Below are 55,481 nucleotides of genomic sequence, written 5' to 3'. Positions count from 1 at the left end.
CGACCCGGCCACCGCGGCCGACCCGGTCGCCGAGGCCCGCGCTCTGCTGGCGCGCGGCGCGATCGTCGCGGTCAAGGGACTCGGCGGCTACCACCTCGCCTGCGACGCCACCGACCCCGGCGCGGTCGCCCTGCTGCGCGACCGGAAGTCCAGGGGCGACAAGCCGTTCGCCGTCATGGCCCGGAGCCTCGACGACATCGCGCACCTCGTGCGCCTCGACTCCGAGGAGCGCGCTCTGCTCACCGGCGCCTGCCGCCCGATCGTCCTGCTGCGCCGCCGCGCACATACCGATCCCGCGGGGCCCCGGCCGGCCAAGTCCGTCGCCCCCGGCAGCCCCGACCTCGGCATCATGCTGCCGTACACCCCGCTGCACCACCTCCTGTTCGGCCTGCCCGGCGACCCCGAGGGCACCCGGCTGCTCGTCATGACCAGCGGCAATGTCTCCGGCGAGCCGATCGTCACCGACGACGCGGAGGCGCTGGAGCGATTGGCCCCGCTCGCCGACGCCTGGCTCACCCACGACCGGCCGATCCATGTGCCGTGCGACGACTCCGTGGTGCGCGTGTGCGACGGCAAGCCCCTGGTCGTGCGCCGCGCCCGCGGCTACGCGCCCCTGCCCCTCGACCTCCCCGTCCCCGTGCGGCCGGCCCTCGCGGTCGGCGGCGACCTGAAGAACACCCTCTGTCTCGGCGAGGGACGCCGGGCCTGGCTGTCGGCGCACATCGGTGACATGGACGACCTGGCCACCCAGCGGGCCTTCGAACGCGCCGTGGGGCAGTTGCAGTCGATCACCCCGGTACGGCCCGCCCTGCTGGTCGCCGACCGGCACCCCGGCTACCGCTCCGCCCGGTGGGCGTCCAGGAACGCCGACGGCCGGCCCGTCGTCCGCGTCCAGCACCACCACGCCCATGTGGCCTCCGCGATGGCCGAACACGGACTGGACGGCAGCCGGCCGGTGCTGGGTGTCGCCTTCGACGGCACCGGCTACGGCGACGACGGGGCGGTGTGGGGCGGGGAGTTCCTGCTCGCGGACTACGACGGCTTCACCCGCTTCGGACACCTGGCCTACGTACCGCTGCCCGGCGGAGACGCCGCGGTCCACCGGCCCTACCGCATGGCCCTCGCGCACCTTCGCGCCGCCGGGATCGACTGGTCCGCCGACCTGGCCTGCGTGGCGCACTGCCCTCCTGGCGAACTATCCGTTCTGGCACGGCAGTTGGAGCGGAACCTGAACTGCGTTCCCACCTCCAGCATGGGCCGGCTCTTCGACGCCGTGTCGTCGCTCGCGGGGGTGTGCCAACTGGCCGGGTACGAGGCCCGGGCGGCCGTCGAGCTGGAGGCCGCGGCCCTTCAGGCGTCCCGCGAGGACGCCGCCGCCTACGCCTTCGCCCTGCTGGACGGCGAACCGGTGCGGGCCGACCCGGCGCCCGTCCTCTCGGCGGTCGTGGCCGATCTGCGCGCGGGTGTCGATCCGGCGAGCGTGGCGGCCCGCTTCCACCGGGCCGTCGCCGATCTCGTCCACCGCGTCTGCCTACGGGCCCGGGAGCGGTACGGAGTGGACACGGTCGCCCTGACCGGCGGAGTGTTCCTCAACTCCCCGCTCTCCTCGGCCTGTACGAGGGCACTGGACGCGGACGGCTTCACGGTGCTGCGCCACCACCTGGTCCCGCCGGGCGACGGCGGTCTGGCCCTCGGCCAGTTGATGGTGGCCGCGCGCACCCCGGTCCCCGACTGACGAACCCCCCACAGCGAGGAGAGGCCCATGTGCCTGGCGGTACCCGGCAGAGTCCTGGACATCGAGGAGCGCGACGGCACCCGGTTGGCCACCGTCGACTTCGGCGGTGTGGTCAAGGAGGTGTGCCTGGAGTACCTGCCCGACCTGCAGGTCGGCGAGTACGCCATCGTGCACGTCGGGTTCGCGCTGCAGCGGCTCGACGAGGAGTCGGCCCGGCAGACGCTCGAACTCTTTGCCGAACTCGGCATGCTCCAGGAGGAGTTCGGCGATCCCTGGGAAGCTGCCGCAGGCGCGGGAGCGACGCACGTCGCCGAGGAGGCGCGCAAGTGAAGTACATCGACGAGTTCCAGGACCCGGCGCTGGCACGGCGGCTCCTCGACGAGATCCATGCCACCGTGACCAGGCCCTGGGCGCTGATGGAGGTCTGCGGCGGGCAGACGCACTCCATCATCCGTCATGGCATCGACCAACTCCTCCCCGAACAGGTCGAGTTGATCCACGGTCCGGGCTGTCCCGTGTGCGTGACCCCGCTCGAGGTCATCGACAAGGCCCTGGAGATCGCCTCCCGGCCGGGGGTGATCTTCTGCTCCTTCGGCGACATGCTCCGGGTGCCCGGCACCGGACGGGACCTGTTCCAGGTGCGCGGCGAGGGCGGCGACGTACGGGTCGTCTACTCTCCGCTCGACGCCCTGCGGATCGCCCAGCAGAACCCGGACCGCCAGGTGGTGTTCTTCGGCATCGGCTTCGAGACGACCGCACCGCCCAACGCCATGACGGTCCACCAGGCCCGCAAGTTGGGCATCCGCAACTTCAGCCTGCTGGTCTCGCACGTGCGCGTGCCTCCCGCCATCGAGGCGATCATGCGCTCCCCGAGCTGCCGGGTGCAGGGCTTCCTGGCCGCCGGGCATGTGTGCACCGTGATGGGTATGGACGAGTATCCGGAGCTGGCGGAGCGCCACCGCGTCCCGATCGTCGTGACCGGCTTCGAACCGCTCGACATCCTGGAGGGCGTGCGCCGGACCGTGGCGCAGCTCGAGCGCGGTGAGCACACCGTCGACAACGCCTACCCCCGTGCCGTCCGCGCCGAGGGGAACCCGGCCGCGCGGGCCATGCTGGAGGACGTCTTCGAGGTCACCGACCGCGCCTGGCGGGGCATCGGCGTGATCCCCGACAGCGGGTGGCGGCTGTCCGCCAAGTACCGGGAGTACGACGCCGAGTCGCGCTTCGCCGTCGACGGCATCCGCACCTGCGAGCCGGCCGAGTGCCGCAGTGGTGAGGTCCTGCAGGGACTGCTCAAGCCGAACGAGTGCGAGGCGTTCGGCACCCGCTGCACCCCCCGCACCCCGCTCGGAGCCACCATGGTCTCCAGCGAGGGTGCCTGTGCCGCGTACTACCTCTACCGCCGTCTGGACATCACCACCGCGGCCCGGGAGGCGAGCCCCGTTGCCTGACAGCAGCTCCGACACCCTGGACCTGACCGGATGGACCTGCCCGGCCCCGCTGCGCGACCAGCCCCGGATCGTCATGGGCCACGGCGGTGGCGGCACGCTCTCCGCCGAACTGGTCCAGCACGTGTTCGCGCCCGCCTTCGGGGGCGAGGTCCTCGCTCAGCTGGGCGACGCGGCCGCGCTCTCCCTCGGCGGTGTGCGGCTGGCCTTCTCCACCGACTCCTTCGTCGTACGGCCCCTGTTCTTCCCCGGCGGCAGCATCGGCGACCTCGCCGTCAACGGCACGGTCAACGATCTCGCGATGAGCGGGGCCCGGGCCGCCTATCTCTCCTGCGGATTCATCCTGGAGGAGGGCGTGGAGCTGGAGACCGTCTCACGGGTCGCCGAGGCGCTCGGCGCGGCCGCGCGGACCGCGGGCGTCGAGGTGGCGACCGGAGACACCAAGGTGGTGGAGGCCGGCCACGGCGACGGGATCTACCTCAACACCGCCGGCATCGGCCTTGTCCCGGCGGGCGTCGACCTGCGGCCGCAGCGGGTCGTCCCCGGCGACGTCGTGATCGTCAGCGGTGCGATCGGGGTGCACGGCGTGGCCATCATGAGCGTGCGCGAAGGTCTGGAGTTCGGGGTGGAGATCGAGAGCGACTGCGCCGCGCTCGGCGGTCTCGTCGAGACCATGCTCGCCGTCACCCCGGATCTGCATGTGCTGCGCGACCCCACCCGCGGCGGACTCGCGGCCTCACTCAACGAGATCGCGGCCGCCTCGGGGACGGGCGTGGTCCTCACCGAGCGGGACGTCCCGGTCCCGCCGGAGGTGGCCAACGCCTGTGCGGTGCTGGGCCTCGACCCCTTCTACGTCGCCAACGAGGGCAAGCTCGTGGCCTTCGTGCCGCGCGAGCATGCCGACGCCGTCCTGGACGCGATGCGCGCACATCCGCTGGGCAAGGAGGCGAGGATCATCGGCGAGGCGGTGCGCGAGCACCCCGGGATGGTGGTGGCCCGCACCGGACTCGGGGGCACCCGGGTCGTCGACATGCCCCTGGGGGAGCAACTGCCGAGGATCTGCTGACCGGACCGGGGCACCCGTCGTTCCGGATGCTTGTCGTACCGGCGGGTGCCCCGATCGGGCGGCGCACTCACCCCACCCGGTGAGCGCCCGGGTGCGCGCGTACCACCGGCGCACAGAGCGCGTTGCTCCGGCACGGACCGAACCTCCGTCGCCTTCCGACACTCACAGAACCCGGAGCCTGCCGCGCCCCGCCCCGCACGGCCGACCGCCGCACTGCGGACCCGTGAGCCGATCTACGCGCAACTCGTCGCGGAGTGGCGCGCCGAGGGCCGGTCCGTGCCGGCCGACCCGGATCTGAAGTGGACCTTCCTCGCCGGACTTCCGGTGCGCATCCGGCCCGGGGTGGAGCGTCTGTGAGGCGCTATCCATCGGTTTGTGGCCCGAGGACCGCAAGGGTGCCGTTGGCCTGGCGCAGGGCCATTTCCAGGGTGCCGGGACCGTGCAGCGCGCCGGTTCCGTCGGGCGGGATCAGCCACTCCAGTGAGCGGGCCGACCGGTACGGCGGCGGTACGGCGACCCAGGAGCCCTTGGTCGCGTAGCGCAGCCCGGCGCCGACCCACTGTCCCGCCGGGTCGGGCGGCAGGAAGAAGCCGACCCGGTGCGCCGTGGTGTCCACCAGAGTCGGCCCGGGCACGGGCAGCGAGGGTCGCCACAGCAGGTCCAGGGTGAGCAGACCGAGCCGGTCGGGAACGCTCAGCACGTCCCAGAAGCGGCCGGCCTCCAGCAGCGCGATGCCCTCACCGTGGTCCCATTCCCATTTGCATGCCCGGGGGTTCGCCGCCGCCGCGGCCAGCCATTCCACGCCCTGCATCCACATCGGGTTCATCATGCACCGCTCCGGGTGATCTCCGCTCGCCTGACACGGGCGTGGGCGCGGCGTCTGTCACCGGGTAGTTCGTGCGACTTCACGCCAACACCGGATAGGCATGCTGGTAGATAGATGCACTTGGCGGAAGGGGTGGCGCGCCCTGGCGTTTCATGGCTGACGTTCGAAGATTGAGCACGGATTCGGGATGTCGGGAGAGTAATCGTTACTTCCAGTGACGATGTGAGCGCTCGATTCCAGCGCTCGGACAATCGAATCGAGCGTCAAATCTTGATGACCCAGCTGCTTCGGTCGTACGCTCCGAATGTTCCGTCGTCACTGCCGTCGCCACTGGGGAATTCCATGGACCGCACCCGTCTCCACCACCTCCTGGCCCGCGAGAGCGCCGAGGCCGAGCGCCGCAACCCGCGCTCGAAGACGGCCTACGCGCGGGCCGATCACCTCTTCGGCCGGGTGCCGATGACCTGGATGAACAAGACCGCCGGCGCCTTTCCGCGCTATCTGGCAACCGCCCGGGGAGCCCGGGTCAGCGACATCGACGGGCACGAGTACATCGACTTCTGCCTCGGTGACACGGGTGCCATGGCCGGTCACTCGCCCGCCGTGGTGGCCGAGGCGGTGCACCGCCGGTTCGCCGAGCAGGGCGGGGCCACCGCGATGCTCCCCACGGAGGACGCCGAGTGGGTCGGCGCGGAGCTGACCCGCCGCTTCGGGCTCGCGCGCTGGAGCTTCTCGCTGACCGCGACCGACGCCAACCGCTGGGCGATCCGGCTCGCCCGGGCCGTCACCGGCCGGTCCAAGATCCTCGTGAACAGCTACAGCTATCACGGCAGCGTCGACGAGTCGCTGATCGTCGTGGGCCCGGACGGCCGCGGCACCGCCCGCCCCGGCAACGTCGGCGCCCCCTGCGACGTCACCCTGACCAGCAGGGTCGCCGAGTTCAACGACCTCGCGCAGCTGGAGCGCGAGCTCGCCCATGGAGATGTCGCCGCCGTCCTCATGGAACCCGCGCTCACCAACATCGGCATCGTGCTGCCCGAACCCGGCTATCTGGCCGGCGTACGCGCTCTCACCCGGCAGTACGGCACCCTCCTCATCAACGACGAGACGCACACCTTCTCCGCCGGGCCGGGCGGCTGCACCGCCGCCTGGGACCTGGAACCCGACCTGCTGACCATCGGCAAGGCCATCGGCGGCGGTATCCCGGCCGGCGCCTACGGCCTCTCGGCCGACCTGGCCGAGCGGCTGCTCGCCCGCGACGACCTGGACCTGGTGGACATGGGCGGGGTCGGCGGCACCCTGGCGGGCAACGCGCTCTCCGTCGCCGCGATGCGAGCCACCCTGGAACACGTCCTCACCGACCAGGCGTTCGACCACATGGCCAAGCTCTCCGAACGCTTCGAGGCCGGCGTCCGCGCGGGCATCGCCGTCCACGCACTGCCCTGGTCGGTCAGCCGCCTCGGCGCCCGCACCGAGTACCGGTTCGCCGACCCGGCGCCGCGCACCGGAACCGAGTCCGAGGCCGCCGCGGACCCGGAGCTGGAGGACTTCCTCCACCTCTACCTGGCCAACCGGGGCATCCTGCTGACCCCGTTCCACAACATGGCGCTGATGTGCCCCGACACCACCGAGCAGGACGTGGACACGCACACCGAGGTCTTCGCCGCCGCCCTCGCCGAACTGAACGGCTGAGCCACGCCACTAGGGTTGACCCGAGCAGGCCAGGGGCGGAGAGGAAGCACGTGGACGAGATCGACCGGGCCATCCTGCGTGAACTGCAGACCGACGGGCGCATCGCGTACGCCGACCTCGGTCCGAAGGTCGGCCTGTCGGCCTCGGCGGCCCGGCAGCGGCTGCAGCGGCTGCTGGACGCCAAGGCCGTCCAGGTTGTCGGCGTCACCGACCCGATGGCCATGGGCGGGCAGGCCATGGCGCTGCTCGGCATCGGCGTGGACGGCGACCCGCGCGCCGTCGCCGACGCCCTGGCCGACCGCCCCGAGGTCGTCTACTCGGTGCTCACCTCGGGCGGCTTCGACCTGTTCGCCGAGGTGGTCACCCCCGGCCCGAAGGACCTGCTGGACTTCGTCAACGACGTGGTCCGGCAGATCGAGGGCGTACGGCAGGTCCAGTCCTTCCCGTACTTCGCCATCCACACCCACCGCTTCCTGTGGGACGTGGGCTGACCCGGTCAGCGCAGGTCGGGGGCGAGGACGAGCATCGTCGTGTCGTCCCGGACGGTGCCGCAGTGCCGTACGAGATCCGACCAGACCAGCTTCGTCAGCGCGGTCGAGCGGTCGCCGGCCAGCTCCGCGAGCCGCTCGGGCAGCGGATAGAAGTCGCCGGAGTCGTCCCGTGCCTCCCACACCCCGTCGGAGGCCAGGAACAGCCGGTCGCCCGGCGCGAGCGCCACCGTGACCTCCTTCGGCGGATCGACACCGACGAGACCGAGCCCCAGGGGAGTGCCCGACTCGACGCCGACCTCGCGGACCCGCCCGTCGTGCAGCAGCAGCGGAGGCGGATGACCGCAGGCCACGATCCGTACCGAGCGGGCGTCGCCGGAGAACTCCAGCAGCATGGCGGTGGCGAACAGCTCGGCATGCCGCACCCCCGCCGAGTCCACCGTCAGTCTGCGGTCCATACGGGCCGCCACCGACTCCAGATCGGGCTGGTCGAGCACCGCCTCCCGGAAGGCTCCGAGCAGTGACACCACCGTCGCCACGGCCGACAGCCCGTGCCCCTGCACATCGCCCATCACCGCCCGGACACCGTACGGCCCGTCACGCACGTCGAAGAAGTCCCCGCCGACCAGCGTCCCGTGCTGGGCGGCCCGGTACAGCCCCGTGCACCTGATCCTCCCGACCCGCTCCGGCAGCGGCGGCGCGACGGCACGCTGCACCACCTCGGCGACCGTCCGCTCCGTGACCAGCTGGGCGTCCCGGTGACTTCGCACATAGGACACGAACACACTCAGTACGGCCACGAAGCTGATGGTGAGCAGATCGGCGTCGCCCGGCCGGTTCAGATGGGTGGCCGGTATGTGCAGCACCACGATGACCAGGGCCCCGAGCAGCGCGGTGGCCAGCGGGCCGTACGACAGGACGGCCAGCGGCGGGATCGCGCCCAGCAGGAACCCCAGGTCGAGGTAGTTGTGACTGCTGACAGTGATCACGACGACGGCCACGAGCAGGGCCACGGGCAGCACCCGCACCCACAGCGGCGGCGGAGCGCCCCGCAGCCAGCTGCGCTCGTCCCGGTACTGGCGCGACCAGTGCCCGCCCACCGTCCTCACAAGCCCAAGCTACGCCCCCGCACGGTTCCGGGCCCGCCCGCGAGAAAGCGATGGACGTGTGCGTACGCGCCCGCTCACCGTGTGACACCACGCCCGACGACCGGACGGAAGGAGGCGAGTGCCATGAGGTTCACGACCGACCAGCGCTCCCTTCCCGTTGCCCGGGCGTGCCACATCTGACCTGACCGGGAGCGCTCCACGACGTACGCATCCCGGAGGAATCCATGACCGGTCCGGTCATCCACACGCTCGACGAGAGCACCGGCCATGTCTTCGACACCATGCCCGACCCGCTGCGCACGCGTGACGCGTCCCGGTCGGCCCGGCACCGCCCCGACTGGATGCGTGTCGCCCTGCGCGACGAGATCCGGCGCCGGGTGTCCCTGTCCTCGCCGGACGGGCCCGTCCCCGAGTTCCTGCTGCATAGAGGGGGACCGGGCCTGGTTCCGGTGGAGTGACGAACCGTTCGACGAGGGCTGAGACGAGGACTGAGACGCAGCGTGAACGGACGCGGCCTATGCCGTCTTGCCGTTGAGGCGGGCCTCGGCCGTCGTGAGTATCTCGGTGACCCGCAGGCCGAACGCCGCGTCGCAGGAGTGCGGGCGGCCCGTGCGGGCGGCCGTGAGGAGGGCGTCGGCGGCTCGGGTGAGGGCCGGGACCGCCCCTTCCGAGCTGCGTGGCAGGAGGGTCACTCCCGCCTCGCCCCGGAGTTCGACCACCGCCCCGGCCGCCGCGGGCGGGGCGGTGAGGCTCAGGGTCAGGGTGCTCGACGTGCCGGTGACATGGTCGAGGACGAGGTGGACGGTGTCTCCGGGACCGTGGGCCGCGGCCGTCACCTCGCGGACGTCGCCGAGGACCGGCAGGAGCACGGACAGCGCGTGCGGGCCCACGTCCCACAGCGCGCCCTTCGCCCGGCGCCAGGGCGAGGCGGCGAACGGGCTGTCGCTGGTGAACACCGCGCCGAGCCATTCCGCCCGGGCGGTGAACCAACCCGCGACGGCGGCCTGTTCGTCGATCCAGGCCTGCGGCTCCTGCTGGAACCGTGTGGTGAAGAACACCACGGACGCGACACCGGCCCGCTCGGCCGCCTCGACCACCGCCCGTCCGTCGGCGACGTCCAGGGCGAGCGGTTTGTCCAGCAGCAGATGACAGCGCGCCCGGGCTGCGCGCACCGCCAGGTCCGCCTGCACGGTGGGCGGCAGCGCCACGGCCACCGCGTCCACATCGTCGAGCAGAGCGTCCACGTCGTCGTACGCACGCGTGCCGTACTGCTCGGCCAGCGCCGAGGCGGCCTGCGGGCGGCGGCCCCACACCCCGGTGAAGTCCAGTTCACCGTGGCCGCTCAGCGCGGGGGCGTACGCCGCCTGCGCCCACGGTCCGGTCCCGAGCAGTCCCACGCGCATGCGGTGGCCCCTTCCCGATGTCGTTGCCAGTTCGGTCAAGGAGCCATTCTCCCGCCGCCGTTGAGGTACGGACGTGCGGGTTCGGCGTCCTGCGCCAGCCACTGCGCGATGGAGCGGGCGATCGGCTGCCCGGTGTCCATCTCCACGAAGCCGAACTGGCCGGACTGGTTGCACTCCAGGAACCACCAGATCCCGTCGGCGTCCTCCGCGAAGTCGAAGGCCCCGTAGGCGATTTCGGCCTGCTTCATATAGGTGTGGACGGCTTCCGCGGTACGTGGGGGCACGTCCACGGGAACCCAGGGGGCGGCGGACGGGGCGAAGCGCACGTCCACGTCGTCGGGGTCGGCGTCCGGGGCGACCGGCTTGCGCGCGGCGAGCAGCCGGTCGCCGACGACGGTGAGCCGTATGTCGGCGCGCTTTCCGACCCGTCGCTGCAGCAGGGTCGGCCCGAAGGCGACGGCCGAGAAGTCGGTGTCCGGCGCGACCCGGCTGGTCGGCACCGCCCGGGGCGGCTCCTGCGGATGCGCGCCGGAGACCGGCTTGACCACCAGGTCCGGGAAGCGCTCCGCGAACTCCCGGGCCGCCTGCGGAAAGGTCGTGATGAGGGTGGCCGGCACCGGCAGTCCGCTGCGCTGGGCCAGCTTCAGCTGCCAGGGCTTGTGCCGGGCCCGGCGAGCGGCGTCGGGATGGTTCATCCAGCGGGCGTCGGTGGAGCGCAGCAGGCCGTACAGCGCCTGGGAGGACTCCTCGGTCAGCCAGGCGGTCGGGTGGGCGGCCCGGGAGGCCGCGACTCCCGGTCTGCGCACCCAGATGGAGCGCAGACCGTTCATGCTCACCAGGCGGCCCGCGATGGACAGGTGTCCACGGCTGACGCCCTGCACATACTCGCCCGAGAGGGCGACCCGGCTGGTGAGATCGGCGGGATCGAGTCGGACCACGGGCACACCGGCCTCGTTGAGCCGGAGGACCACCATGTCCGCCGTCACGTCCTCGTCGGAAGTCAGGATGAGCACGGTCATCGGAGGGATCCGCGGTCAGTCGTCGAAGTGCGTCTTGGAACCGGCCGTGGAGGTCGTGGTCCCCAGCGCTCTTAGCGTTGCGTGATCGGTCGCAGCGATCCGGCCATCGGGGAACACGTTCAACTGCAGTCCGGAGTCGTACGCGTACGGAGCGGTGACTTCCAACTGCACTGCGGGGCGCGCGTAGTTGAGCGTGAACGGTTGCATGGTCTCTCCCTGTTCAAAGCTTCCATGCACTTATACGAATCGAACGCCTGGTTGGTTTCCTTACTCTGAGTAATCTCAGCCCGATTTAAGCTGCCGTTAAGGAACCAACAGAACGTTGTTTCGTTGGATGGCTGGGATAGCATGCCCGCATGGCACATGACGCCCAGGACGACGAGGCCCGCAGGCGGCTGTCCGCCCTGGGGGACCGTCCCGTCGACGACGGTGCCCCGGCACACCGGCTCGCCCGGGACGCGGCACTGCTCGGACGGCTGCTGACGGCCGCCGACACCCCGGTGCCGGAGGTGACGGTGGACGACGTCGGCGCGGCACTGAGCCTCTTCGACGATCTGCGCCATCAACTGGACCGGCTGGAGAGTCAGGTGGTCATGGAGGCGCGGCGGCGCGGCATGGACTGGCGGCAGATCGCCGGGTACCAGGGACTGAACTCCTCCCAGGCCGCCTCGCAGCGCCATCAGCGGCTGACGACCCGGCTCGAAGAGATCCGCCAGGGCGTCAGGTAGAAAGACGGATGTGGAAATGACGGACCAGCCCGATGAGCTGTTCGCGGCTGTCGACTCCCTGCTCGCCGCCGTCGACGGCGGCACCGTGCTTCCCGCTCCCGCGGAGCGGGTGAGGCTGCGTGAGACGGCCGGGCTGACGCAGGCCGCCGTGGCCCAGGCGCTCGGGGTACGGGTGCCGAGCATCGAGGCCTGGGAGGCGGGCCGCGCCGAGCCCAGGGGCGAACGCCTGGAGGCCTACCGCCGGCTCCTCGACGGCCTGGCCCACCGCTATCCGGCCGCGCCGCCTCCCGCACCGGCGACGGGCGCGGGTCCCGGATCCCCGCACGCGCCCGCGGCGGACCCGGCCTTGAGCGGACCGCCGTCGCACGCGCGAGGACTGACCGCCTCGGGCACGAGCCCGGAGCGCGGGCGGGCCGCCGTCGAGGACGGGGCGCCGCCATGCGACTCGGGCGACCGCGGAGAGGCGGCCGTCGGGCATCAGGCGTCGGCCATGGGCGGTGGGCAGCCGTCCGCCGGGCAGAGTCCGGCCGGTGGCGCGAGTGCCGGGCAGCGGCCCGCCGGGGACGAGGCCGAGACGGGACGGTCCGGCGTGGAGTCGTCAGGCGGGGAGTCGTCCGGCGCGCGCCCGGCATCGGGAGCGGCCGGGCGCGGACCGGCTCCGGCGTCGCGCCGTCCGGCCGCTAGGAAGGGCGCGGCCAAGGCCCCCCGGAACACCCCACGGAACACCCCTAAGTCCGCCCCCGCCGAGACCGCCGACCCCCGCTTCGCGCACGGCCCCCTCGCCGTGGTCGACGCGGCCGACGGTGAGGTCAACGCGTACTGCGTCGGCGGGCTGGTCCTCGACGTGCCCGCGAAGTCGCTCCCGGCGCTGGTGGAGTGGACGCTGGCCGAGGCGATGCTCGGGCAGCCGCGGCTGCATCGCTCGGGCAAGGACGCGGACCCCCTCGTCGTACTGACCGCGGCGGCCTGCGAGCGCTACGGGCTGCCCGCCGAACTGAGCGACGAGGAGCGCCTGGCGGGCCGTATCCCGGAGTCCCACAGGGCGGTCCGGCAGCTGAAGAAGGCCGACTGGCAGCTCACCAAGCGCGGATTCGGCCCATGGGCCCGTATCTACCGGCCCGCCCAGGGCGGCCGGCGCAACTGCGTCCAGCTCTGCATTCCCGCCTGGCACGCCCTGGACGCCCGGCACTGGGGCGACGCCGCCGAACTGCCGCCCGTCGAACTCGCCCGTATCCTCGGCACCTATGCAGACAGGGTCCTCACCCCACGCGGCTCCACCGCCGTCACCGGCCTGGAGCTGATGACCGCGCTGCACCCGCCCACCCGCGCGGTGAAGGACGACCACGACCAGTGGGTGTCCGCCCCGAACCCGGGCGCGCTGACCCGGGCGGTGGACTGCGCCCCGTGCGAGGCCCCCGACGGCCATCCGCTCCTCGCCCATCTGCCGCGCTTCCACCAGCGCACCCCGGCCGAGATCCTGCGCGAGGAGGCCTACGACTGGGCCCGGCCGCTGACCGACGAGGAGTGCATGCAGCCGTACCTCGTCGGGATCGACGTCAACATGGCCTTCGCGGCGGCCGCCAACCGCACCGTCGTCGGCCTCGGCGCGCCGGTCCATGCGCACAACCCCGCCTTCGACGCGTCGCTGCCCGGTTCCTGGCTGGTCGACCTCTCCCACATCCGGCTCGACCCGCGCCTGCCGAGCCCGTTCACCCCGGACGGCGACGCGCCGCTCGGCCCGGCCTGGTACGCGACGCCGACCGTGGCGTACGCGCAGGAACTCGGCTATGAGGTCGCCCCGTTGGAGGCGTACGTCCGTCCCGAGCACGGCCCGTACCTGGACGCCTGGTACACCCGTCTGCGTGACGCGTACGTCGCGACCATGGCCGACCTCGGCGTGACCACCGGCATGACGCCCGAGGAGTTCCTGGCCGCGATGGACGGCCACAAGGACCGGGATCCGCAGCTGGCCCTGGTGCTGGCGGCGATCAAGGCCACGGTCAAGGGCGGCATCGGAAAGCTGCGCGAGCGGGCCCGCACCGGATGGCGCCCGGGGGAGCGCTGGCCGGCGCTGGAACGGCCGACGTGGCGGCCCGACATCCGTGCCGCCGTCATCTCCAAGGCCCGCATCAACATGCACCGCAAGATGCTCGCCACCGCCCGGACGACCGGGCAGTACCCGGTGGCGGTGCTGTCCGACTGCGCGGTGTACGCCTCCGACGGGCCCGGGCCACTCGACTTCCTGCCCTACAAGGACGGCAAGCCCCTGCCCGGCGGCTTCCGGATCGGGGTGAGTCCGGGCATGGTCAAGCACGAGGGCACCCAGAGCGTGCTGTGGGCGGAGGGGCTGCGCGAGGAGCACGGCGACCACCTCAACCTGGCCCGCTACATCAAGTCCGGCCAGATCCAGCTCCCGGACGCGGGGGAGTAGTCCGGCCGTCCCTCGGTCCGGTCAGGCCGCCGCGGCCCGGCGGGCGACCGCGAGGGCCTGTTTTGCGTATCCCCGGCCGAACAGCACCGCGTGCACCAGCAGCGGGAACAGTTGATGCACGCCGATGCGGTCCGCCCAGCCCTCGGCCAGGGGCGCGGTCTCCCGGTAGCCCTCCAGTACGCGGTCCAGGTGGGGGCAGCCGAAGAGGTGCAGCATCGCCAGGTCGGTCTCGCGGTGTCCGCCGTGCGCGGCCGGGTCGATGAGCCAGACATGACCGTCGGCTCCCCACAGCACATTGCCGTGCCACAGGTCGCCGTGCAGCCGGGCGGGCGGCTCGGCGGGGCCCGCGAGCTCCGGCAACCGCTCGCAGACGCGCTCGACGACGGTGGCCTCGCCGGGGCGGACCGTGCCGTTGTCGACGGCGTCGCGCAGATAGGGCAGCACGCGGTACTCGGCGTACCAGCGCGGCCAGTCGGCGCCGGGGACGTTGCGCATGGGGGCCAGACCGATGTACGCCTCCACCGGGCCGTCGGGCGGCGGGGCGCCGAACGCCGGTGCCCCGGCGGTGTGCAGGGCGGCCAGCTCACGGCCGAAACGCAGCGCCGCTTCGGCGCCGGGACGTCCGTCCGGGATGCGGTCGATCACCATCCACCGCTCGTCGTGACCGTGCACATGCGCCACACGGACCGCTTCGGCGGCGGCCAGCCACCGCAGCCCGGCCACCTCGGCCCGTACGGCGCCCGGGCCGTGATCACCACGCTTGGCGATCACGGCCCGGCCTCCATCGAGCATTACCTCGGCAAGGTTCCCCGACAACGCCCGCACACTGGTGACCGGACGACCGGTGAGCCGGGACACCGCGGTGCCCGGCCCCTCGCCCGCTGTTTCGCCGCGCTCGACCACGGCCACCAGCGTACGGTCCGAGGGGATCAGCTGCCCCAGGTCCCCTGGTCCGAGGCGCAGTTCCAGCCCGTGCCCTTCAGGGTGAATTTCACCTTGTAGGTGTGGGTGTTGAGCAGGTGCGTCGGCACCTTGACGCCGAGGCTGGCCTTCTTCTTCAGCGTCAGGGTGTACACCGACACGACCTTGGTCGTGTTCTTGGTGATCTTGCCACCCGTGGGCTTGGCCGTGCCGAAGCGGATGTTCTTCACGTCGGTGACCGTGAAGGTGACCTTCGAGAAGCTCTTGGTCGTGCTCTTGTTCTTGAGCCCGAAGTACAGGCCGCCGTTGGTGACCCAGCCGTGCGAGTCGACGTAGAAGCGGCTCGGATACACGAGGTTGATCGGGCAGCCGGAGCTCGTCGACGCCGAGGTCTGCGCGGACGCGGCTCCCGCGAGGCCGAGCTGAGCGGCGGTGACGATTCCGACCGCGGCCAGGACCGTGGTGGACGTGCGCATGCGATTCACTGTGGTGTTACCTCCCCCTGTGGCCCGGACGGGCCCGGACGGCACAATCTCATCTCCGGCATCCCGAAGACGTCTGAATTACACGGCACTTCGACGGTTCCTACGACTGTTTTCCGCCAATCCCCCGTCCGTCACCCTGATGCGGTGTCGAAGGCCGATCCCGACGGGAAACGGCCGCGCCGGCTGCGGCGTGTGCGCACCATAGCCGGCGACGAGGCCTGGCCGGTTTCCTCCCGTCGCCTGCGCCAACAGGTCCTGACGGATGACCGGTTCTCGCTCAAGGACACCTCGGCGCCGGGCCAGGCCGGGGCACGCCGACCGGGTTGCCGGAAGGCAGCACCCCGGAGTCCCAGACGGTCCGGGCCAGTGGTTCGAGGAGGTCGGCGAGGCGCTCGGTGCGGTCCGCGCCCAGAGCGGTCCACGGTCGCTCGGCGGCTGCGTCGGTCTGCGCCTCGACGGCCGCGCGCCCGGCGGTGCCTGCCGGGGTCAGAGCCCCGTCCTCCCCGAGCCACCCGCGTTCGCGCAGTGCGCTCTCGGCCGCCTGCCATGCCGAGGCCTCCCACTTGCGGGTGTCCCGCAGTATGTCCCGGTCCCCTTCACTTGCGGCCGCCTTCAGCGCCATCGCCTCGACCGGGCCCAGCCCCTGACCCACCAGAACCGCGAAGTGCCCGTCGCCCCGGTGCTCCCGGAGCGTGGTCAGGGCCTGCCAGAGCCGTACATGCGCCGGCGCGGGACGGTCCAGGGCCTGGTTGGCGGCGGCGAGTACGCGACCGGCCGTGTCCGCGGCCGTGGCCGCCTCCCAGGCCAGATCGGCGGCCTCGGTCATCTCCGACGAGTTGACGACGTCCGCGCCGAACAGCCGGGTCATCGCGGCGTCCATCGCCTGCTGCCGCGCCGCGAGGGCGTCGGCCGGGCCGGCGTATCCCCATGCGTCGGGCAGCGCCCGCGCCACGCGGTCGGGATGGAAGACATAGAAGGATCCGGTCACGACGCAGGCGGGCACCGCACCGAGCGGCGCCGCGCGCAGCGCGAAGTACCCCATCCAGAAGCCGCGCATCCCGAGCCCGTCCGCGGCTTCACGTGCCTCCGGAGTGAAGTAGACGAGGTCGTGCACCGGCTCGTACCGCTCCCACATCGCCCGCGACATCCCGTCGCCCATGGCTTCCTCCCCGTTCCTCGGCCTGCACCGTCCGGTCCGCACGATCATGACTCGTGCCCGGAACAGCGTGCGCCATGACCACGACCACAACAAGTCCCGGCCCGGACGCGTGAGTCCGGCTCAGCAGGTCTCCCGGGTGTCCCCGGGTGTCATTGACATCAGGAGTCAGTCCTCTACCGTAGAGCCCTGCACAGCATGTCGCACAGTCTTCGATATTTCGAACAAGCGCCAGTGGGGCGGGGACGGGACTCTCCGCCCCATGTCATCGACATGCGGAGGATTTCGTGATCCCACCTCTTGGCAGACGGACCTTCCTCGCCGCTGCCGGTGCGGCCGCCGCCCTGAACCTGACGGGCGGCCCCGCGGCCCACGCGGCACAACGCCCCACCGCCGCGCGCCCGGTGAACGCCCCACAGGTGCAGCCCTTCCCCCTCGGCGCGGTCTCCCTGCTGGCCGGGCCGTTCAAGGACAACCAGAGCCGCAACACCGCCTATCTGCGCTTCGTCGACATCGACCGCCTGCTGCACACCTTCCGTCGCAACGTCGGTCTGCCCAGTACCGCCCGGCCCTGCGGCGGCTGGGAGGGGCCCTCGGTCGAGCTGCGCGGACACTCCACCGGCCATCTGCTCTCCGGTCTCGCCCTCACCCACGCCAACACCGGGGACACCGCGTTGCGCGACAAGGGCCGTCAACTGGTCGCCGAGCTGGCCGTGTGCCAGACCGCGTCGCAGTCGGCGGGCCTCGGCAAGGGCTACTTGTCCGCCTTTCCGGAGAGCTTCTTCGACCGGCTGGAGGCCGGAACGGGCGTCTGGGCCCCGTACTACACCCTGCACAAGATCATGGCGGGACTCGTCGACCAGTACCGGCTGGCGGGAAACGGCCAGGCCCTGGACGTGGTCCTCGGCATGGGCGCATGGGTCGACCGGCGCACCGCCAAGCTGAGCCACGATCAGATGCAGCGCGTGCTGGAGACCGAGTTCGGCGGCATGAACGACGTACTCGCCGATCTGCACACGATCACCGGCGACTCCGTCTGGCTGGACGTCGCCGAGCGCTTCACACACGCGCGGGTCTTCGACCCGCTGGCCGCGAACGAGGACCGGCTGGCCGGGCTGCACGCCAACACACAGATCCCGAAGATGGTCGGGGCGATGCGGCTGTGGCAGGAGGGCCTGCCCGAGCGCTACCGCACCATCGCCGAGAACTTCTGGCGGATCGTCACCGATCATCACACCTATGTCATCGGCGGCAACAGCAACGGCGAGGCCTTCCACGAACCGGACGTCATCGCGGGCCAGTTGTCCAACGGCACCTGCGAGAACTGCAACAGCTACAACATGCTCAAGCTGACCAGGCTGCTGCACCTCCACGCCCCGGACCGCACCGACCTCCTCGACTACTACGAGCGCACCCTGTTCAACCAGATGCTCGGCGAGCAGGACCCCGAATCCGCGCACGGCTTCAACATCTACTACACCGGTCTCGCTCCCGGCGCGTTCAAGCAGCAGCCCTCGTTCATGGGCACGGACCCCGACGCCTACTCCACCGACTACGACAACTTCTCCTGCGACCACGGCACCGGCATGGAGACCCAGGCCAAGTTCGCCGACACGATCTACACGCACGACGAACAGCGGCTGCTGGTCAACCTGTTCATCCCGTCCCAGGTCGACTGGCGGGAGAAGGGCATCACCTGGCGGCAGACCACGAACCTGCCCGACGCCTCCTCGACCGTGCTCACCGTCGCCGCCGGAGGTGCCGCACACCAGTTGGTGGTCCGCGTCCCCGCCTGGGCCTTGGGTGCCCGGGTGAGGCTCAACGGACGCACCCTCTCCGACCGCCCGGCGGCGGGCAGTCGGCTGACCCTGGACCGCACCTGGCGCACCGGCGACCGCGTCGAGGTCGCGCTGCCCATGCGGACGACCGTGGAGGCGACACCCGACGACCCCGACGTCCGGGCCGTCCTGTACGGACCCGTGGTCCTGGCCGGCGCCTACGGAGACACCGCCAACCCCTGGCTGCCGCGGCTCGACATCGCCTCGATCCGCCGGACATCGGCCGACCCGCTGCGCCTGACGGCGACCGCCGACGGCAGGACCGTCCCCCTGTTGCCGATCGCCCGCGTCCATCACCAGCACTACAACGTCTACTGGCTGACCGGCCGACCACCCGCCGCGCCCCCCGAGTTCGCGGCCTGGCACCCCTTCGACGAGACCTCCGGCACGACGGCCGCCGACGCCACCGGCAACGGAGGGGCCGCGTCGCTCGCCGGGGGCGCGTCCTGGACGCAGGGCCACATTGCCGGTGCCGTGGCCCTGGACGGCGACGACGGCCATGTCGCCCTCGCCGAGGACCTGTTGGCCGGAGCGTCCGCATACTCGGTCGCGACCTGGGTCAGCCTGACCGGGCAGCCGGCGACCTGGAGCCGGGTGTTCGACTTCGGCACCGGTGTGAGCGCCAACATGTTCCTGACCCCGCGCAGCGACGCCGGCACCTTCCGGTACGCCATCACCGCCGGAGGCGGAGGAGCCGAGCAGCGCATCGACGCCGACCCACTGCCCACCGACCGCTGGGTGCACGTGGCCGTGACGTACGGCGCGGGAACCGCCGTGCTCTACGTGGACGGCCGGGAAGTGGGCCGGAACGCGGCGGTCACGGTCGAACCGCGCTACTTCGGCAACCACATCCGGAACGGCTACATCGGCAGGTCCCAGTATCCCGACCCGTATCTGAAGGCGGCGGTGGACGACTTCCGGGTGTACGGCAGGACACTGACGGCCGCCGAGGTCACGGCACTGGCCCAGGGGGCAAGTGGCACACAGGCTTGACTTCCGTGTGGCAGAAGGATTGACGCGCCACATCTGCCCCTCTAGTTTCTGATCGGTTCACCGAACCTTGTTCGGCATCTCGAACCTCTCCCTGAACTCCTCGAACTCCTCGAACTCCTCGAACATTTCGAACGGCTCTACACGTCCCCCCTGGAGAGCAGATGTGCGCTGACCCCCACCCCGCCATGCCGTCGCGACGGCTCTTCCTCGGCATGGCGGCGGCCGTGCCCCTGGCCGCGGCAACCGATCTGACACTCGGGGCGCGCCCCGCGCACGCCGCCGACTCGGCCTACGTCATGGGGTACTTCACCGAGTCACCGAACGGCACCGGCACCGACTACGGCCTCCATCTGGCCGTCAGCACGGACTCGCTGCGCTGGATGCCGCTGAACCAGAACAACCCCGTGGTCACGCCCACCGAGGGGGCGCTCGGACTGCGCGACCCGTTCATCCTGCGCAAGCAGAACGGCGCCTTCGTCGTGCTCGCGACCGACCTCAAGGGCACCGACTGGAGCTATGTCAGCCAGTACATCCACGTCTGGGACTCGGCCGACCTGCGCACCTTCACCGGCTACCGCCGGCTGAAGCTCCACGACATGAACACCCACAGCTGGGCCCCGGAGGCGTTCTGGGACGCGGGACGCGGACAGTACGCGATCATCTACTCGGCCGTGAACTCCAGCGGCCACAACGTGATCATGGTGAACCACACCACCGACTTCCGGACCGTCACAACCCCGCAGGTCTTCTTCGACCCCGGCTACGACGTCATCGACGGCGACATGGCGGTGGACATCAACGGCGTCAACTACCTCTACTTCAAGAGCAGTTCCGCCCAGGCGCTGGTGGGTGCCAAGTCCTCCTCGCTCGACCCCGGCAGCTTCACCGCCTTCAGCACACCGGTCGCCCACGGCGGCACCGAGGCCCCGATCCTCGTCAAGTCCCAGACGTCGGGCGCCTGGTACCTGTGGGGAGACACCTACACCCCCAACGGCGTTTTCTACGCCTGGCAGAGCACCGACCTCGCCGCGGGTACCTGGACCGCCCTGGACCAGCGTGCCTACACCCAGCCGGTCAACTCCAAGCACGGTTCCATCCAGCCGATCACCACCACCGAGTACACCGACCTCGTGGCCAAGTGGGGTGCCCCCGCCTGGAACCGGCTCAAGTCCTACAACTACCCGGACCGTTACGTCCGCCACTCCAACTACATCGGCCGGATCGACGCCTACCCCTTCGATCCGTACACCGACTCCCAGTGGAAGCTCGTGCCCGGTCTGGCCGACAGCGCGGGTGTCTCCTTCCAGTCGGCCAACTACCCGACCCGCTATCTGCGGCACTACAACTACCAACTGCAACTCGACACCGACGACGGCACCTCGACGTTCGCCCAGGACGCCACGTTCTACAAGACCGCGGGCCTCGCCGACGCCACCTGGACGTCGTTCCGCTCGTACAACTTCCCCACCCGCTACATCAGGCACTCCAACTACGTCCTGCGCATCGACCCCGTCTCCACGGCCACCGAGAAGGCAGACGCCACCTTCTCCATCGGCTACTGAGCCCAGGCACCGGGCCCTACGGCGACGTCCGTGACCGACACCGACACCGACATCGACGAGGGCCCGGTGCGATCTCTGTGACGGGTCCTTCGGCCGGGTGGGGGAGGGGCCGTTCGGGAGCCGGGGCCGCTGCCGGGGGTGTGTCCGCCCGCGGCGACAACTCCGCCCAGACGATCCGACCGGACCTGTCATGGGCGGCGGTGACTCCCCAGCCGCTGCTCAGGGCATCGACCAGGAAGAGGCCGCGCCCGCTCTGGTCCTCGGGGCCCGGACGGCGGGGCGTCGGGAGCGTGGGGCCGCGGCTCTGGTCCTCGACCTCGATGCGGATCCGGTGCGCCGTGGTGTGCAGCCGGCACACGATCCGCTCACTGGCGGAGTGCGTGACCGCGTTGGTGACGAGCTCGGAGGTGATAAAGAAGCTCGCCGACGGGCGGGTCGCCGTGCGCCAGTCGACCGATCCCGACGGGCCCGCGCTGGTTTTCACACCGCGCGAGATGACGAGTTTCCTGACGGGAGTGAAGGCGGGTGACGCCGACTTCCTCCTCTGAACCCCCCTGCTGTCAATGAGAGTTGGACTTGACCTCGTTGCCCCCGCAGCCCCCGACCGAATGGGAGACATGGCGTTGCCCGACAACGGATGGCCGGCCGACCGCATCGACACCGAGAACGCCCACTCCGCGCGGATCTACGACTACATCCTCGGCGGAAAGGACTACTACCCCGCCGACAAGGAGGCGGGCGACGCCATGTCCCGGGAGTGGCCCGCGCTCCCCATCCATATGCGCGCCAACCGGGACTGGATGAACCGTGCCGTGCGCCGGCTCGCCGAGAAGGCGGGGATGCGCCAGTTCCTGGACATCGGCACCGGCATCCCCACCTCGCCGAACCTCCATGAGATCGTCCAGTCGGTGGCGCCCGGGTCACGGGTCGTCTACGTCGACAACGACCCCATCGTCCTCACCCTCTCCCAGGGGCTGCTCGCCAGCGCGCCCGAGAGAAGACGTCGTACATCGAGGCCGACTTCCGCGACCCGGCCGCCATCCTGGACGCACCCGAACTGCGCGAGACCCTCGACCTCACACAGCCGGTGGCCCTCACCGTCATCGCCATCGTCCACTTCATGCTCGACGAGGACGACGCGGTCGGCGTCGTACGCCGCCTCCTGGAGCCGCTCTGCTCGGGTAGCTACCTGGCGATGTCCATCGGCACCGCCGAGTTCGCGCCACAGGAGGTGGGCCGGGTCGCCCGTGAGTACGCCGCCCGCAACATGCCGATGCGGCTGCGCACCATCGACGAGGCCCATGAATTCTTCGAGGGCCTGGAGCTGACCGAACCGGGGATCGTCCAGGTCCACAAGTGGCACCCGGACGGCACGGGCGAGCAGAACATCCGGGACGAGGACATCGCGATGTACGGGGCGGTCGCCCGCAAGCCGTGACCGCGCCGGGGCCGGGGAGAGCCTCCCTGGCCCCGGGCCTCAGCCGGAACCCGGATGCGCGTCGGAACCGTGGCGGAACGCGTCGGAATGGATCAGTCGTCCGTGGTGCCGGCGATGGACGGCCGCGGTGCGGTGGAGGGCGATGAGGGCCGCGTCGTCGTCGAGGCGTCCGCCGCAGTGGCCCAGCAGGTCCCGCCGGATGTGGTGCATGAGCGCCTCCGGGCTGACCTCGGTCCACTGCGCGACGCGCTCCGCGAGCGGGTAGAAGTGGCCGTCCGCGTCGCGGGCCTCGATGACACCGTCGGTGTACAGCAGCAGGGTGTCGCCGGGCTCGAAGGAGAACACGTCCAGCGTGTAGTCCCCGGGCTTCGACGTGTGGACCCCCAAGGGGGGTGCCGGATGCAGGCTCGGCACGGAGACCGCGTGACCGGGGCTGAGCAGCAGCGGCGGAGGGTGGCCGCAACTGGTCATCCGGGTGACCGCGTCGTCCTCGGGGATCTCCACCAGCAGGGCGGTGGCGAAGCGCTCCCCGGCCTCCTCGGGCGGTTCGAAGTCGGCCGTGTAGCGGGTCACGCTCTGCTCCAGCGTGACGGCGAGGTCCGGCAGGGACGTGTGCCGGTGGGCGCCCTCGCGGAAGGCGCCGAGCAGCAGCGCGGCCTCGCCGATGGCGGACAGCCCCTTGCCGCGCACATCACCGATCAGCACGCGCACGGTGTTGTCGACCCGGGTGGTCGCATACAGGTCCCCGCCGATCTGGGCCTCGTCCTCGGCGGCCAGATACAGCGAGGCGATCCGCAGATGGCCGATCTGTTCCGGCAGCGGCCACATCAGCACGTGCTGGGCGGCCTCGGCCACCGACCGGACCTGGGCCAGCTGGGCACGGTGCCGGTCGCGGACCGCGCAGTAGACCACGATGAGCGCCGAGAGTACGGCCAGGGTGATGATCTGCACGATGTGGTTCGTGGTGGTCAGCCCGCCGTGGAAGACGGCGATGAGGGTCTGGGCCGCGACCGCGAGCGCCCCCACCAGCGCGGTGGCCCAGGGCCCGGCGAAGGACGGGGTCAGCGCCGGCGCGATGACCAGTGTGGGTCCCAGATGGATGTCCTCGGGGGAGCGGATGTCCACCACGGCGATGACCACGATGAGCGCGATCGGAAGCAGCAGCAGCGCGTGACTCGATTGCCAGGACTGCCGCAGACCCACGAGGCCCTGCCGCGCACCCACCTCTCCAGCGTGCCCCACGCCCGGTGGACCGGCCATCTCATGGCCGACGGACGCCTTCCGGCACGGGCCCGATCTCCCGCTTCCTCGCCCGGATGGACGCCGTCGGCGTGCCCCGGTGCCGACACGCTGACGGAATGGGTGGACAGGCACGCACCCGGCCGGAGGTCCCATGAGCGATGCGCACGACCCCGGCTCCTCTCCCGGTCAAGGTCAAGGCCCGGAAGGCACCCCGTCGGCCCCGGGCGGTCCGGGTACGGCCCACGGAACCGCGGCCGGCCGGGTGGCCCGCAAGGTCGCCTCGGCCGTGCTCATCGTGCTCACCTGCATCCTGGTCCCCGTCGCCCTGCTGACGACCTGGGTGCACGACATCGTGCTCGACACCGACCGGTACGTCTCCACCGTCGCCCCCCTCGCCACCGAACCGGCGGTCCAGGACGCGGCGGTGCAGCGGATCACCGAGGCCGTGGCCGTGCATGTCGACGGGCAGCAGGTCGCCGGGGACATCGCCACCTGGCTGGAGTCCCAGGGACTGCCGCCCCGCGCCGGCGACGCCCTGAAGAACCTGGGACCGCAGCTGAACTCCGCGGTCGACCAGGCCGTGACCAAGGTGGCCACCCGGGTGGTGCAGAGCGACGTCTTCGCCAAGGTGTGGACGGACGCCAACCGGGCCGCCCACAACGCCGTCGTGCACGCGCTCACCGGCAAGGGCCGCGGCTCGGTCGGCGTCTCCGGCGGCACCGTCACCCTCGATGTGGGCGAGGCCGTCGAACAGGTCAAGAAGCAGCTGGTCGACGCCGGACTCTCCCCGGCGAAGTACATCCCCACGGTCGACAAGCAGCTGGTGCTCTTCCACTCCGACGAGCTCGCCAAGGCCCGCAAGGGCGCCCGGCTGCTGGACGCGCTCGGCAACTGGTTCCCCGTCATCGTCGTGCTCATCGGCGTCGGCGGTGTGCTGCTGGCCCGCGGGCGACGGCGGGCCCTGGCCCGCACCGCACTGGGCGCGGCCTTCGCCTGTCTGGTCGTGGCCATCGCGCTGATCGTCGCCCGCGACTACTACCTGGACCACCTCCCGCCCGAGGTGCAGTCGAAGGCGGCGGCCTCCGCGATCTTCGACACACTCGTGCGCTTTCTGCGCGTCAGCCTGCGCACGGCGATCGTCCTGGGCGTCGTCATCGCGCTCGGCACCTACTTCATCGGCCCGGGAAGGCTGCCGGTTGCCGTGCGCGGCAGGTCCGAGAGCACCGCGGACACCACGGCCCGCTGGGCGGCGGACCACAACATCCGTACGGGCCGGGCGGGGCAGTGGGCACAGTCGTACCGCCGGGCGATCACACTCGCCGCGCTGCTGATCGTGGCGCTGGTCTTCGCCCTGTGGAACCATCCGACGGTTCTGACGGTCCTGCTCCTGGTGCTCGTGCTGCTCGCCGTGCTGGCCCTGCTGGCTCTGCTGGCCGCGAGCGGCCGGGCGGAGGCCGAGGGACAGCCGGCGCCGCCGGGCCCGCCAGGACAAGAAAGAGCCTGATCAGCGGGGGTCCTTCCGCGACGCGAAGGACTGTTCCGTCCAGATCGTCTTGCCTTCGTCCCCGTACCGCGTGCCCCATGCGTGGGCCAGCTGCGAGGCGATGAACAGACCCCGTCCGCCCTCGTCGACCGTGCGGGCGTGACGCAGATGCGGCGCCGCGGCACCGCCGTCGCGGACCTCGCACGTCAGGCTGCGGTCATGGATCAGCCGCAGCTCCAGGGGCGGGTCCCCGTACCGGATGGCGTTCGTGACCAGCTCGCTGACGATGAGCTCGGTGTTGAAGGCGGTTTCGTCGTCCACCTTCCAGGCGGTGAGCTGTACGCGGACGCGGTGCCGGGCCTCGGCCACCGCCGCGGGATCGGCGTCCAGGTACCAGGAGGCGACACGGTCGGCGGGCAGGGAGCGGACCCGCGCGACGATCACCGCGGCGTCGCCGGCCCCGAGGCCCGAGGGGAGCGCGTACACGACCGTGTCGCACAGCTCCTGCAGCGGGCGGTCGAGGTACTCGGGCGACGAGCGCAGGGGTCCCGGGGAGTCCGCGAGGTACGAGGTCAGCAGGGGGTCACTGGTGAAGACCAGGACACTGCCCTCCGGCGCCTCGAACTCGACGGACGTGAACGGCGCGTCCGCGTCCGTGCCCAGCCGGGGTCCGGACGGCGGGTCCGGGATGCCGACGGAGCCGTCGGGCCGTACCAGGAGAGGGGCCAGCCGGCCCGCTCCTGCGATCACAAAGGTGCCGGTCAGGGGATTGTGTATCGCGTACACACAGTCCGCGGCGAGGGTCTCGCGGCGCAGCGGATCGCCCAGCGGCAGATTCGCGCGCTCCGCGGCCAACTGGGCCGTCGTGTCGTGCAGCCGGGCCAGGAGCTCGTCGGGAGCGATGTCGAACGCGGACAGCGAGCGGATGACCGTGCGCAACTGGCCCATGGTCGCGGCCGCGTTGAGGCCGTGCCCGGACACGCTTCCCACCACGAGCGCGGTCCGGGCGCCGGACAGGGCGATGGTGTCGTACCAGGACCCGGGATCGGCACCGGTGACGGACAGATAGGCGGTCTCCAGGGACGCGTGGCTCTCCGGTGTACGGGGCAGCAGCTGGCGCTGGATCGTCGCCGCGACGGTGTGCTCCCGGACGAAGCGCCGGGCGTTGTCGATGCACAGGGCCGTGTGGGAGGCCAGCTCGACCGCGAGTCGTCTGTCGCCCTCGTCGAAGGGGGGTGTCTCCCCCGCGCGGTAGAGGCTCACCAGGCCCAGGACCGTGTCGCGCAGCGTGAGCGGCACCGCCAGCAGGGTGTGGGCCCGCGACGCCTGGATGGCTTCGGCGCGCGCGGGGTCGACGTCGAACCACGGGGCGTCGGGCTCCAGGGAGACCACCCGCGGGCGCAGGTCGGCCAAGGCCTGGGAGAAGGGAGTGGGGCCGGGCAGCCGGCGTACGTCACCCACCGGGTGTGCCTTCGGCGGGTGCGCACTCGTGGCGCGGAACGCGGTGCGCATCAGCGGCGTGCCCTGGGGCAGCGGGGCGAGCGGCGGATCGTCGCCGCGGATGACGGCGTCCACCACTTCGACGACGGCGACGTCGGCGAACGTGGGCACCAGGGCCCCGACGAGTTCCTCACCGGTCACCGCCGCGTCCAGCGTGCGCCCCACCAGCCGGCGCACCGAGTCGAGGACCTCGGCGCGGGTCCGGTTCCGCTCGCGTTCGGTGACGTCGACCGCGGTGACGGCCAGGCCGAGCACCGCGCCGGACGGGCTCTCCAGCCGCAGTACGGTGATCTCGAAGTGGCCCACCCGCGGCGGGTCCCCCTGGATACGCGCCCGTACGATGCGGTCCCGCAGCGGGACCCCGGTGTCCAGCACCGCGAGTGCTGCGGCCCCGAGTTCCTGCTGGTCGTCGAAGACGTCGTACACCTCGTGGAGCGGGCGTCCGATCACCTGGTCCAAGGGGACGTTCCGCATGGCCGGCGTAGCGGTGTTGACGCGTACGACGCACAGCTCCGTGTCCAGCAGATGGAGCCCGACCGGTGACTGCGTGAACAGCGCCTCCACCATCGAGGCAGCCCTCTCGTCCACCTGTCGGCCGGGACGGCTGTTCGCCACAGGAACCACCTCCGGGGCTCACGCGCATCTCCCAGCGTGCCTCGTGCCGCAAGCAGCCGCATTCGGGGCCTGAAGGCGCTGGTCGGGCGCGGTGCGCGGCACTGTCGCGGTACCCCGCGGCCCGCCGTATCACCTCTGCCGGGTGAGGCCGGGCGGCGCGTCACGGCGGAGGATTGATCGCCAGGAAGCCACAGTTCGCCTGCGCCACACTCCACCCGCGGGGAGAGCAGCTCATGCGGTACGAGATCCGCATCGACGGACACCTGTCTCAGACGCTCGTCGAAGCCTTTCCCGAGCTCGACCATGTCGTCGTGTCGGACCAGACGCTGCTGTTCGGCCCGATCGTGGACGAGGCGCACCTCTACGGACTGCTGGCCAGGTGCCAGTCGCTGGGGCTGCACGTCCTGGAGATGCGCCAGCTGCCGGAGTGAGGAGGAGCCATGACCGTACCGTCGCATTCGGGACCTGGTGCCGGACCGGACCAGGACCCCTACGGCACGTCCTTCGGGTCGCAGGGGGATCCCCTGGAGGTGATGGCCGCTCTCGGTGCCTCGTGGGGCTGGGCGCTCACCTCGGCGCTCGTCACCCTGATTCCGGGCATCGTGATCCTGGTGTGGCCGCACGGGACGCTGCATGTGGTGGCCGTCGTCATCGGCCTGTATCTGCTGGTGAGCGGCGTGCTCAGATTCGTCTCGGCGTTCGCCCGGGAGGCTCAGGGCGATCGGTTCGCACGGGTCCTGGTCGCGACGCTGTTCGTCGTGGCCGGTGTGCTGTGCCTGCGTCACCCCCTGCAGACCATCGCCGCGCTGTCCCTGATCGTCGGTGTGGCCTGGCTCGTGTCCGGCATGCTCACCCTCTACACCGCCGTCGCCGTCAAGGGCCTGCCGCACCGGGGCGTCCTCGCCGGCGTGGGTGCGCTGGGCGCCGTCGCGGGGATCGTGGTCCTCGCGCTGCCGACCGAGTCCGCGGTCGTCCTGACCCGGCTGCTGGGCCTGTGGCTGGTCCTGCTCGGACTGGCGGAACTGGTGATGGCGTTCGCCCTGCGGGCCGCGATCCGCAGGGCGGAGAAGGACACGGTGTGAGCCCCGGCCCGCCGATCACCCTCATCGGGTGAGGCGCACGGCGGGCGCGGCGGACACGCTGAGGTGGGCACGGACCGCCACCGGGGCGTCCACCCCGAACGGAGGAGGAGACAAGTGGCTGTACACACGTACCTCGCCTACGACTATCCGCTCCTGAGCGCGTTCTGGACGATGCTCTGGTTCTTCGTGTGGGTCATGTGGTTCATCCTGCTCTTCAAGGTCATCCTCGACGTCTTCCGCGACGACTCGCTCGGCGGCTGGGGCAAGGCGGGCTGGCTGGCCTTCGTCATCCTCCTCCCCTTCCTCGGTGTCTTCGTCTACGTCATCGCGCGGGGCAGGGGCATGAGCGGCCGCGAACTCGCCTCCGCGCGTGCGCAGAAGGAGCAGTTCGACACCTACATCCGGCAGACCGCCGGCGGCACGGCCGAGCCGAGCAGCGTCGACCAGCTCGCCAAGCTGTCCGAGATCCGCGCCCGGGGCGACATCACGGAGGAGGAGTTCCAGCGGGCGAAGGCGAAGGTCCTGAGCTGACCGCCGCACGCCGTACACCGACCACTGCCGGACGACCACAGCCGGACCAGACGAAACGAGGCGGAGCGATGACCACCACCCCCCGCACACAGACCGGAACGAAACAGACATGGGCCGCGGGCCTGATGACGTTCGCCGCCGTCATGCTGATGATCACCGGAGTGCTCGGCATCTGCCGCGGCATCATGGCGATCCTCAAGGACGACGTCTTCCTCGTCACCCCCAGCTATGTCTTCCGGTACGACCTGACCGGTTGGGGCTGGGTCCATCTCTTCCTCGGCGCGATCGCCGTCGTGATCGGCCTCGGGCTGTTCCAGGCGACCTTCTGGGCACGGATGGGCGGCATCGCCATCGCCGCGCTGATCGTCGTCGCGAACTTCCTGTCCCTGCCGTACTACCCCGTCTGGTCGATCCTGATGATCGCCATCTCGGGGTTCGTCATCTGGGCCCTGTGCGTGGCGAAGACGGAGGAGCCCGCCTGATCCCCGAGTGCGCCTACGGAAGCAGAGTGGGGGTCCCGAACCGGACGGTGACCCCGGGGGAGTGGAGCACACTGACCGGCGGGCTCGTCAGGGGCGGGAGCCCGGCGGCCGTGACCAGGTCGTCGTCGAGATCGAGCAGCCGAGCCCGGTGCAGCGGCCACGGCGCGTGCTCGTTGGGCAGGTGCACCGTGCGGCCGTGCCATGACACATGCAGACCCCACCGTGCGGTCAGGAACCGCTCCAGCGGAGTGGGTTCGGCGATCGGCTCGCCGACCCGCACGACGGCCCGGCTCGCCTCGCTCCGGCCGTCCGGGCGCCTGCGGCGGCAGCTGTACGTGATCACGTCCCCCTTGCGGCGCAGGCGCATGGTGGACCACACGTACGGCAGCCGGACGCCGAGCCGCCCCACCAGCACCGGTATGAGCCGGGCCGCGTCCAGGGACCGGAAGACGACACCGCGCCGGCCGTGCTCGTCCACCGAGTACAGGCGTACGTTCGTCTCGCAGAACGTGCCCAGGTACGGCAGGCCCGGCCCCGGTCCCAGGCCCACGCCGCGCATCAGGAACGGGACCAGGCCGACGTAGGTGACCCCGTCCAGAGTGTCGGGACGGGTGCCCGCCGGCAGCAGACCCGCCACCCGGTCCGGCTCCACCGCCCAGTGCAGGAAGGCCAGTTCGTGCCAGCCCTGGACGAGCGTCGGCCGCCGCACCGGCCGCGGCGTGGACAGGGTGATCGGCTCGGTCTCCATGACGAAGCGTTCTAGCACGGAGACCGAGCCGGTCCGTCAGCGGTCCGGCGACTGCTGGAGCATGGCCAGGGTCAGCACATGGCCCCCGATGCCCCAGCCTCCGTCGGTCACCTCCACCCTCAGCTGGACCGGCTCACCACCACCCCCGCCCACTGCCACAGCCTGTTCAGCGAGGACGGGCGCCAGCGCCTGCTCTGGTTCACCGCCCCGCCCGGCACCGAGGGCGCCGCCCAGCTGGAGCTTCTCTCGGTCATCGGGACCCAGGACATGACGACGTCGGCCGACGAGTTCGGGCGGCGGCGGGGGTGATCGGGTGCCGCGGGCGGTCCGAGGCGCGGACTTGAGTCTCCCGCCGGGGGAGACACGAAGGTGGGGGCATGGACGGCGGCACGCTCTACTCGATCGGTGAACTCGCCCGGCGCACCGGGCTGACGGTCAAGACGATCCGGTTCTACTCCGATCGCGGCATCCTGCCGCCGGCCGACCGCACACCCGCCGGTTACCGCCGCTACGGCCCCGACGCAGTGGCCCGTCTCGCCTTCGTGCGGACGCTGCGTGAACTCGGACTCGGCCTGGACGCCATACGACACGTCGTGGACCGGCAACTCGCCCTCCCCGAAGTCGCCGCGGAGCACGCCGCCGCGCTGGACGTGCAGATCCGCGTCCTGCGTCTGCGCCGGGCGGTGCTGACGGCCGTGGCCGAACGGGAGCCGACCCCCGAGGAGATGGCACGCATGCACCAACTGGCCAAGCTGTCCGAAGCCGAACGCAGGCGCCTGACCGACGACTTCCTGGACGCCGTCTTCAACGGCTCCGCCGGGCCCGGCGACAACTCGGGTCTTGCCGCGGCCCGTCGCTCGATGACTCCCGAACTGCCCGACAACCCCTCGGACGAGCAGGTCGGAGCATGGGTGGAGCTGGCGGAACTGTCCCTCGACCCGGACTTCCGGACCACGCTGCGGCACCTGGCCGACGAGCACCGGCGCCTGGCCGAGGACCGTACGGCCGAGCCGGCCGACGACGGTTACGTGCCGCCGCGCCCCGACGTCGTCGCCGTCGCCCGCGATCTCGTGGGCGCGGCCGTTGCATCCGGAATGAGCCCGGAGTCGCCGCCGGCCGACTCCGTCGTGGCCACACTCACCGCACGCTGCGCCCTCGCGGGCGGCCGCGCCGATGACGCCGAAGCACGGCGATGGCTGCTGGAGCGTCTGCGGACCGCCGTCGATCCGCGCAGGGACCGCTACTTCCAACTGCTCGCCCTGATCAACGGCTGGCCCGCCCCGGAACCCCTCGCCCCGCTGCTCACCTGGACCGTGACGGCGTTGCGCGTCCGGACGCCCCGATGACGGGGCGGTCCCCGGCCCCGGCTCCCCGCAGGTGACGGACCGCGCGGTGTGCCGTTCGGGTGTCTCCCGGTGGCGGGGCTCCCGGGGAGGAGGCTTGCTGGTGGCGGGGACCGCCGGAACCTCCGGAGAGGAAGCGAGCCGCGCATGCAGAACATCGGGCCGGGGGAGCAGGCCCTGCAGACCCCGCGGGCAGCCGGGCTGGCGGGGATCGTCTTCGCGCTGCTGCTCGCGGCCGCCATCGTCCTGATCCGGCTCGGGATTCCCCAGGGCGCCGACGCGGTCACCGCCCAGGCGTTCACGGACTCGGCCCGACGTGGTGCGGTGCGCGCGGCCCTGGATCTCGTGCCGTTCGCCGGCATCTTCTTCCTGTGGTTCGTCGGCGCCGTACGTGCCCATGTCGGCAACGCCGAGGACAAGTTCCTCGCCACCGTCTTCCTCGGCAGCGGCCTGGTCTTCACCGCCACCATGTTCGGCGCGGCCGCGGCGGCCTGGGCCGTCCTCGCCACCCAGCAGCCCTCCGGCAGTGCCCCCGGGCTGTCCACCTGGAACTTCGGCCGCCACTTCGCGTACACGCTGATGACCGGGTACGCGATGCGGATGGCTGCCGTCTTCGCGGGCTCCCTGTCGGTGCTCGGGCACCGCCGCGGAGTCCTGCCCCGGTGGCTCACCCTGCTGGGCTTCCTCACCGCGCTGACGCTGCTCTTCGTCGCGCCGAACGTCCCGTGGTCCGAGCTGGTGTTCCCGGGATGGTCGCTGCTGCTGAGCGTATACATCCTCGCGGTGAGCGGTCGCGGGCGGCGGGCCGTCACGGTCGGCTGAGGACGGCTCCGCGGGACGTCACCCGATCGGCATGCCCCGGCGCGCGCGGCCACATCCCGGCTTCCATGCTGGCGTGCGGGAGATGACCGCCGTCCCGAGGCGAGTGCCCGCCGAGCGGGCGGAGTGCCGACGGACCTGGCCGCCGAAAGGGCGGAGCGTCGATGAGGCTTGTCGTCGATCTCAACAAATGCCAGGGGTACGCGCAGTGCGCGTTCCTCGCACCGGATGTCTTCGCCATGCACGGCGAGGAGTCGCTCGTCTACAACCCGCGGGCCGCGGAGGAGCAACGCGAGCGGCTCGCGCGCGCGGTCGCCGCCTGCCCCGTGCAGGCGATCACGGCCGACGGGCTGGACGGCGTGGGTGGCGCGCCCTCGGAACCCGTTCGGGAGTCCTCCGGTGGCAGCTGACTATCTGGACCGGCTCCGGCGCGAGGGCCGGATCGTCATCGTGGGCGCCTCGCTCGCCGGACTGCGGGCCGCCGAGACGCTGCGCGACGAGGGCTTCACCGGTTCGCTCACCCTGATCGGCGACGAGCCGTACGAGCCCTACGACCGGCCGCCGCTGTCCAAGGCGGTGCTGCTGGGCAAGGCGGACCCGCGCCACACCGAGCTGCCCCGGTGTCGTGAGGTCGACGCCAAGTGGCGCCTCGGTGTCCCCGCGACCGGCCTCGACATGACGGCCAAGCGGGTCCGGCTGGCCGACGGGGACGAGGTCGAGTACGACCGCCTGCTGATCGCGACCGGCGTACGGGCCCGGCCCTGGCCCAAGGAGCCGGAGGCCCAGCTGGATGGCGTCTTCGTGCTGCGCACCCGGGACGACGCGGTCGGACTGCACCGGCGGATGAAGGCCGGTCCGCGCCGGGTGTTCGTCATCGGTGCCGGGTTCACCGGTTCGGAGATCGCCTCCGCCTGCCGGGACCAGGGCATCCCGGTCACCCTCGCGGAGCGGGCGGGCGCGCCCCTGGCGGGTGCCCTGGGCGGGGTGATCGGTGCGGTCGCCGCGGACATGCACCGGGAGAACGGTGTGGACCTGCGCACCGGCGTGATGGTCACCGCCCTGGAGGGCGACACGGTCGGCCGGGTGCGCGCCGTGCATCTGTCCGACGAGAGCGTCGTGGAGGCGGACGTCGTGGTCGTCTCGCTCGGTGCCACCCGCAACACCGACTGGCTGGCCGGATCCGGGCTCGGCGCGGGCCCCCGGGGCATCGCCTGCGACGCGGGCTGCCGTGCCTTCGACTTCCGGGGCATCGTCACCGACGACATCTTCGTCGCGGGCGACGTCGCACGCTCCCCGCACGCGCTGTTCGGCTACCAGTTCCTCTCCCTCGAACACTGGGGCAACGCGATCGCGCAGGCCGAGACCGCCGCGCACAACATGATCAGCCCCAGCAGCGATCGCCGCCCGCACCTGTGGATGCCCGCCTTCTGGTCGTCGCAGTTCGGTGTGAACATCAAGTCGGTGGGCGTACCGCCCATGGGCGAGCAGCTCATGATCACGCAGGGCTCGCTGGCCGAACGCCGTTTCGTCGGGGTGTACGGCTACCAGGGCCGGATCATCGCCGCCGTGAGCTTCGACAACACACGGTGGCTGGAGTTCTACGAGCGGATGATCGAGACGGGCGCGCCGTTCCCGGTGGAGTTCCCCACGGTGGACCGCCGTCCCGAGGGCCGCACGCCCGTCCCGGCCGACTTCCCCGACCCGTCGCTGCCGACACACGGCCCGACCGTGACCCTCAGCGGTTACTCACCGGCCGACCGACAACTGGTCTTCACCCCGGCCCGGCACTGACCGACGGCCGGCCCCGCTCGACGTCCGCCCGGACCTGCACGCCCAAGGACCCCACATGACGCAAGCCTCGATCCTGCGGCAGATCACCGACTACGCCAATCGCGCCGACCCGTATCCGCTGTACAAGGAGCTGCACAAGACGCCGGTGCTGCAGGACGAGGAGGGCGGTCCCTACGTCGTCAGCTCGTACTGGGACATCAAGGGCCTGCTCCACGACCCGCGGATCAGCTCCGACGCCGCCAACCTCGCCGCCGCGGGCGACGACCGGGCGGGGATCGAGGAGACGGGGCTGCCGCCGAGCTTTATCCGGCTCGACCCGCCGGAGCACGACCGGCTGCGCCGCATGGCCAACAGTGCCTTCGGCCCGCCGCACCAGCCCCGCCGGATCGACTCCATGCGCGGTGACCTCGCCCAGATCGTCTCCGACCTGATCGACGGCCTCGGGGACCAGCGGCAGATCGACCTGGTCGACCAGTTCGCCTACCCCTTCCCGGTGACCGTGATCTGCCGGCTGCTCGGGGTGCCGCGCGAGGACGAGCCGCGCTTTCGTGCCTGGGTCGACCCGCTCGTCGCCTCCCTCGATCCGGACACCCGCGAGAGCGCCACCCCCGAGTTCCGCAAGTCCGCGCAGGAAGCACGGATGCAGCTGGGCATGTATCTGGCCGGGCTGGTCGAGGAGCGCACCAAGAATCCTCGCGACGACATGCTGACCGACCTGGCGACCAGCCGTGGCCCGGACGGTGCCATGACGATGATGGAAGTGCTCAGCACGGCGGTGCTGCTGCTCATCGCGGGCCACGAGACCACCGTCAATCTGATCACCAACGGCATGCTCACCCTGCTGCGCCATCCGGACGTCCTGCAGCGCCTGCGCGACGACCCCGGACTGTCCGTCAACATCGTGGAGGAGCTGCTGCGTTACGAGCCACCGGTACAGCTCGTGCCGCAGCGCACCTGCATCGCCGACATCGAGCTGCGCGGGGTCACCATCCCGAAGGGCTCCCGCATCTGGCTCGTCCTCGCGGCGGGCAACCGGGACCCGGAGCGCTTCCAGGACCCCGACCGCTTCGACCCGGACCGCGGGGACATCCAGCACCTCGGCTTCGGCAGCGGCATCCACAGCTGCTTCGGCGCCCCGCTGGCCCGCCTGGAAACCCAGATCGCCCTGTCGGAACTGGCCCGCCGGCTCGGCAACCCCCGCCTGGTCGAGGACCCGCCGCCGTACCGCCCGAACGCGGTGCTGCGTGGCCCGCGCCATCTGACCATCGCCTTCGACGACCTGCTTGCCTAGTCCTGCTCCTTGGCCCGACGGTGCGGGATCTGTGCCCGGGCGGACTGCCAGCGTGAGCGTGCCTGTGCCACCACGCTGTCCCACTGGCGGCGGACCTCTCTCTCCGAGGGGCGCTGCCCCCGTCGGATCCGGCCGAGTTCGTCCCGTACCTCACGCCCGATCGCCGAGGATCCGACGATGACGAGCATGAAGCCGAAGAGACCGGACATCATCGCGAACACGGCCCCGACGGAGCCGTACCGCGAGGCGTAGGAGTTGAACAGACGCGGCATGTAGACCGTCGCGCCCACCTGATAGACCCCGGCCAGCACGGACGCGGTCATGACGAACGGGAACAGGTCGACCCAGCCGATCCGGTTCGCGGACAGGAGCCGGCCGCTCCACAGGAGGAAGACCGCGGTCACCGGCACGTCGCACAGCGCGGGGACCAGACCCACGCGGCCCTGCGGCAGGGTCGCGTTCAGCCAGCCGGTGACCGCCAGAAAGACACCCAGGGAGAGAATCCACCACAGGCCCTTGCGGGTGTTGCGCACGCTGAGCGGCTTGAGCTCCCAGGTCTGTTCGAACAGCCGCTGCGAGGCCCGTGCGAAGCTCAGCGCGGAGACGGTCAGGAACACCAGCCCGAACACGCCCCCGCTCGAACCGCTCTCCTCGGCGGGCGTGAAGAGGGAGGTGACCGCCTCGGCGCCGCCCCCGGTGAGGTGGTAGCGGGTGATGATGCGGTTCGCGATGTCGTTGCCGTTCCCGATGTTGTCGAAGACGACACCGAGGATGATCGCGAGCGGGATCAGCGCCGTCAGCGCGCTGGAGGCCAGAGCCATCGAGCGGTCGAAACCCGCGATCTTCTGGAACCGGTTGATGACGCGCAACGCGTAGGCAGGGCGCAGCCAGAACGTCAGCGTTCTGACGAGGCGTTCGCGGTTGATCGTTACCAGGCCTGTCCTCCGGGAAGATCGGGACCGGTGGGGCGGCGCCAGCCTAACGGGCGATCATGCGCACGGCGGGTGGACTCGCGTCCGCTCCCGACCGTCACCCGCCCGGCCCAACGACGCAGGCCGGCTCAGGTCCCCGTCCGGCCGGCGGTGTGCCACGGCACGAAGGCGTTCGTCAGTCCCGCGAGGGCCGTGCGCAGTTCGGGGTGGTGCCGCAGCAGCACGGTGACCATGCTGTTGTCGTCGATCCAGGCCATCCCCGCCCTGGAGTACACCTCGGGGGTGTAGCACTCGGTGAAGAACCGGTCGCTGTTCAGCCGGCGCGAGGCCATCAGGATGAAGATGCGAAACGCCGTGTCGCTGAAGGCGAATCCGGCCGACAGCTTCTGCGCGAACAGCCCGACCATCAGGTCGACCCTCTCGATGTCGCCGCCGTGGAGCCACTCGATCTGCTCGGCCGACGCCCGGTTCTCCGTCAGCTCCAGGAAGTTCTCCGGTGGTCGGGACGCTCGAACTCCTGCAGGAACCTTGGGAAGTTGTGCAGGGTGACCAGTCCGGGGTGGAGCGTGCCGAAGCTGTGGAGCAGATCGGACATCTCCGTGCTCTCCAGGAACTTCAGCGCTCCCCGGCCCGAGATGTCGCGCAGGGTGCGGTGGCGCAGGGACGAGTCGTCGGTGGCGGAGCGCAGATGCCACTCGTCACGGATCAGCGGATGCATGCGGTAGACGGCGACGAACTCCTCGATGAGGGAGTACGGGACGCCGTAGTGGTCCGTCCCGCCGCCCGGGATGCCGCTGATGACCTCGCTGTCGCTGATCCGGCCGAAGAGGTTATGGACGCGTTCGCCCGCGACGCCCCACCAGTTGGCGCGCAGCGCCTCGAATCTTGGCGAGGAGCGCGGCGTTGACCAGCCGGGCGCGCTGGAACAGCTCCTCGTCGTCCCAGGCCGGGCAGGCGGCGTGCAGATGGTCGCAGATCGCGTTGTGCTCCCGGGTGAACAGGTCGTGCATCATGGCCAGGCCGAGCCAGAAGCCGGGAACCTGTGAGGGGTCGGCGAGGGCGGTCGGCAGCCGGCCGTCGAAGCCGTGCCGGGCATCGTTGCGGTAGCGGGCGGCCACGAAGGGCACGCGCCTGAGCAACGCGGCCGGCACCGGGCTCTCGGACAGCTCCTTGGGCCTGGGCCGGTAGGTGCAGCGCTCCAGCCGCTCGAAGTAGCGGCGCATGGCGGCGCTCTGCCAGGACGGGTCACCGGTCTCCGCCGCGATGGCGTCCCAGTCGCGGTTGTACGGATACATGGTGATCAGCGCGTGGTGCGCGGTGCATCCGCCGACCTCCCGGCGCGCGGGTACAGGATGCTCTGAGGCGTCCGCGTGGAAGGCGGGCACCAGGTGGTTGTCGTTCTCCTCGGCGCCACCCGCGTCGAGCAGCAGGGTGCGCATGCCCGCGGTGGCGAGGTTGGCGGCGAGCGGCCCGCCGCCCGCGTCGGCCCCGATGACGACATAGTCGAAGCCGTCTCGGCGGCCGGAGCGGCGCCGGGCTCCGCGGTCACTTCCGGTTCCACTTGACGGGGTTGGTGAGCGAGACGGCGGCCAGCACGGTGTTGGCGGCCGAGACGAGCGTGGTCAGCACCGCGGTGCGGGGCGGGATCTGGCCGCCGATGCCGAGCATCGCCGCCGTCGCGGTGTCGCTGCCGTGGATGAGCACGCCCTCGGACAGATCCTGCCGCAGTTGTTCGTCGTCGTGGGCCAGCAGGGCGAGGCCGAGCAGGATCGTACGGATCCCGAAGAGCCGGAAGGCGTAGACGGCGGCCGGGCTGGGCGGCTCGCGGCCGGGGTCGAGGCGACGGATGAGGAGGTCCGGTGCCAGAAGTCCCGCGGCACCGTTGACCAGCCGTACGGCGGCGAGTGCGTAGACCGCGGCAGGGCGGGGGACGGCAAGATCCGTGGCCATGTTGTCTCCAGGGGGTGCGGTGATTCTTGCGGCGACGGGATCTACCGCCGAACCTCGCGACACGGGAGAGAGGACCCTGGAACGCTCCGAATACCACGTTATGGGACCAATTGGTCGCCTGCACCTTGAGGACATGACAGTCCTGACGGGACATGAGTCAACCCGATGGGTGATCCACCCGTCTATACGGTGGCGGGAGGCTACGGCGACCGGTGGACAGCCCCTGCCAGGGGGAGTTCATGAGTGCTGGAGTGGATGGGGAGCCGGCTTCCGCGGTCTCGCGGATCGTGTCGTGGCTCTGGCGTGTGCTGTGGGACGAGTGGCGGGGCATCATCGTCGAACCCGTGCGACAACTGCTGCGACGCAGGCTGTCCGGGCTCTGCCTGGCGTTCGTGGCCGCGCTCGGCGTCGTCTTCTTCCATGACATCGCCCAGCATCCGGCCGGGGCGAGAGCGGTGTGGCTGCTCGGGGGCGTCACCGCCGACCTGCCGTTATGGCTGTCCCTGCTGCGCACCCCGGTCTCGCTGTACGTGCCCGCGCTCGATCTGCCGGTGTGGGCGGGCATCACCCAGCTGTTCCTGGCCTTCGCCCTGGCCGAACTCTCGCTGGGCCGGGCCAGAACCCTGTTCGTCGCGTACGCCACCACACTGGCCGGCACGCTCACCGCGCGGGCGATGATCGCGCTCGGTCCCGGCTGGTGGGGCCTCGGGCTGCCGCCCGAGTGCGGGAAGGTGCTCGACACCGGGCCGTCCGCGGCGGTGGTGGGCCTGTTCACCTACATCGCGGTGATCCGGCGCGCGCCCGTCGTCTTCGCCCTGACCGGCGGGTCGATGGTGTGGGAGTCGATCGCGGTGCCCAACCTGGCCGGCCGTGAGCATCTGATCGCGGTGGGCGCGGCGATCGTCCTGGGGCTGTACCACGGACGCCGGGAGTGGCTGCCGGGGACCGCACCGAACACCCTGCCCGTTGTCAGTGCCGCCTGCGACCCTGCACACCATGGATGAGCAGGAGTTCATGCGCGGCAGGGTGTACGGGGCCGATCACGACGACGCGGGCCCCCGGCCGGGCCACACCTATGTGCAACTGGTCGGGGGCCCGCTGGACGGGCTGTTGCTGGACATGACGGACCGGTCCGGCGGGGTGCCGGGCGAGCAGGTGGCGCTGGTGACCGAGATAGGCCGCTACGGCCCCGGCGGCCGGGCCCTGTACGCGCCCCGTCCGAGCGACGGCCGCCGCTACGACTGGCGCGGCGACGTGCCCTGACGGCCGGGCCGCCTCAGCAGGCGCCCTCGTCCTGCCAGGGCCCCCACTCGGCGGCGCCGGGCACCTCGTTCTGGGTCCACCACTTGGCCTTCCAGTTGTGCTTGTCGTACGAGACCTCGTTGCCGTTCGTGTAGACCGCCGTGGCACTCCAGGCCGGCTTGCACGAGGTGCCCGGCGGCGTCGGTGTGGGGGTGGGCGTGGGGGGCGAGGTGGGCGGCGTGGCTCCGGCGAACTTCACCGAGTACTTGGCGAAGTCCCAGGAGTTCTGGGCCACGCTGGAGCAGGTGCCGGAGGTGCGGCCGCCGTTGTCGGCAGGGGTGCACTGGCGGTCGCGGTTGAGGGACCAGAAGGTGAAGCGGTCCATGTTGTGGCTCGTGGCGTAGTCCAGGACGGTCTGGAAGTCGGCCTGCGAGAAGTACTCGCCGGTGTCGCTGCGGCCGTTCATCCCGGAGAAGCCTTCGTGGGCGTAGGCGGTCGCCTGGTCCCAGCCGAAGGTGGACTGCAGGATGGAGTTGAAGTTGGTGAGGGCGCCGGTCTGGGCGGCCGCCCCGTTGAACCCGCCGTCGAACGGCATGATGGAGAAGTTGTTCGGGGTGAACCCCTGCGACTTCGCCTCCAGCAGCATCTGCTTGCCGAACCAGCCGGTGCCGTCCGCCGTGCCCGCCGTGGTGACGGAGACGTAGAGGCCGGGGTTGTTCTGCTGCAGGATCTTGGCGGCGCCGATCTCGTTCCTGATCGCCGCCGTGTTCTCGTACTCCGGCTCCTCCAGGTCGAAGTCGATGGCGTGCAGCCCGTACTTGGTGATGACCTGCTGGTAGGCCGCTGCCGTGGCGGCCGCGTCCGAGCACACCTGGCCCAGCTTGGTGCCGCCGTATCCGCCGATGGAGACGGAGACGTCGCCGCCCTTGGCGCGGATCGTGTTGACGACCGACTGGACGGCGGTGTCCGAGGAGACGGGCGCCGTGCCGCCCCAGGTGGGGGAGCAGCCGCCGCCGTTGGGGGCGAGGACGAAGGCGAGCTGGAACGCCTTGAGACCGGTGGCGTCCATGATGGCCGCCGGGTCCGGCGGGTCGTTGTCCAGGGGCATCAGATACGGGGCGGCGGCGTACCACCGGTTGCTCAGTGCGGTGGTCGCGCCCGAGGCGTTGCCCGCGACGAGCGCGGTCGTGCCCGCCGCGGCGAGCCCGACGGCGGCCGCCGCACCCAGACATGCGCGAAGACGTCTCACTGCCTGCCTCCAGAGGGGTGGGGGGAGAGTTGCCCCAGCCTCCGGGTGCTGTTGCGGTCACGTCAATAGGTTGGTCTAGTCCAAAGCTCACTTTGGACTAGACCATACGTTTTCTTTACTGTCGACCGTGCCGCCGAAGCCGCTCGGCGCGGGCAGAGATCAGTGCTGCTCCCTCAGTTCCTGGGTCAGCGCGCTGAGTTTGTCGCGTTCGCCGCCCGGCGGCACATAGGAGAACCGGGGGCACAGGGTGTGGCCGGGGTGTGCCGGGTCCGGGGTGCGCATCAGCGCGACGGCCCTGTTCTTCAGCGCGTACATGCCGTGGACGGCCGACTGCAGCGCGGTCGCGGGCACCCTGACGCTGTTGTCGTAGACCTTCTCGACGCCCGCGAGGGCCAGATAGAGGTCGTCCACGAGCCGTGAGTACGTCAGGTCGAACTGGTTCAGCGCGATCGCCTCTGGCCCGCCCGTGGTGCCGTTGCGCCGGGTGTACAGCGCCGGGTGGACGGCGCCGTAGTCCACCAGCAGCAGCGCACCCTCGGGGACCTGGTTGGCCAGCTGATGGGTGCGGAAGCGGCGGCCGGTCTGCAGTTCGCGGAAGCGGGCGTAGTGCGAGTACATCTGCCACCCGGAGTGCAGCCGGTCCTTCGAGGTGACCTTCTTCGCCTCCTGCCGCAGGCACTTCTCGGGCAGGCCCTCGCCCTCGTCGACGATCTTCTGGATCGCCTTGCGGGCGGAGACGCGGTCCGTCACCTCGACGACATGGCCGGCGCCGCCGTAGTACTCGCTGTCCGGGATCTGGGCGGAGCTCTTGGCGAAGTCCGAGTCCTTGCAGATCTTCTTGTCGTTCAGGGCGGTGAGGATCGCCTCGTAGAACTCGCCGATGGTGCGGTAGCTGCACTCGGCGATGTCGATGTCGGCCAGGTTGGCCGCACCGTGCAGCGGGTGCTCGATCGCGACGAAGCTCGCGACGGCCTCCGGGCTCAGCGGCAGCAGCTCCAGCGTGCCGATGCCGGAGATCAGCGGGCTGTTGAGGGGGTAGTCGGGGATCGGGCTCAGATTCCTGCGGCCCTGGAACTCGACCGGTTCGGCACTCGGGATCTGTCCCAGGGCGTTGAGGACGTTGGCCGCGAGCGTCATATGGAGCATCTCCTCCATGACCACGCTGCGGATCGTCTGGGCCGCGTCGGTGTTGCACCCGTCCTTGATGGAGTAGAGCGCCGTCAGATAGACCGGGATGGTGCTGAGCTCCAGGCCGATGGCCAGCTGGAGGGCCGCCTTCAGGTCCTTCGGGTTCGAGATCGGCTGCGTCACTTGCTCTTCCCCTTCAGCTCCTCGGCGATTCTGTCGCCGGTGCGGATGGCCAGCGCGGTCATGGTGAGCGTCGGGTTGGAGGTGCCCAAAGTCGGCAGGCTGCCGCAGCCGACGATGTAGAGGTTGGGCAGGTCGTGGCTGCGCTGGTGGCTGTCGACGACCGAGGCCTTCGCGTCACTGCCCATCCGATGGGTGCCCACGACATGCCCCGCGCCGCGCACCCAGTAGGTCCGGCCGTCGTACGTCACCTCGGCCGCGTCGCCCGGTTCGTAGTGGGTGTAGTCGCCGGGTTCGTACGTGGGACGCCTGACCTTCGTGGAGATCTGGAGCGCGTCGAACAGCTGCCTGCTCGCCTCGGCCGCCCAGGGCAGCGAAGCACGCACATACTCGGAGAGGTCGTACTGGATGACCGGACGGTGCTTGCCCAGCCGGTCCTTGTACTGGTCGCTGATGGTGACCCGGTTCGTCTCCACGGGGTCCTGCTCCAGCTCCCAGGCGATCCGGAACTGGCGGGGCAGGATCTCGCCGAGCCGCTTGCGCAGCGCTTTGCCGTAGAGCTGCGCCTTGCCGGCCTCGCCACCGCCGACCAGGTCGTGGACCGTGTCGTACGGGGCGTTCTCCGGGAAGTTCCAGCCCCAGTTGCCGATCTCGACCCGGAAGCCGGTGCGCTCCGCCCGGAAGGAGCCGTCCCGGAAGGCGGGGATGCCGGACGTGGAGCCGGGGCCGCGGAACGCGCCGGCGTTCTCCTTGAGCAGACCCCAGGTGAGCAGCAGCGGGTGGTCCATCAGATTGCGGCCGACCTGGTCGCTGTTGTTGGCGGCCGGCTCGGAGGCGAGCAGCAGGGTGGCGTTCTCGATGGCGTTGGCGGCCAGCACGTAGACGTCGGCGGTCACGGTCCGCTCCACCGGCGCGCTGCCGTCCTCGTGGTACGTCTTGTACGTCAGCCCCGTGACCTTGCCCTTCTTGCCCTTCTTCTGGTCGTGGTTCACCCGCATGACGACGCACTGGCTGCGCACGGTGACCCTGGCCCTGGCCTCGTCGACGTCGGAGTCCTGGTCGGGGTACTTGATGATCAGCTCGTACAGGGTCTTGAGCGCGTTGTACTTGGCCTGCGCGGGGCAGATCGGGATGCAGCTGGAGTTGCCCTCGCACCGCTGGCCCTGGTCGGCGTTCCCGACGGCGCCGATGACCTGGTACCCCTGGCGCGGGGTGGAATTGCGGCCCGCGGGAGTGTTGCTGATCATGACGGGGAACTCGTGCTTCTTGTTCTTCCCGTCGGTCAGCTTGATCACCAGGCCGTCGGTCATCTTGGCGATGTAGTCGTCGAGATAGCTGCTGGGGATCCGCTGCATGGGGAAGTGGTACTCCCCCTTGGGGAACCTCTTCCTGTCGGCGGACTTGAAGAACTTCCTGGGGTCGCCCTTCTCGATGCCCGGGTAGCACTGGTCCTCCACGTCGCCCGCGACGCCGATGATGTCCCACTCGGCGCGCTCGTAGTACGGCTTCAGCTCCTCGTAGGTCAGCGGCCAGTCGACGCCGCGCTTGTAGGCCGACCTCATCCTGAAGTCGTTGGGGAGCATCCGCAGACAGGTGCCCAGCCAGTGCAGGGTGGTGCCGCCCAGCGACCGGGCGTAGTCGCTGCCGAAGGGCATCGGGCCCAGCTGGACGAAGTACCCGCTGTCGGCCGGCCGGCCCGGCTCCGGGCGCCGGATGTCCAGCACGTTCGGCTGCGGGGCCGAACCGCTCGCGGGGTAGGGCGCGTTGGGGACCTTGATCAGGGCCTCCTGATAGGCCTCCACATAGGTGTCGTACTTGTCGGCGCTCATCGCCGTGGCCCGTCCGGCCTCCAGGATCAGGATGCGGGGGTACCGGGGCGGGTTCATCCCGGCGGCCTTCTCGATGACCGTCTTGGCGACGGTCGCCCCGGCGATGCCACCGCCGACGATGACCAGGTCGTACTCGTTGCTCATGGTGCTTCCTCGGGTTGTCTCGGGCTTCCTGGGCTTCGGGGGGCTCAGAGGACCGGGGGCAGATAGGGGGGTTCGGCCCAGGACCCGAAGCCCGGGGGTTTGCCGCCCATGGGGTGGGCTCCGGCGGCGGCCCAGACCAGGCCCTCGCGATAGGCCTGGGGAGAGACGACGTGCTCGACGTCGTTCGCGGTCGAGCCGTTGATGTCGCGGTAGCTCCCGGAGAGCGGATACCAGCTGCCGAGGTACCAGAGCTTGATCAGGCCGACGGCGACCGGACCGAAGCGCGGGCTGTCGATCACGTTCTCCTTGAGGTCCTTGCCGTCCTTGTTCTGCCGGTCGGTCGCCAGGGCGTCGGCCGCGGCGCGCAGCAGTTGTCCGGCCTCGCGCTCGCCGATGATGCGCAGGACGGTGGCGTAGTAGGTGTCGAGCAGGCCGGTGCCGGCCAGCTCCGCTCGGTCGAAGCCGGTGAGGGCGACGGACAGGTCGGTGAAGATTTCTCGGGGGTCGGGGGCGTTGTGGGGCATGCGGGTGCTCCCGGGCAGGGTGGGGGCGGGGGTCAGCGAATCATTCGCCCGGAACGCGGTTGACGTAACGACGTCGACGGGCATCCCATTGGCATATGCAAAAGTCGAGACGGGTCGCGAGGTGCGCCTTTGTGCGAGAAGCCGGGGTTGGTATTCAACGTGCCGAATTCACCCGACCGGGCCTGCCCAGTTGCCCGCTGCTGTCCCCGGCCCCGATGTCAATGTGATGTTTCCCGCCTTCAGCGAGCCACGGACACACCCCTAACGTGGCCGCGTGGCACGGCAGGGGGATGGCCGACACCATGGTGTTCGTCGCCGGCAGGCTGAAGGGATCGAGGATGTTCCGCAAGGTGCTGGTCGCCAACCGTGGCGAGATCGCGATTCGCGCGTTCCGCGCAGGCTATGAGCTGGGGGCACGGACGGTTGCCGTCTTCCCCTACGAGGACCGCAATTCGCTGCACCGGTTGAAGGCCGACGAAGCCTATGAGATCGGAGAACCGGGCCATCCTGTGCGGGCGTACCTCTCCGTCGAGGAGATCGTCGGCGCCGCCCGCCGGGCGGGAGCGGACGCCGTCTACCCGGGCTACGGCTTCCTGTCCGAGAACCCCGAACTGGCCCGCGCCTGCGAGGAGGCGGGCATCACGTTCGTCGGGCCGAGCGCCCACACCCTGGAGCTCACCGGGAACAAGGCGCGCGCGGTGGCCGCCGCCCGCGCCGCCGGCGTCCCGGTGCTCGGCTCCTCCGCCCCCTCCAACGACGTCGACGAACTGGTGCGCGCCGCCGAGGACATCGGCTTCCCGGTGTTCGTCAAGGCGGTCGCCGGCGGCGGCGGACGCGGTATGCGCCGCGTCGAGGACCCCGCCCAGCTGCGCGAGTCCATCGAGGCGGCGTCGCGCGAGGCGGCATCCGCGTTCGGCGACCCGACCGTCTTCCTGGAGAAGGCCGTCGTGGAGCCCCGCCACATCGAGGTGCAGATCCTCGCCGACGGGGACGGCAACGTCATCCACCTGTTCGAGCGGGACTGCTCGGTGCAGCGCCGGCACCAGAAGGTGATCGAGCTCGCCCCCGCGCCCAACCTCGACCCGGAGCTGCGCGACCGGATCTGCGCCGACGCGGTGCGGTTCGCCCGCGAGATCGGCTACCGCAACGCGGGCACCGTGGAGTTCCTGCTCGACCGGGAAGGCAACCACGTCTTCATCGAGATGAACCCGCGCATCCAGGTCGAGCACACGGTGACCGAGGAGGTCACCGATGTCGACCTGGTGCAGGCCCAGTTGCGCATCGCGTCCGGTGAGACGCTGGCCGACCTCGGACTCTCGCAGGAGACCGTGACCCTGCGCGGAGCCGCCCTGCAGTGCCGTATCACCACCGAGGACCCGGCCAACGGCTTCCGCCCGGACACCGGCCGCATCAGCGCGTACCGCTCGCCGGGCGGCTCCGGCATCCGCCTCGACGGCGGCACCACGCACGCGGGTACGGAGATCAGCGCGCACTTCGACTCGATGCTGGTCAAACTCACCTGCCGGGGCCGGGACTTGCGGGCCGCGATCGGCCGGGCCCGGCGTGCCGTCGCCGAGTTCCGCATCCGCGGTGTGGCCACGAACATCCCGTTCCTGCAGGCCGTCCTCGACGACCCGGACTTCCAGGCCGGACGGGTCACCACGTCGTTCATCGAACAGCGGCCGCACCTGCTCACCGCCCGCTCCTCCGCCGACCGCGGCACCAAGCTGCTCACCTACCTCGCCGACGTCACGGTGAACAAGCCGCACGGCGAGCGTCCCGAGCTGCTCGACCCGCTCACCAAGCTGCCGCCGCTGCCGGCGGGCGAGCCGCCCGCCGGCTCCCGGCAGCACCTCGTCGACCTCGGCCCGCAGGGCTTCGCCCGTCGGCTGCGCGAGTCGCCGACCATCGGAGTCACCGACACCACCTTCCGCGACGCCCACCAGTCGCTGCTCGCCACCCGGGTGCGCACCAAGGACCTGCTCGCCGTCGCGCCGGCCGTCGCGCGGACCCTGCCCGAGCTGCTGTCCTTGGAGTGCTGGGGCGGCGCCACCTACGACGTCGCCCTGCGCTTCCTCGCCGAGGACCCCTGGGAGCGGCTGGCCGCACTGCGCGAGGCCGTCCCCAACATCTGTCTGCAGATGCTGCTGCGCGGCCGCAACACCGTCGGCTACACGCCCTACCCGACCGAGGTGACCGACGCCTTCGTCCAGGAGGCCGCCGCCACCGGCATCGACATCTTCCGGATCTTCGACGCCCTCAACGACGTCGGCCAGATGCGGCCCGCCATCGACGCCGTACGGGAGACCGGAACCGCCGTCGCCGAGGTCGCCCTCTGCTACACCTCCGACCTGTCCGACCCGAACGAGCGCCTGTACACCCTGGATTACTACCTCCGCCTGGCCGAGCAGATCGTGGCGGCGGGCGCCCACGTCCTGGCCGTCAAGGACATGGCCGGACTGCTGCGCGCCCCGGCCGCGGCCAAGCTCGTCTCCGCGCTGCGCCGGGAGTTCGACCTGCCGGTGCACCTGCACACCCACGACACCGCGGGCGGCCAGCTCGCCACCTACCTCGCCGCGATCCAGGCGGGCGCCGACGCGGTGGACGGCGCCGTGGCCTCGATGGCCGGGACGACCTCGCAGCCGTCGCTGTCGGCGCTCGTGGCCGCGACCGACCACACCGACCGCCCCACCGGCCTCGACCTCCAGGCGGTCGGTGACCTGGAGCCGTACTGGGAGAGCGTCCGCCGTATCTACGCGCCGTTCGAGGCGGGTCTCGCCTCCCCGACCGGACGCGTCTACCACCACGAGATCCCCGGCGGCCAGCTGTCCAACCTGCGCACCCAGGCGGTCGCCCTGGGCCTCGGCGACCGCTTCGAGGACATCGAGGCGATGTACGCCGCCGCCGACCGGATCCTGGGCCGCCTGGTGAAGGTCACCCCGTCGTCGAAGGTCGTCGGCGACCTCGCGCTGCACCTGGTCGGCGCGGGAGTGAAGCCGGAGGACTTCGAGGCGACGCCCGACAAGTACGACATCCCCGACTCCGTGATCGGCTTCCTGCGCGGCGAACTCGGCACCCCGCCCGGCGGCTGGCCCGAGCCCTTCCGCACCAAGGCGCTCCAGGGGCGCGCCGACGGCAAGCCGGTGCAGGAGCTGGCGGCCGAGGACCGCGAGGGCCTGGAGAAGTCGCCGCGCGCGACCCTCAACCGGTTGCTGTTCCCCGGCCCGACGCGCGACTTCGACACCCACCGCCAGGCCTACGGCGACACCAGCGTCCTGGACAGCAAGGACTTCTTCTACGGTCTGCGCCCCGCCAAGGAGTACGCCGTCGACCTGGAGCCCGGCGTACGGCTCCTGATCGAGCTTCAGGCCATCGGCGAGGCCGACGAACGCGGTATGCGCACCGTGATGTCGACCCTCAACGGCCAGCTCCGGCCGATCCAGGTGCGTGACAACGCGGCGGCCTCCGACGTGCCGGTCACCGAGAAGGCCGACCGCGCCAACCCCGGCCATGTGGCGGCACCGTTCGCCGGCGTGGTGACCCTCGCGGTCGCCGAGGGCGACGAGGTGCAGGCGGGGGCCACCGTCGCCACCATCGAGGCGATGAAGATGGAGGCCGCCATCACCGCCCCGAAGGGCGGCAGGGTGTCGCGGCTGGCCATCAACCGGATCCAGCAGGTGGAGGGCGGAGACCTCCTGGTCGAGCTCTCCTGAGCCCCGTGCACCGGCGGCCGGACCTGCGGGAATCGGTCCGGCCGCCGACCTGCGCCCTCTTGCTATAGTCAATTTTGCACATAGGTGCCTAAGTGATTAAGGCGTGGGGAGGCGGTCGTCCGATGCCGGTCGGGGAGTATCTGCGGTACGTCGCCCTGGGCGACAGCCAGACCGAGGGCCTCGGTGACGGGGACGACGCCAGTGGTCTGCGGGGGTGGGCCGACCGGCTGGCCGAGCGGATCGTCGGCGGAAGCCCGGATCTGCTCTACGCCAACCTCGCCGTGCGCGGTCGCGTGGCCGCGGAGGTGCGGGCCGAACAGCTCGCCCCGGCGCTCGCGATGCGGCCGGACCTCGCGACCGTGGTCGCCGGAGTGAACGACGTGCTGCGTCCCCGCTTCGACGCCGACGAGGTGGCCGCCCACCTGGAGGCGATGTTCGCCGCACTGACCGGACAGGGCACCCGCGTGGCGACGCTCACCTTTCCCGACGTCTCCCGCATCACCCCGCTGGCCCGCCCCCTCGCCCACCGGGTGCTCGCCCTCAACGACCGCATCCGGCAGGCCGCCCGGCGCCACGGCGTCGTACTCGCGGAGACCTCCCACCATGCGGTGGTGACCGACCCCCGGCTGTGGAGCCCCGACCGGCTCCACGCCAGCCCCCTCGGCCACGAACGCATCGCGGCCGCGATGGCCCACGCCCTAGGACTGCCGGGCAGCGACGACAGCTGGACCTGCCCCCTTCCCGACCGGCAGACGCTCTCGGCGCTACGGGCCGCGGGCGCCGAACTCCGCTGGGCCGGCGCCTTCCTGGGTCCCTGGCTCGTCCGCCGGATCCAGGGCCGCTCGTCCGGCGACGGCCGCCGGGCCAAGCGACCCGCGCTGCTCCCGGTGGCCGCACTCGCCGAGAAACCCTCCTGACCGTGCACCGCCCAACTCGCCCCAATCACTGATCAACGAGCTGTTAGGTTGAGTTCATGGCTCTGCGCAATGCGGTGATGGCGGCACTCCTGGAGGGCGAGGCGTCCGGATACGACCTCGCGAAGGGTTTCGAGGCCTCGGTCGCCAACTTCTGGATGGCCACACCGCAGCAGATCTACCGGGAGCTCGAGCGGATGGAGAGCGAGGGGCTCGTCTCCGCACGCCTGGTCCACCAGGAACGCAGGCCGAACAAGCGGCTCTTCTCCCTCACCGGGGCCGGCCGTGACGCCGTGCGCGCCTACACCGCCGAGGCCTCCAGCAAACCCATGGCCATCAGGGACGAGTTGATGGTCAAGGTCCAGTGCGTCGACGTCGGCGACCTGGCGGCGGTGCGGGCCGGGATCACCGAGCGGGTGGAGCGGTCGGCGGCCAAGCTGGCCCGCTTCGAGCGCATGCGGGAGCGTCTGCTGGCCGGCCGTACCGAGGAGGAGTTCCTCGCCACGGCCGAGCGCGTCGGCCCGTACCTGACGCTGCTGGGCGGCCTGGCCCTGGAGCGGGCGAACGTGAAGTGGGGCCAGACGGTCCTGAAGACGCTGGAGCAGCGCGCCTCGACGAGCGTCTAGATCGATGTCCTACGAGGTCACGGGGCCCGCCAGATGTTGTCGAAGGCCGCGTCCTCGATCTCCCGCCGCTGCCGTACGGCCGTCAGCTCCGTCACCGCGTCGTTGACGGCGGCCAGTACGGTCACGATCGCGTCGTCGGTGAGGCCCTCCAGGTTCTCGGTCGGCTCGTCGTGGATGCCGACGGCGGCCGCGAGGCCGACCAGGACGGGGTCGCCCGAGGCCAGGCGCTCGGTCGCGTGGTGGAGGTCGGGCGAATCCGCCGGAGCCGTCCGGTCGCTCCGCAGCGGGAACCAGCTCCGGCGTTGCCGGGTGAGCTCGCCCTTCGCCTCCAGGGCGGAGACGTAGGCCGCCGACAGCCCACGCCCGCGGCGCCACAGCCAGTCCTCGACGGACTCGTACGGCGCCTGCCGGGTGAGCGACGACACCGCGTCGTCCAGCAGTCGGTCACCCATGTCCAGCGGCGTGCCGGGAACGATGCGGTCGCCGTCCAGGGTGACGGCCCGGGCCTCGACGAGGTCGATCAGCTCGGCTCCGGCGAGGGTCAGTGAGAGGTCGCCCTGCTCGACGGGACGGTCGGAGGCGACATCCAGGGTGGTGATCAACAGGTCCCGTGCTGTGGTCATGGCGGACTCCATGTCGAAGGCGTCGTCGGCAACCGGTCGCCGAGCAGTCTGCCGGAGCGGGTCGTCGTACCGGTACGGCATGTCCCACCACCACCATGTGGTGCGCGAGGCCGATGCGCAGCACGACGGCCCGCGCGGGGGCCGCGGGGCGCCGCCTCCAGGGGGCGGCGGTCAGGAGGTGACCTTGGCGATGAACGCGGCGAGGTTCGCCACCGTTCGCTGGATCTTCTCCTCCAGCGTGAGCGACTCGTGCAGCCGGGCGCCGGCGCCCGCGTCCTTCTTGCCCCGGACATACAGCGAGCAGGCGAGGTCGCTGCATATGTAGGCGCCGACCGAGTTGCCCTGCTGCCCGGCCTTCCCCGCTTTCGGCGCGACCATCAGGCAGACGCCGCCGGTGTGGGAGGTCAGGCACATCGAGCACATGCTGCGCCTCGACTGCCCGGCGACGGGGTTGCCCGAACCACGCAGCACCAGGGCCCTCGGGCGGCCGTCGAGCTCGGTGACGAGGTAGGCGCGGTCGGGGGCCTGGGGATCTCGCCAGCCGAGGAAGTCGAGGTCGTCCCAGGGGCGCTCGGCCAGGTCGCGCGGGACGGACAGGCGCTTCGCCTCGCCCTTGGAGCAGTTGACGAACGCGGCACGGATCTCTTGCTCGGTCAGAGGTTTCATAAGGGCCACGCTAATTTGCCTAAAGGTTGTAGGCAAACGCATAATCTTCTATGGCTAACGGGAGGAAGGTCATGGCGCGCGCAGGACTGACCACGGAACGCCTGACCCGGGCGGGGGCGGAACTGGCCGACGAGGTCGGCTTCGATCAGGTGACCGTCTCTGCGGTCGCCAGACGGTTCGACGTGAAGGTCGCGAGCCTCTACTCGCACCTGAAGAACTCCCAGGACCTCAGGACCAGGATCGCCCTGCTGGCCCTGGAGGAACTCGCCGACCGGGCCGCGGACGCCGTGGCGGGCCGGGCCGGCAAGGACGCCCTGACCGCACTGGCGAACGTCTACCGCGACTACGCCCGCGAGCATCCCGGACGCTACGCCGCGGCCCAGTTCCGGCTCGACCCGCAGGCGGCGGCCGCGAGCGCGGGCGGCCGGCACGCCCAGATGACCCGCGCCATCCTGCGCGGTTACGACCTCACGGAGCCGGACCAGACCCATGCGGTCCGGCTCCTGGGCAGCGTCTTCCACGGCTACGTCAGCCTGGAGATGGGCGGGGGGTTCAGCCACAGCGCCCCCGACACACAGGAGACCTGGTCGCGGATCCTGGACGCCCTGGACGCCCTGCTGCGGAACTGGCCCGAGGCCTGACCCGGACCGCGGTGCGGCGACGGCTCCGCGCAACCCGGGCAACCCGAGTACGTCACCACGCCCATCACCGCACACCTCCTGCGCGGCGCCCTCGATGTGGAACGCACCGCGCACGGGCTGCTGCCGCACCGGCTGCCCGCCGGGGCCCGCGCCCAGTTCCCCGACGAACGCAACACCCTGACCTCGACATGCGCACCGGGGCCACCGAGACCCGGCCCGGCCCGCCGGGACCCAGCCTCCCGGACTTCAGCGCCCTCGCCGACGGACGGCTGCGGTTGCGCGCCGCGGGCGAGCGGGAAGCTGACCCTGGGCGTCGTACGCCGTATCGGTGAGCGCTTCGCCGGGCTCGCCCTCACCGCCGACGGGCCCTTCGCGGAACGCGGCCGGGCCGACCGCTGCACGCGATCGGCCCGGTGACACGGTCCGGCTCAGGAAGGCTTGACCCCCGACACCGCGGTGACAGTGACCTTGTTGTCGCACTCCGCGAACTGACCGTCGCTCAGGGCGACTTGCTGGGCCCCGGAGCCGGGCAGGCCGACCACCAGGGTCGGATACACGACGGGCTCGGCGCCGGACTTGCAGTAGCCGTCGGCCTCGCCCTGGACCTGGACGAAGGTCAGCTTCACCCATGCCTTGGCGCCCGGCGCCACCGTCACCGGCGCGGCAGTGCCGGTGGGGGTGACCGCCAGCGGCTTGTTGTGCTCCGGCGAACCGTTGCCGGCCCCGGCCACCGACGGATGCCCCTGCAGGACGCATGCCTGTGCGGAGACGTTGGTGAACTCCACGATCGCCGCTCCGGTTCCCGTGCCGTCGGGACGGTTGGCGGCCTGGGAGGCGGTCGCCTTCAGCGCGGTCGCCGCGCACGCCTTGGCGGTTGAGCCGGATCCGGCGGACGCGCTCGTGGCGGGGGCCTTCGGCGTGCCGGCGCCGGACGGCTTGGCGGCCGGGGTGCCCGCCACCGGGGATGAGGTCGCCGCGTTGCCCGGAGACTGCGACTGTGACGGTGACGTGGCCGCGGAATCGTCGCTGCCGTTCTGGCACGCGGTCACCACCAGCGCGGCCGAGATCGCCGCCATCGCCATCGCCGTTCTGCGGATGCCGCTTCTGTACTGCATGACGCCCCCCGAATTCGGATTGCCCGGGGCCGGCCCGTCGCCGGCCACTCGCCCATGTAGACAGGGGTCCTGGACAGCGGGTTTCCGCTGTGGATCACCTGTGACACGGCGGTGACACGGCGGGCCGTCCTAGCAGGCGCTCAGCCGGCCAGCTGCTTGAGGACCTCCACCGCGGCCGGGGCGGACGAGGACGGGTTCTGGCCGGTGACGAGGTTGCGGTCGACGACCACGTTCGGGGCCCACGGCTCGCCCGCGCGGACGCGCACGCCGGCCTCGACGAGCCGGGTCTCCAGCAGCCACTTCGCCCGGTCGGCGAAGCCCGCCTGGGTCTCCTCGACGTTGGTGAACGCGGCCACCTCGTATCCCGCGAACGCGTTGGAGCCGTCCTCGTGGACGGCGGCCAGCAGCGCGGCCGGGGCGTGGCAGACGACGCCGAGCGGCTTGCCCGAGCCGAGGGCGTCGATGAGCAGCCTGCCGGAGGTGGCGTCGACGGCGAGGTCCTCCATCGGGCCGTGACCGCCGGGGTAGAAGACGGCCGCGTACTCGTCGAGGTCGACGGCCTCCAGCGCGATCGGGTGCTGCAGCTCGGTCATCGCCGCGAGTCCGTTCACGATGTCGTCGGCACCCTCCTGGCCGCCGTTGACCTCCGGGGCCAGGCTGCTCCTGTCCACGGTGGGGACCACGGCGCCGGGCGTCGCGACGACGATGTCATGGCCGGCGGCCCTGAACGCCCGGTACGGGGCCACGGCCTCCTCGGCCCAGAAGCCCGTGGGGTGCCGGGTGCCGTCGGCGAGCGTCCAGTGGTCGACGCCGGTCATCACGAAGAGGATCTTCGACATGCTGTTTCTCCAGGAGAACTGAGGGCCTTGGGGCGCCTGCTGACACCGCGGACGCAGATCGTCAGCGTGGCGACGTCCTCGAAGGTAGATCCGCATGTCATACGTTTCCAATGAGGAATCACATGTCTGCCATTGGATTTCCAATGGGTGGGAACGCGTCGGGCGGCCGAGGGCGTTGCCGGAGTACCGGAAGGGAGAACGGGCCATGACCACACTCCGCACCGCGGCAACCGTCCGTGCCACCCCCGAGGGCCTTCTGTGGGAACCGAGCGAACGCTGGGTGCGTGGCAACAAGGGTGAGGTCACCGTCGTGGACAGCCGGCACCCCGTCCTGGTCTGGGAGCCCGGCGTCCCCGTGCCGCTGTACGCCTTCCCGCGCGAGGAGGTCCGCACCGACCTGCTCCGCCCGGCGAAGAACCCGCCGGCCGGCACCCACACCGGATCGCGGCTCTTCTACGACCTCGACGTGGACGGCGACCTCATGGAGAACGCGGCCTGGACGTACCCCGCGGCCGACCTGGCCGGCCACATCGCCTTCGAGTGGTTCGAGCGCACCGGCCGCGGCCTCGACCACTGGTACGAGGAGGCGGAAGAGATCTTCATCCACCCTCGCGACCCGCACAAACGCGTGGACGCCCTGCCCAGCAGCCGCCATGTCGTGGTGGAGATCGACGGCACGGTCGTGGCGGACACCCGTCGCCCGGTGCTGGTGTTCGAGACCGGCCTGCCCACCCGTTACTACATCCCCCGCGAGGACGTCCGCCTCGACCTGTTCGTCCCCACCGACCACAGCACCGGCTGCCCGTACAAGGGGAGGGCCGAGTACTGGTCCTGGCGCGGCGAGGCCGACGTGCCGCCCGATGTCCTATGGAGCTACCCGGATCCGCTTCCCGCGGTGGCCGCGGTCAGGGGACTCCTCGCCTTCTACAACGAAGTCGCCGACATCGTCGTGGACGGCGAGCGCCTCGAACGCCCCGCATTCTCCCGTTCCGGGAGGCACCCTTGACAGCGTGCGTACTGTTTCGCGACGTTTGAGCCTTGCCCCGGCAATGCGGAGTCGGAATTCCAACGAAGTGGCAGTAAGAAGTGGCAGGACGCGGACATCGCGTCATAGGGGGGAGCGATCGCCGATGCGATCCAACAGCCATGATCTACACGCCTGGCCGGCCCGTGCCGCCACGGTCGCGTCCGACGCGGATGCTGCGGAAGGGCGGTCGATCTGAGTGGACGTCACGATCCACAGGCCGGGCGAGCTGACCGAGTCGCTGCGCCGGGACTGGCACCGGGCGATGGACGAGTCACCGGAGTACGCCAACCCCTTCCTGGCACCGGAGTTCGCGATCGGGATCGGCAGGCACCGCGGCGGGGCGAGGGTGGCGGTCCTGCGCGAGGCAGGGGAGCCCGTCGGCTTCTTCCCGTACGAGCGCGACGCGTTGGGCGTCGGCCGGGCGATCGGCCTCGGTCTCTCGGACTGTCAGGCCCTGGTGCACCGCCCCGGGGTCACCTGGGACGCCCAGGACCTGCTGCGGGCGTGCGGGCTGTCCATTTTCGAGTTCGACCACCTCGTGGAGGAGCAGAGACCGTTCGCGAGACATGTCACCGGTCGGTTCGCCTCACCGGTGATCGACGTCAAGCCGGGTGACGGCGGCTATGCGGAGTGGCTGCGCGGGACCTACCCGGGGCTGGCCAAGACGACGTTGAAGAAGGAGCGCCGTATCGGGCGCGACGTGGGCGAGGTGCGGTTCGTGTTCGACGAGCGCGACCCGCGGATGCTGCGCACGCTCATGCGGTGGAAGTCCGCCCAGTACCGCAGGACGGGACGGATGGACCGGTTCGCCAGACCGTGGATCGTCGATGTGGTCGACCATCTGTTCCATGTCCGCGAGGAGCACTTCACTGGT

The 55,481-nt window shown here is 71.0% G+C and carries 56 protein-coding genes and 2 pseudogenes (2 of these 58 cut by a window edge); 33 read left to right on the top strand and 25 right to left on the bottom strand.

From position 1 onward, the window contains the following. The 4 genes in view from hypF to hypE are tightly spaced (at most 27 nt apart) and all read left to right on the top strand, a layout consistent with a single transcriptional unit that may run on beyond the window. Positions 1-1,735, top strand: partial view of a carbamoyltransferase HypF gene (gene hypF, locus ACFY1J_RS27480; RefSeq protein WP_390732151.1) — the 3' portion only. It extends 656 nt beyond the left edge of the window; 1,735 of the gene's 2,391 nt are visible here — the last part of the coding sequence; its start codon lies beyond the left edge, outside the window; it ends in the stop codon at positions 1,733-1,735. A gap of 27 nt (positions 1,736-1,762) precedes the next feature. Next, positions 1,763-2,065: a HypC/HybG/HupF family hydrogenase formation chaperone gene (locus tag ACFY1J_RS27475; protein ID WP_390709628.1), complete on the top strand. Its 303-nt coding sequence runs from the start codon at positions 1,763-1,765 to the stop codon at positions 2,063-2,065. Beyond that, on the top strand, positions 2,062-3,186 hold the full coding sequence (gene hypD, locus ACFY1J_RS27470; RefSeq protein ID WP_390709627.1) for a hydrogenase formation protein HypD: 1,125 nt from the start codon (positions 2,062-2,064) through the stop codon (positions 3,184-3,186). Before ACFY1J_RS27475 ends, hypD begins: the two co-directional genes overlap by 4 nt. Then, positions 3,179-4,249, top strand: coding sequence for a hydrogenase expression/formation protein HypE (gene hypE, locus ACFY1J_RS27465; protein WP_390709626.1), 1,071 nt, complete (start codon positions 3,179-3,181; stop codon positions 4,247-4,249). Before hypD ends, hypE begins: the two co-directional genes overlap by 8 nt. A 361-nt stretch (positions 4,250-4,610) precedes the next feature. Here the strand turns inward: hypE and ACFY1J_RS27460 are convergent, their stop codons facing one another. Next, positions 4,611-5,078, bottom strand: a complete 468-nt coding sequence (locus tag ACFY1J_RS27460) for a hypothetical protein (RefSeq protein WP_390709624.1) — start codon at positions 5,076-5,078, stop codon at positions 4,611-4,613. A gap of 339 nt (positions 5,079-5,417) precedes the next feature. Here ACFY1J_RS27460 and ACFY1J_RS27455 point away from each other — a divergent pair, with 339 nt between their 5' ends. Together ACFY1J_RS27455 and ACFY1J_RS27450 are read left to right on the top strand one after the other, a co-directional pair. After that, entirely contained in the window at positions 5,418-6,767 is a 1,350-nt protein-coding gene (locus tag ACFY1J_RS27455; protein WP_390709623.1) for a transaminase, read from the top strand. 50 nt (positions 6,768-6,817) lie between these two features. Next, positions 6,818-7,258, top strand: a complete 441-nt coding sequence (locus ACFY1J_RS27450) for an Lrp/AsnC family transcriptional regulator (protein WP_390709622.1) — start codon at positions 6,818-6,820, stop codon at positions 7,256-7,258. Between the two features lie 5 nt (positions 7,259-7,263). On the opposite strand, the gene ACFY1J_RS27445 is transcribed toward ACFY1J_RS27450, so the two are convergent. Further along, the gene (locus ACFY1J_RS27445) at positions 7,264-8,364 is read right to left on the bottom strand and encodes a PP2C family protein-serine/threonine phosphatase (protein ID WP_390709621.1); all 1,101 of its coding nucleotides are present in this window, start codon (positions 8,362-8,364) and stop codon (positions 7,264-7,266) included. Between the two features lie 224 nt (positions 8,365-8,588). Here ACFY1J_RS27445 and ACFY1J_RS27440 point away from each other — a divergent pair, with 224 nt between their 5' ends. After that, a complete protein-coding gene (locus tag ACFY1J_RS27440; protein ID WP_390732174.1) occupies positions 8,589-8,822 on the top strand; it encodes a hypothetical protein in 234 nt (77 codons plus the stop codon). 57 nt (positions 8,823-8,879) lie between these two features. Here ACFY1J_RS27440 and ACFY1J_RS27435 read toward each other — a convergent pair whose 3' ends face one another. Genes ACFY1J_RS27435 through tgmA form a run of 3 tightly spaced genes read right to left on the bottom strand, consistent with a single transcriptional unit; the run spans position 8,880 to position 10,993 of the window. Further along, complete coding sequence (locus tag ACFY1J_RS27435) at positions 8,880-9,767, bottom strand: Gfo/Idh/MocA family protein (protein ID WP_390709620.1); 888 nt, start codon at positions 9,765-9,767, stop codon at positions 8,880-8,882. A gap of 35 nt (positions 9,768-9,802) precedes the next feature. Continuing rightward, positions 9,803-10,786, bottom strand: a complete 984-nt coding sequence (gene tgmB / locus ACFY1J_RS27430) for an ATP-grasp ribosomal peptide maturase (protein ID WP_390709619.1) — start codon at positions 10,784-10,786, stop codon at positions 9,803-9,805. A gap of 15 nt (positions 10,787-10,801) precedes the next feature. Then, complete coding sequence (gene tgmA / locus ACFY1J_RS27425) at positions 10,802-10,993, bottom strand: putative ATP-grasp-modified RiPP (protein WP_263205316.1); 192 nt, start codon at positions 10,991-10,993, stop codon at positions 10,802-10,804. A gap of 149 nt (positions 10,994-11,142) precedes the next feature. Between tgmA and ACFY1J_RS27420 the strand changes: the two genes are divergently transcribed. Together ACFY1J_RS27420 and tap are read left to right on the top strand one after the other, a co-directional pair. Next, positions 11,143-11,514, top strand: a complete 372-nt coding sequence (locus ACFY1J_RS27420; protein WP_390709618.1) for a hypothetical protein — start codon at positions 11,143-11,145, stop codon at positions 11,512-11,514. A gap of 16 nt (positions 11,515-11,530) precedes the next feature. Next, positions 11,531-13,945, top strand: a complete 2,415-nt coding sequence (gene tap / locus ACFY1J_RS27415; RefSeq protein WP_390709617.1) for a telomere-associated protein Tap — start codon at positions 11,531-11,533, stop codon at positions 13,943-13,945. Between the two features lie 21 nt (positions 13,946-13,966). Here the strand turns inward: tap and ACFY1J_RS27410 are convergent, their stop codons facing one another. The 3 genes from ACFY1J_RS27410 to ACFY1J_RS27400 form a co-directional block, all read right to left on the bottom strand. Then, on the bottom strand, positions 13,967-14,848 hold the full coding sequence (locus ACFY1J_RS27410) for a fructosamine kinase family protein (RefSeq protein ID WP_390732150.1): 882 nt from the start codon (positions 14,846-14,848) through the stop codon (positions 13,967-13,969). Positions 14,849-14,874: 26 nt separating this feature from the next. Beyond that, on the bottom strand, positions 14,875-15,342 hold the full coding sequence (locus tag ACFY1J_RS27405) for a hypothetical protein (RefSeq protein WP_390709615.1): 468 nt from the start codon (positions 15,340-15,342) through the stop codon (positions 14,875-14,877). Positions 15,343-15,628: 286 nt separating this feature from the next. Continuing rightward, positions 15,629-16,510 carry a hypothetical protein gene (locus ACFY1J_RS27400; RefSeq protein ID WP_390709614.1) on the bottom strand — a complete coding sequence of 294 codons (882 nt, stop codon included), beginning with the start codon at positions 16,508-16,510 and terminating at the stop codon, positions 15,629-15,631. Positions 16,511-16,794: 284 nt separating this feature from the next. Here ACFY1J_RS27400 and ACFY1J_RS27395 point away from each other — a divergent pair, with 284 nt between their 5' ends. Together ACFY1J_RS27395 and ACFY1J_RS27390 are read left to right on the top strand one after the other, a co-directional pair. Further along, positions 16,795-19,338: a beta-L-arabinofuranosidase domain-containing protein gene (locus ACFY1J_RS27395; RefSeq protein WP_390709613.1), complete on the top strand. Its 2,544-nt coding sequence runs from the start codon at positions 16,795-16,797 to the stop codon at positions 19,336-19,338. Between the two features lie 161 nt (positions 19,339-19,499). Then, the gene (locus ACFY1J_RS27390; protein WP_390709612.1) at positions 19,500-20,900 is read left to right on the top strand and encodes a glycoside hydrolase family 43 protein; all 1,401 of its coding nucleotides are present in this window, start codon (positions 19,500-19,502) and stop codon (positions 20,898-20,900) included. A 16-nt stretch (positions 20,901-20,916) separates the two neighbouring features. On the opposite strand, the gene ACFY1J_RS27385 is transcribed toward ACFY1J_RS27390, so the two are convergent. After that, positions 20,917-21,258: an ATP-binding protein gene (locus ACFY1J_RS27385; RefSeq protein ID WP_390709611.1), complete on the bottom strand. Its 342-nt coding sequence runs from the start codon at positions 21,256-21,258 to the stop codon at positions 20,917-20,919. Between ACFY1J_RS27385 and ACFY1J_RS27380 the strand changes: the two genes are divergently transcribed. Further along, positions 21,191-21,448, top strand: a complete 258-nt coding sequence (locus ACFY1J_RS27380) for a DUF397 domain-containing protein (protein WP_390709610.1) — start codon at positions 21,191-21,193, stop codon at positions 21,446-21,448. The genes ACFY1J_RS27385 and ACFY1J_RS27380 overlap by 68 nt on opposite strands. A 75-nt stretch (positions 21,449-21,523) precedes the next feature. Next, positions 21,524-22,338 (top strand): annotated as a pseudogene (locus ACFY1J_RS27375) (SAM-dependent methyltransferase). Positions 22,339-22,377: 39 nt separating this feature from the next. Here ACFY1J_RS27375 and ACFY1J_RS27370 read toward each other — a convergent pair. After that, the gene (locus tag ACFY1J_RS27370) at positions 22,378-23,598 is read right to left on the bottom strand and encodes a PP2C family protein-serine/threonine phosphatase (protein WP_390709609.1); all 1,221 of its coding nucleotides are present in this window, start codon (positions 23,596-23,598) and stop codon (positions 22,378-22,380) included. A gap of 133 nt (positions 23,599-23,731) precedes the next feature. Between ACFY1J_RS27370 and ACFY1J_RS27365 the strand changes: the two genes are divergently transcribed. Continuing rightward, entirely contained in the window at positions 23,732-25,084 is a 1,353-nt protein-coding gene (locus ACFY1J_RS27365) for a hypothetical protein (RefSeq protein WP_390709608.1), read from the top strand. Here the strand turns inward: ACFY1J_RS27365 and ACFY1J_RS27360 are convergent, their stop codons facing one another. Continuing rightward, positions 25,085-27,178 carry a SpoIIE family protein phosphatase gene (locus ACFY1J_RS27360; RefSeq protein ID WP_390709607.1) on the bottom strand — a complete coding sequence of 698 codons (2,094 nt, stop codon included), beginning with the start codon at positions 27,176-27,178 and terminating at the stop codon, positions 25,085-25,087. A gap of 233 nt (positions 27,179-27,411) precedes the next feature. Between ACFY1J_RS27360 and ACFY1J_RS27355 the strand changes: the two genes are divergently transcribed. The 4 genes from ACFY1J_RS27355 (at position 27,412) to ACFY1J_RS27340 (ending at position 29,273) form a co-directional block, all read left to right on the top strand. Continuing rightward, the gene (locus ACFY1J_RS27355) at positions 27,412-27,609 is read left to right on the top strand and encodes a hypothetical protein (RefSeq protein WP_390709606.1); all 198 of its coding nucleotides are present in this window, start codon (positions 27,412-27,414) and stop codon (positions 27,607-27,609) included. 9 nt (positions 27,610-27,618) lie between these two features. Next, complete coding sequence (locus ACFY1J_RS27350; protein WP_390732149.1) at positions 27,619-28,260, top strand: HdeD family acid-resistance protein; 642 nt, start codon at positions 27,619-27,621, stop codon at positions 28,258-28,260. 114 nt (positions 28,261-28,374) lie between these two features. Continuing rightward, positions 28,375-28,791 (top strand): SHOCT domain-containing protein, encoded by a 417-nt coding sequence (locus tag ACFY1J_RS27345; protein WP_390709604.1) that lies wholly within the window; start codon positions 28,375-28,377, stop codon positions 28,789-28,791. Positions 28,792-28,859: 68 nt separating this feature from the next. Further along, positions 28,860-29,273, top strand: coding sequence for a hypothetical protein (locus ACFY1J_RS27340; RefSeq protein ID WP_390709603.1), 414 nt, complete (start codon positions 28,860-28,862; stop codon positions 29,271-29,273). A 13-nt stretch (positions 29,274-29,286) separates the two neighbouring features. On the opposite strand, the gene ACFY1J_RS27335 is transcribed toward ACFY1J_RS27340, so the two are convergent. Then, on the bottom strand, positions 29,287-30,021 hold the full coding sequence (locus ACFY1J_RS27335) for a YqjF family protein (RefSeq protein ID WP_390709602.1): 735 nt from the start codon (positions 30,019-30,021) through the stop codon (positions 29,287-29,289). A gap of 153 nt (positions 30,022-30,174) precedes the next feature. Here ACFY1J_RS27335 and ACFY1J_RS27330 point away from each other — a divergent pair. The 6 genes and pseudogenes from ACFY1J_RS27330 to ACFY1J_RS27305 all read left to right on the top strand — a co-directional run. Continuing rightward, positions 30,175-30,330: pseudogene (locus tag ACFY1J_RS27330) on the top strand (transcriptional regulator); the annotation flags it as partial. A gap of 68 nt (positions 30,331-30,398) precedes the next feature. After that, the gene (locus ACFY1J_RS27325) at positions 30,399-31,367 is read left to right on the top strand and encodes a MerR family transcriptional regulator (RefSeq protein WP_390709601.1); all 969 of its coding nucleotides are present in this window, start codon (positions 30,399-30,401) and stop codon (positions 31,365-31,367) included. Positions 31,368-31,511: 144 nt separating this feature from the next. Then, a complete protein-coding gene (locus tag ACFY1J_RS27320) occupies positions 31,512-32,186 on the top strand; it encodes a hypothetical protein (protein WP_390709600.1) in 675 nt (224 codons plus the stop codon). Between the two features lie 161 nt (positions 32,187-32,347). Next, the gene (locus ACFY1J_RS27315; RefSeq protein WP_390709599.1) at positions 32,348-32,593 is read left to right on the top strand and encodes a ferredoxin; all 246 of its coding nucleotides are present in this window, start codon (positions 32,348-32,350) and stop codon (positions 32,591-32,593) included. After that, positions 32,583-33,974, top strand: coding sequence for an NAD(P)/FAD-dependent oxidoreductase (locus ACFY1J_RS27310; protein ID WP_390709598.1), 1,392 nt, complete (start codon positions 32,583-32,585; stop codon positions 33,972-33,974). The genes ACFY1J_RS27315 and ACFY1J_RS27310 overlap by 11 nt, the downstream gene beginning before the upstream one ends. Before the next feature lie 55 nt (positions 33,975-34,029). Beyond that, positions 34,030-35,265 (top strand): cytochrome P450, encoded by a 1,236-nt coding sequence (locus ACFY1J_RS27305; RefSeq protein WP_390709597.1) that lies wholly within the window; start codon positions 34,030-34,032, stop codon positions 35,263-35,265. On the opposite strand, the gene ACFY1J_RS27300 is transcribed toward ACFY1J_RS27305, so the two are convergent. From ACFY1J_RS27300 to ACFY1J_RS27280, 5 genes are all read right to left on the bottom strand, one after another. Beyond that, positions 35,262-36,134 (bottom strand): YhjD/YihY/BrkB family envelope integrity protein, encoded by an 873-nt coding sequence (locus ACFY1J_RS27300; RefSeq protein ID WP_390732148.1) that lies wholly within the window; start codon positions 36,132-36,134, stop codon positions 35,262-35,264. The genes ACFY1J_RS27305 and ACFY1J_RS27300 overlap by 4 nt on opposite strands. Positions 36,135-36,325: 191 nt before the next feature. After that, on the bottom strand, positions 36,326-36,646 hold the full coding sequence (locus tag ACFY1J_RS27295; protein ID WP_390732171.1) for a peroxidase family protein: 321 nt from the start codon (positions 36,644-36,646) through the stop codon (positions 36,326-36,328). Positions 36,647-36,672: 26 nt separating this feature from the next. Next, complete coding sequence (locus ACFY1J_RS27290; RefSeq protein WP_390732173.1) at positions 36,673-36,915, bottom strand: hypothetical protein; 243 nt, start codon at positions 36,913-36,915, stop codon at positions 36,673-36,675. Positions 36,916-37,027: 112 nt separating this feature from the next. Next, positions 37,028-37,636 carry a peroxidase family protein gene (locus ACFY1J_RS27285; protein WP_390732147.1) on the bottom strand — a complete coding sequence of 203 codons (609 nt, stop codon included), beginning with the start codon at positions 37,634-37,636 and terminating at the stop codon, positions 37,028-37,030. A 106-nt stretch (positions 37,637-37,742) separates the two neighbouring features. After that, positions 37,743-38,147, bottom strand: a complete 405-nt coding sequence (locus ACFY1J_RS27280; RefSeq protein ID WP_390709594.1) for a hypothetical protein — start codon at positions 38,145-38,147, stop codon at positions 37,743-37,745. Positions 38,148-38,386: 239 nt separating this feature from the next. Here ACFY1J_RS27280 and ACFY1J_RS27275 point away from each other — a divergent pair, with 239 nt between their 5' ends. Next, positions 38,387-39,151, top strand: a complete 765-nt coding sequence (locus ACFY1J_RS27275) for a hypothetical protein (RefSeq protein WP_390709593.1) — start codon at positions 38,387-38,389, stop codon at positions 39,149-39,151. Continuing rightward, positions 39,144-39,410 (top strand): hypothetical protein, encoded by a 267-nt coding sequence (locus ACFY1J_RS27270; protein WP_363295618.1) that lies wholly within the window; start codon positions 39,144-39,146, stop codon positions 39,408-39,410. Before ACFY1J_RS27275 ends, ACFY1J_RS27270 begins: the two co-directional genes overlap by 8 nt. Before the next feature lie 13 nt (positions 39,411-39,423). Here ACFY1J_RS27270 and ACFY1J_RS27265 read toward each other — a convergent pair whose 3' ends face one another. From ACFY1J_RS27265 to ACFY1J_RS27250, 4 genes are all read right to left on the bottom strand, one after another. Next, complete coding sequence (locus ACFY1J_RS27265; protein WP_390709592.1) at positions 39,424-40,638, bottom strand: carbohydrate-binding protein; 1,215 nt, start codon at positions 40,636-40,638, stop codon at positions 39,424-39,426. A gap of 159 nt (positions 40,639-40,797) precedes the next feature. Continuing rightward, positions 40,798-41,949 (bottom strand): ferritin-like protein, encoded by a 1,152-nt coding sequence (locus ACFY1J_RS27260; protein WP_390709591.1) that lies wholly within the window; start codon positions 41,947-41,949, stop codon positions 40,798-40,800. Beyond that, positions 41,946-43,919 (bottom strand): GMC family oxidoreductase, encoded by a 1,974-nt coding sequence (locus ACFY1J_RS27255; protein ID WP_390709590.1) that lies wholly within the window; start codon positions 43,917-43,919, stop codon positions 41,946-41,948. Before ACFY1J_RS27255 ends, ACFY1J_RS27260 begins: the two co-directional genes overlap by 4 nt. A gap of 44 nt (positions 43,920-43,963) precedes the next feature. Beyond that, entirely contained in the window at positions 43,964-44,443 is a 480-nt protein-coding gene (locus tag ACFY1J_RS27250; protein ID WP_390709589.1) for a hypothetical protein, read from the bottom strand. Positions 44,444-44,781: 338 nt separating this feature from the next. Here ACFY1J_RS27250 and ACFY1J_RS27245 point away from each other — a divergent pair, with 338 nt between their 5' ends. The 3 genes from ACFY1J_RS27245 (at position 44,782) to ACFY1J_RS27235 (ending at position 49,696) form a co-directional block, all read left to right on the top strand. Further along, positions 44,782-48,156, top strand: a complete 3,375-nt coding sequence (locus ACFY1J_RS27245; protein ID WP_390709693.1) for a pyruvate carboxylase — start codon at positions 44,782-44,784, stop codon at positions 48,154-48,156. A gap of 122 nt (positions 48,157-48,278) precedes the next feature. Next, positions 48,279-49,073: an SGNH/GDSL hydrolase family protein gene (locus ACFY1J_RS27240; protein ID WP_390709588.1), complete on the top strand. Its 795-nt coding sequence runs from the start codon at positions 48,279-48,281 to the stop codon at positions 49,071-49,073. A 56-nt stretch (positions 49,074-49,129) separates the two neighbouring features. Then, a complete protein-coding gene (locus ACFY1J_RS27235) occupies positions 49,130-49,696 on the top strand; it encodes a PadR family transcriptional regulator (protein WP_390709587.1) in 567 nt (188 codons plus the stop codon). A 17-nt stretch (positions 49,697-49,713) separates the two neighbouring features. On the opposite strand, the gene ACFY1J_RS27230 is transcribed toward ACFY1J_RS27235, so the two are convergent. Further along, entirely contained in the window at positions 49,714-50,319 is a 606-nt protein-coding gene (locus ACFY1J_RS27230; protein ID WP_390732146.1) for a GPP34 family phosphoprotein, read from the bottom strand. Positions 50,320-50,490: 171 nt separating this feature from the next. Next, positions 50,491-50,985 carry an FBP domain-containing protein gene (locus ACFY1J_RS27225; protein ID WP_390732145.1) on the bottom strand — a complete coding sequence of 165 codons (495 nt, stop codon included), beginning with the start codon at positions 50,983-50,985 and terminating at the stop codon, positions 50,491-50,493. Positions 50,986-51,056: 71 nt separating this feature from the next. Here ACFY1J_RS27225 and ACFY1J_RS27220 point away from each other — a divergent pair, with 71 nt between their 5' ends. Beyond that, positions 51,057-51,626: a TetR/AcrR family transcriptional regulator gene (locus tag ACFY1J_RS27220; RefSeq protein ID WP_390709584.1), complete on the top strand. Its 570-nt coding sequence runs from the start codon at positions 51,057-51,059 to the stop codon at positions 51,624-51,626. A 96-nt stretch (positions 51,627-51,722) separates the two neighbouring features. Then, a complete protein-coding gene (locus ACFY1J_RS27215; protein WP_390732144.1) occupies positions 51,723-52,043 on the top strand; it encodes a hypothetical protein in 321 nt (106 codons plus the stop codon). Between the two features lie 11 nt (positions 52,044-52,054). On the opposite strand, the gene ACFY1J_RS27210 is transcribed toward ACFY1J_RS27215, so the two are convergent. Then, the gene (locus tag ACFY1J_RS27210) at positions 52,055-52,741 is read right to left on the bottom strand and encodes a DUF4232 domain-containing protein (protein WP_390732143.1); all 687 of its coding nucleotides are present in this window, start codon (positions 52,739-52,741) and stop codon (positions 52,055-52,057) included. A gap of 140 nt (positions 52,742-52,881) precedes the next feature. Further along, on the bottom strand, positions 52,882-53,580 hold the full coding sequence (locus ACFY1J_RS27205; RefSeq protein WP_390732142.1) for a type 1 glutamine amidotransferase domain-containing protein: 699 nt from the start codon (positions 53,578-53,580) through the stop codon (positions 52,882-52,884). A gap of 205 nt (positions 53,581-53,785) precedes the next feature. Between ACFY1J_RS27205 and ACFY1J_RS27200 the strand changes: the two genes are divergently transcribed. Beyond that, complete coding sequence (locus ACFY1J_RS27200) at positions 53,786-54,586, top strand: DUF427 domain-containing protein (protein ID WP_390732141.1); 801 nt, start codon at positions 53,786-53,788, stop codon at positions 54,584-54,586. 217 nt (positions 54,587-54,803) lie between these two features. Then, a protein-coding gene (locus ACFY1J_RS27195; RefSeq protein WP_390709580.1) for a GNAT family N-acetyltransferase crosses the window boundary here: on the top strand, positions 54,804-55,481 show its 5' portion. 423 nt of this gene lie beyond the right edge of the window; the window shows 678 of its 1,101 coding nt (coding positions 1-678); the start codon lies at positions 54,804-54,806; its stop codon lies off the right edge, out of view.

Source organism: Streptomyces sp. NPDC001406 (assembly GCF_042895285.1).
Taxonomy (GTDB): domain Bacteria; phylum Actinomycetota; class Actinomycetes; order Streptomycetales; family Streptomycetaceae; genus Streptomyces.
This window is presented reverse-complemented; position numbering and strand designations above follow the sequence as displayed.

Coding starts and splice junctions, on each gene's coding strand:
- ACFY1J_RS27475 (WP_390709628.1), top strand. CDS start 1,763: ATGTGCCTGGCGGTACCCGGCAGAGTCCTGGACATCGAGGAGCGCGAC.
- ACFY1J_RS27460 (WP_390709624.1), bottom strand. CDS start 5,078: ATGATGAACCCGATGTGGATGCAGGGCGTGGAATGGCTGGCCGCGGCG.
- ACFY1J_RS27455 (WP_390709623.1), top strand. CDS start 5,418: ATGGACCGCACCCGTCTCCACCACCTCCTGGCCCGCGAGAGCGCCGAG.
- ACFY1J_RS27440 (WP_390732174.1), top strand. CDS start 8,589: ATGACCGGTCCGGTCATCCACACGCTCGACGAGAGCACCGGCCATGTC.
- ACFY1J_RS27435 (WP_390709620.1), bottom strand. CDS start 9,767: ATGCGCGTGGGACTGCTCGGGACCGGACCGTGGGCGCAGGCGGCGTAC.
- tgmB (WP_390709619.1), bottom strand. CDS start 10,786: ATGACCGTGCTCATCCTGACTTCCGACGAGGACGTGACGGCGGACATG.
- tgmA (WP_263205316.1), bottom strand. CDS start 10,993: ATGCAACCGTTCACGCTCAACTACGCGCGCCCCGCAGTGCAGTTGGAA.
- ACFY1J_RS27420 (WP_390709618.1), top strand. CDS start 11,143: ATGGCACATGACGCCCAGGACGACGAGGCCCGCAGGCGGCTGTCCGCC.
- tap (WP_390709617.1), top strand. CDS start 11,531: ATGACGGACCAGCCCGATGAGCTGTTCGCGGCTGTCGACTCCCTGCTC.
- ACFY1J_RS27405 (WP_390709615.1), bottom strand. CDS start 15,342: ATGCGCACGTCCACCACGGTCCTGGCCGCGGTCGGAATCGTCACCGCC.
- ACFY1J_RS27400 (WP_390709614.1), bottom strand. CDS start 16,510: ATGGGCGACGGGATGTCGCGGGCGATGTGGGAGCGGTACGAGCCGGTG.
- ACFY1J_RS27390 (WP_390709612.1), top strand. CDS start 19,500: ATGTGCGCTGACCCCCACCCCGCCATGCCGTCGCGACGGCTCTTCCTC.
- ACFY1J_RS27370 (WP_390709609.1), bottom strand. CDS start 23,598: ATGGCCGGTCCACCGGGCGTGGGGCACGCTGGAGAGGTGGGTGCGCGG.
- ACFY1J_RS27365 (WP_390709608.1), top strand. CDS start 23,732: ATGAGCGATGCGCACGACCCCGGCTCCTCTCCCGGTCAAGGTCAAGGC.
- ACFY1J_RS27355 (WP_390709606.1), top strand. CDS start 27,412: ATGCGGTACGAGATCCGCATCGACGGACACCTGTCTCAGACGCTCGTC.
- ACFY1J_RS27350 (WP_390732149.1), top strand. CDS start 27,619: ATGACCGTACCGTCGCATTCGGGACCTGGTGCCGGACCGGACCAGGAC.
- ACFY1J_RS27340 (WP_390709603.1), top strand. CDS start 28,860: ATGACCACCACCCCCCGCACACAGACCGGAACGAAACAGACATGGGCC.
- ACFY1J_RS27335 (WP_390709602.1), bottom strand. CDS start 30,021: ATGGAGACCGAGCCGATCACCCTGTCCACGCCGCGGCCGGTGCGGCGG.
- ACFY1J_RS27325 (WP_390709601.1), top strand. CDS start 30,399: ATGGACGGCGGCACGCTCTACTCGATCGGTGAACTCGCCCGGCGCACC.
- ACFY1J_RS27320 (WP_390709600.1), top strand. CDS start 31,512: ATGCAGAACATCGGGCCGGGGGAGCAGGCCCTGCAGACCCCGCGGGCA.
- ACFY1J_RS27315 (WP_390709599.1), top strand. CDS start 32,348: ATGAGGCTTGTCGTCGATCTCAACAAATGCCAGGGGTACGCGCAGTGC.
- ACFY1J_RS27305 (WP_390709597.1), top strand. CDS start 34,030: ATGACGCAAGCCTCGATCCTGCGGCAGATCACCGACTACGCCAATCGC.
- ACFY1J_RS27290 (WP_390732173.1), bottom strand. CDS start 36,915: ATGCATCCGCTGATCCGTGACGAGTGGCATCTGCGCTCCGCCACCGAC.
- ACFY1J_RS27285 (WP_390732147.1), bottom strand. CDS start 37,636: ATGCGCACCCTGCTGCTCGACGCGGGTGGCGCCGAGGAGAACGACAAC.
- ACFY1J_RS27280 (WP_390709594.1), bottom strand. CDS start 38,147: ATGGCCACGGATCTTGCCGTCCCCCGCCCTGCCGCGGTCTACGCACTC.
- ACFY1J_RS27275 (WP_390709593.1), top strand. CDS start 38,387: ATGAGTGCTGGAGTGGATGGGGAGCCGGCTTCCGCGGTCTCGCGGATC.
- ACFY1J_RS27270 (WP_363295618.1), top strand. CDS start 39,144: ATGGATGAGCAGGAGTTCATGCGCGGCAGGGTGTACGGGGCCGATCAC.
- ACFY1J_RS27255 (WP_390709590.1), bottom strand. CDS start 43,919: ATGAGCAACGAGTACGACCTGGTCATCGTCGGCGGTGGCATCGCCGGG.
- ACFY1J_RS27250 (WP_390709589.1), bottom strand. CDS start 44,443: ATGCCCCACAACGCCCCCGACCCCCGAGAAATCTTCACCGACCTGTCC.
- ACFY1J_RS27245 (WP_390709693.1), top strand. CDS start 44,782: ATGTTCCGCAAGGTGCTGGTCGCCAACCGTGGCGAGATCGCGATTCGC.
- ACFY1J_RS27240 (WP_390709588.1), top strand. CDS start 48,279: ATGCCGGTCGGGGAGTATCTGCGGTACGTCGCCCTGGGCGACAGCCAG.
- ACFY1J_RS27235 (WP_390709587.1), top strand. CDS start 49,130: ATGGCTCTGCGCAATGCGGTGATGGCGGCACTCCTGGAGGGCGAGGCG.
- ACFY1J_RS27230 (WP_390732146.1), bottom strand. CDS start 50,319: ATGACCACAGCACGGGACCTGTTGATCACCACCCTGGATGTCGCCTCC.
- ACFY1J_RS27225 (WP_390732145.1), bottom strand. CDS start 50,985: ATGAAACCTCTGACCGAGCAAGAGATCCGTGCCGCGTTCGTCAACTGC.
- ACFY1J_RS27220 (WP_390709584.1), top strand. CDS start 51,057: ATGGCGCGCGCAGGACTGACCACGGAACGCCTGACCCGGGCGGGGGCG.
- ACFY1J_RS27210 (WP_390732143.1), bottom strand. CDS start 52,741: ATGCAGTACAGAAGCGGCATCCGCAGAACGGCGATGGCGATGGCGGCG.
- ACFY1J_RS27205 (WP_390732142.1), bottom strand. CDS start 53,580: ATGTCGAAGATCCTCTTCGTGATGACCGGCGTCGACCACTGGACGCTC.
- ACFY1J_RS27200 (WP_390732141.1), top strand. CDS start 53,786: ATGACCACACTCCGCACCGCGGCAACCGTCCGTGCCACCCCCGAGGGC.